This window comes from Nocardia sp. CA-151230 (assembly GCF_050942175.1).
Classification (GTDB): Bacteria; Actinomycetota; Actinomycetes; order Mycobacteriales; family Mycobacteriaceae; genus Nocardia.
Window position 1 is genome coordinate 6,585,788 of the sequence record NZ_CP192061.1, and the last position, 57,671, is coordinate 6,643,458.

General features: G+C 69.4%; 50 protein-coding genes (2 of these 50 running past the window's edge). 15 read left to right on the top strand and 35 right to left on the bottom strand.

What is annotated here, in order from left to right:
* The 5 genes from ACQP1O_RS31070 to ACQP1O_RS31090 form a co-directional block, all read right to left on the bottom strand.
* Window positions 1–2,212, bottom strand: partial view of an arabinosyltransferase domain-containing protein gene (locus ACQP1O_RS31070; RefSeq protein ID WP_433561955.1) — the 5' portion only. The gene continues 1,088 nt to the left of window position 1, outside the view; only the first 2,212 of its 3,300 coding nucleotides appear in the window; its start codon is at window positions 2,210–2,212; the stop codon falls past the left edge of the window.
* Window positions 2,213–2,569: 357 nt separating this feature from the next.
* Window positions 2,570–5,815, bottom strand: a complete 3,246-nt coding sequence (locus tag ACQP1O_RS31075) for a hypothetical protein (RefSeq protein ID WP_433561956.1) — start codon at window positions 5,813–5,815, stop codon at window positions 2,570–2,572.
* Window positions 5,816–5,826: 11 nt separating this feature from the next.
* The gene (locus ACQP1O_RS31080) at window positions 5,827–6,141 is read right to left on the bottom strand and encodes a WXG100 family type VII secretion target (RefSeq protein ID WP_433561957.1); all 315 of its coding nucleotides are present in this window, start codon (window positions 6,139–6,141) and stop codon (window positions 5,827–5,829) included.
* 184 nt (window positions 6,142–6,325) lie between these two features.
* Window positions 6,326–6,826 (bottom strand): hypothetical protein, encoded by a 501-nt coding sequence (locus ACQP1O_RS31085; protein WP_433561958.1) that lies wholly within the window; start codon window positions 6,824–6,826, stop codon window positions 6,326–6,328.
* Window positions 6,827–7,079: 253 nt separating this feature from the next.
* On the bottom strand, window positions 7,080–8,405 hold the full coding sequence (locus tag ACQP1O_RS31090) for a DNA polymerase IV (RefSeq protein WP_433561959.1): 1,326 nt from the start codon (window positions 8,403–8,405) through the stop codon (window positions 7,080–7,082).
* Window positions 8,406–8,635: 230 nt separating this feature from the next.
* On the opposite strand from ACQP1O_RS31090, the gene ACQP1O_RS31095 reads away from it, so the two are divergent.
* Both ACQP1O_RS31095 and ACQP1O_RS31100 read left to right on the top strand, forming a co-directional pair.
* Window positions 8,636–9,514: a UTP--glucose-1-phosphate uridylyltransferase gene (locus ACQP1O_RS31095; RefSeq protein ID WP_354842978.1), complete on the top strand. Its 879-nt coding sequence runs from the start codon at window positions 8,636–8,638 to the stop codon at window positions 9,512–9,514.
* 223 nt (window positions 9,515–9,737) lie between these two features.
* A complete protein-coding gene (locus ACQP1O_RS31100; protein WP_433561960.1) occupies window positions 9,738–10,745 on the top strand; it encodes an alpha/beta hydrolase in 1,008 nt (335 codons plus the stop codon).
* A 43-nt stretch (window positions 10,746–10,788) separates the two neighbouring features.
* On the opposite strand, the gene ACQP1O_RS31105 is transcribed toward ACQP1O_RS31100, so the two are convergent.
* Window positions 10,789–11,235, bottom strand: coding sequence for a MarR family winged helix-turn-helix transcriptional regulator (locus tag ACQP1O_RS31105; protein WP_433561961.1), 447 nt, complete (start codon window positions 11,233–11,235; stop codon window positions 10,789–10,791).
* A gap of 55 nt (window positions 11,236–11,290) precedes the next feature.
* Here ACQP1O_RS31105 and ACQP1O_RS31110 point away from each other — a divergent pair, with 55 nt between their 5' ends.
* Entirely contained in the window at window positions 11,291–12,358 is a 1,068-nt protein-coding gene (locus ACQP1O_RS31110) for a hypothetical protein (RefSeq protein WP_433561962.1), read from the top strand.
* 7 nt (window positions 12,359–12,365) lie between these two features.
* Here the strand turns inward: ACQP1O_RS31110 and ACQP1O_RS31115 are convergent, their stop codons facing one another.
* A complete protein-coding gene (locus ACQP1O_RS31115) occupies window positions 12,366–12,905 on the bottom strand; it encodes a TetR/AcrR family transcriptional regulator (protein WP_433561963.1) in 540 nt (179 codons plus the stop codon).
* Window positions 12,906–13,015: 110 nt separating this feature from the next.
* Between ACQP1O_RS31115 and ACQP1O_RS31120 the strand changes: the two genes are divergently transcribed.
* Window positions 13,016–13,429 carry an organic hydroperoxide resistance protein gene (locus tag ACQP1O_RS31120; RefSeq protein WP_354842991.1) on the top strand — a complete coding sequence of 138 codons (414 nt, stop codon included), beginning with the start codon at window positions 13,016–13,018 and terminating at the stop codon, window positions 13,427–13,429.
* 6 nt (window positions 13,430–13,435) lie between these two features.
* Here the strand turns inward: ACQP1O_RS31120 and ACQP1O_RS31125 are convergent, their stop codons facing one another.
* The 23 genes from ACQP1O_RS31125 to ACQP1O_RS31235 all read right to left on the bottom strand — a co-directional run bounded on the left by ACQP1O_RS31125 (window position 13,436) and on the right by ACQP1O_RS31235 (window position 39,673).
* Window positions 13,436–13,972 carry an NlpC/P60 family protein gene (locus tag ACQP1O_RS31125; RefSeq protein ID WP_433561964.1) on the bottom strand — a complete coding sequence of 179 codons (537 nt, stop codon included), beginning with the start codon at window positions 13,970–13,972 and terminating at the stop codon, window positions 13,436–13,438.
* A 240-nt stretch (window positions 13,973–14,212) separates the two neighbouring features.
* Window positions 14,213–14,386 carry a type II toxin-antitoxin system RelE family toxin gene (locus ACQP1O_RS31130; RefSeq protein ID WP_433561965.1) on the bottom strand — a complete coding sequence of 58 codons (174 nt, stop codon included), beginning with the start codon at window positions 14,384–14,386 and terminating at the stop codon, window positions 14,213–14,215.
* 193 nt (window positions 14,387–14,579) lie between these two features.
* Window positions 14,580–17,759: an isoleucine--tRNA ligase gene (ileS, locus tag ACQP1O_RS31135; RefSeq protein ID WP_433561966.1), complete on the bottom strand. Its 3,180-nt coding sequence runs from the start codon at window positions 17,757–17,759 to the stop codon at window positions 14,580–14,582.
* Window positions 17,760–18,069: 310 nt separating this feature from the next.
* A complete protein-coding gene (locus tag ACQP1O_RS31140; protein ID WP_354843223.1) occupies window positions 18,070–18,273 on the bottom strand; it encodes a hypothetical protein in 204 nt (67 codons plus the stop codon).
* 126 nt (window positions 18,274–18,399) lie between these two features.
* Complete coding sequence (gene wag31, locus ACQP1O_RS31145; protein ID WP_433561967.1) at window positions 18,400–19,230, bottom strand: DivIVA-like cell division protein Wag31; 831 nt, start codon at window positions 19,228–19,230, stop codon at window positions 18,400–18,402.
* Window positions 19,231–19,302: 72 nt separating this feature from the next.
* The gene (locus tag ACQP1O_RS31150) at window positions 19,303–19,605 is read right to left on the bottom strand and encodes a YggT family protein (protein ID WP_040856625.1); all 303 of its coding nucleotides are present in this window, start codon (window positions 19,603–19,605) and stop codon (window positions 19,303–19,305) included.
* A 357-nt stretch (window positions 19,606–19,962) separates the two neighbouring features.
* Window positions 19,963–20,760 (bottom strand): cell division protein SepF, encoded by a 798-nt coding sequence (locus ACQP1O_RS31155; RefSeq protein ID WP_433561968.1) that lies wholly within the window; start codon window positions 20,758–20,760, stop codon window positions 19,963–19,965.
* A 104-nt stretch (window positions 20,761–20,864) separates the two neighbouring features.
* Entirely contained in the window at window positions 20,865–21,638 is a 774-nt protein-coding gene (locus tag ACQP1O_RS31160) for a YggS family pyridoxal phosphate-dependent enzyme (protein ID WP_433561969.1), read from the bottom strand.
* Window positions 21,635–22,375, bottom strand: a complete 741-nt coding sequence (pgeF, locus tag ACQP1O_RS31165; protein ID WP_433561970.1) for a peptidoglycan editing factor PgeF — start codon at window positions 22,373–22,375, stop codon at window positions 21,635–21,637. The genes ACQP1O_RS31160 and pgeF overlap by 4 nt, the downstream gene beginning before the upstream one ends.
* A gap of 139 nt (window positions 22,376–22,514) precedes the next feature.
* On the bottom strand, window positions 22,515–23,768 hold the full coding sequence (gene ftsZ, locus ACQP1O_RS31170) for a cell division protein FtsZ (protein WP_433561971.1): 1,254 nt from the start codon (window positions 23,766–23,768) through the stop codon (window positions 22,515–22,517).
* 320 nt (window positions 23,769–24,088) lie between these two features.
* Window positions 24,089–24,949, bottom strand: coding sequence for a cell division protein FtsQ/DivIB (locus ACQP1O_RS31175; protein WP_433561972.1), 861 nt, complete (start codon window positions 24,947–24,949; stop codon window positions 24,089–24,091).
* Between the two features lie 6 nt (window positions 24,950–24,955).
* The gene (gene murC, locus ACQP1O_RS31180) at window positions 24,956–26,401 is read right to left on the bottom strand and encodes a UDP-N-acetylmuramate--L-alanine ligase (protein ID WP_433567855.1); all 1,446 of its coding nucleotides are present in this window, start codon (window positions 26,399–26,401) and stop codon (window positions 24,956–24,958) included.
* Window positions 26,402–26,478: 77 nt separating this feature from the next.
* Complete coding sequence (gene ftsW, locus ACQP1O_RS31185; RefSeq protein ID WP_433561973.1) at window positions 26,479–27,972, bottom strand: putative lipid II flippase FtsW; 1,494 nt, start codon at window positions 27,970–27,972, stop codon at window positions 26,479–26,481.
* Window positions 27,969–29,411, bottom strand: coding sequence for a UDP-N-acetylmuramoyl-L-alanine--D-glutamate ligase (murD, locus tag ACQP1O_RS31190; protein ID WP_433567856.1), 1,443 nt, complete (start codon window positions 29,409–29,411; stop codon window positions 27,969–27,971). Before murD ends, ftsW begins: the two co-directional genes overlap by 4 nt.
* Window positions 29,412–29,460: 49 nt before the next feature.
* A complete protein-coding gene (mraY, locus tag ACQP1O_RS31195; RefSeq protein ID WP_354843024.1) occupies window positions 29,461–30,537 on the bottom strand; it encodes a phospho-N-acetylmuramoyl-pentapeptide-transferase in 1,077 nt (358 codons plus the stop codon).
* The gene (locus ACQP1O_RS31200; RefSeq protein WP_433561974.1) at window positions 30,534–32,018 is read right to left on the bottom strand and encodes a UDP-N-acetylmuramoyl-tripeptide--D-alanyl-D-alanine ligase; all 1,485 of its coding nucleotides are present in this window, start codon (window positions 32,016–32,018) and stop codon (window positions 30,534–30,536) included. Before ACQP1O_RS31200 ends, mraY begins: the two co-directional genes overlap by 4 nt.
* Entirely contained in the window at window positions 32,015–33,649 is a 1,635-nt protein-coding gene (locus ACQP1O_RS31205) for a UDP-N-acetylmuramoyl-L-alanyl-D-glutamate--2,6-diaminopimelate ligase (RefSeq protein WP_433561975.1), read from the bottom strand. Before ACQP1O_RS31205 ends, ACQP1O_RS31200 begins: the two co-directional genes overlap by 4 nt.
* Before the next feature lie 259 nt (window positions 33,650–33,908).
* Window positions 33,909–35,867: a peptidoglycan D,D-transpeptidase FtsI family protein gene (locus tag ACQP1O_RS31210; protein ID WP_433561976.1), complete on the bottom strand. Its 1,959-nt coding sequence runs from the start codon at window positions 35,865–35,867 to the stop codon at window positions 33,909–33,911.
* 34 nt (window positions 35,868–35,901) lie between these two features.
* Entirely contained in the window at window positions 35,902–36,570 is a 669-nt protein-coding gene (locus ACQP1O_RS31215; protein WP_433561977.1) for a hypothetical protein, read from the bottom strand.
* Between the two features lie 55 nt (window positions 36,571–36,625).
* The gene (gene rsmH, locus ACQP1O_RS31220) at window positions 36,626–37,606 is read right to left on the bottom strand and encodes a 16S rRNA (cytosine(1402)-N(4))-methyltransferase RsmH (protein ID WP_433561978.1); all 981 of its coding nucleotides are present in this window, start codon (window positions 37,604–37,606) and stop codon (window positions 36,626–36,628) included.
* A gap of 184 nt (window positions 37,607–37,790) precedes the next feature.
* Window positions 37,791–38,222, bottom strand: coding sequence for a division/cell wall cluster transcriptional repressor MraZ (mraZ, locus tag ACQP1O_RS31225; RefSeq protein ID WP_213560465.1), 432 nt, complete (start codon window positions 38,220–38,222; stop codon window positions 37,791–37,793).
* A 459-nt stretch (window positions 38,223–38,681) separates the two neighbouring features.
* Complete coding sequence (locus tag ACQP1O_RS31230; RefSeq protein ID WP_379401646.1) at window positions 38,682–39,107, bottom strand: DUF3040 domain-containing protein; 426 nt, start codon at window positions 39,105–39,107, stop codon at window positions 38,682–38,684.
* Between the two features lie 125 nt (window positions 39,108–39,232).
* Window positions 39,233–39,673, bottom strand: coding sequence for an SAV_6107 family HEPN domain-containing protein (locus ACQP1O_RS31235; RefSeq protein WP_433561979.1), 441 nt, complete (start codon window positions 39,671–39,673; stop codon window positions 39,233–39,235).
* A gap of 209 nt (window positions 39,674–39,882) precedes the next feature.
* On the opposite strand from ACQP1O_RS31235, the gene ACQP1O_RS31240 reads away from it, so the two are divergent.
* From ACQP1O_RS31240 to ACQP1O_RS31260, 5 genes are all read left to right on the top strand, one after another.
* On the top strand, window positions 39,883–40,494 hold the full coding sequence (locus tag ACQP1O_RS31240; protein WP_433561980.1) for a GNAT family N-acetyltransferase: 612 nt from the start codon (window positions 39,883–39,885) through the stop codon (window positions 40,492–40,494).
* Window positions 40,491–42,107: a phytoene desaturase family protein gene (locus ACQP1O_RS31245; protein ID WP_433561981.1), complete on the top strand. Its 1,617-nt coding sequence runs from the start codon at window positions 40,491–40,493 to the stop codon at window positions 42,105–42,107. The genes ACQP1O_RS31240 and ACQP1O_RS31245 overlap by 4 nt, the downstream gene beginning before the upstream one ends.
* Window positions 42,104–43,048, top strand: coding sequence for a carotenoid biosynthesis protein (locus ACQP1O_RS31250; RefSeq protein ID WP_433561982.1), 945 nt, complete (start codon window positions 42,104–42,106; stop codon window positions 43,046–43,048). The genes ACQP1O_RS31245 and ACQP1O_RS31250 overlap by 4 nt, the downstream gene beginning before the upstream one ends.
* 108 nt (window positions 43,049–43,156) lie before the next feature.
* Window positions 43,157–43,840, top strand: coding sequence for an LppM family (lipo)protein (locus tag ACQP1O_RS31255; protein WP_433567857.1), 684 nt, complete (start codon window positions 43,157–43,159; stop codon window positions 43,838–43,840).
* Window positions 43,837–45,003, top strand: a complete 1,167-nt coding sequence (locus ACQP1O_RS31260) for a glycosyltransferase family 2 protein (protein ID WP_433561983.1) — start codon at window positions 43,837–43,839, stop codon at window positions 45,001–45,003. The genes ACQP1O_RS31255 and ACQP1O_RS31260 overlap by 4 nt, the downstream gene beginning before the upstream one ends.
* A gap of 9 nt (window positions 45,004–45,012) precedes the next feature.
* On the opposite strand, the gene ACQP1O_RS31265 is transcribed toward ACQP1O_RS31260, so the two are convergent.
* Window positions 45,013–45,798: a hypothetical protein gene (locus ACQP1O_RS31265; protein WP_433561984.1), complete on the bottom strand. Its 786-nt coding sequence runs from the start codon at window positions 45,796–45,798 to the stop codon at window positions 45,013–45,015.
* Between the two features lie 91 nt (window positions 45,799–45,889).
* A complete protein-coding gene (locus tag ACQP1O_RS31270; protein WP_433561985.1) occupies window positions 45,890–46,888 on the bottom strand; it encodes a methylenetetrahydrofolate reductase in 999 nt (332 codons plus the stop codon).
* Window positions 46,889–47,063: 175 nt separating this feature from the next.
* On the opposite strand from ACQP1O_RS31270, the gene ACQP1O_RS31275 reads away from it, so the two are divergent.
* The 4 genes from ACQP1O_RS31275 (at window position 47,064) to ACQP1O_RS31290 (ending at window position 52,529) form a co-directional block, all read left to right on the top strand.
* The gene (locus tag ACQP1O_RS31275) at window positions 47,064–48,173 is read left to right on the top strand and encodes a polyprenyl synthetase family protein (protein WP_433567858.1); all 1,110 of its coding nucleotides are present in this window, start codon (window positions 47,064–47,066) and stop codon (window positions 48,171–48,173) included.
* Between the two features lie 25 nt (window positions 48,174–48,198).
* On the top strand, window positions 48,199–49,812 hold the full coding sequence (gene crtI / locus ACQP1O_RS31280) for a phytoene desaturase family protein (RefSeq protein WP_433561986.1): 1,614 nt from the start codon (window positions 48,199–48,201) through the stop codon (window positions 49,810–49,812).
* A 63-nt stretch (window positions 49,813–49,875) separates the two neighbouring features.
* The gene (locus ACQP1O_RS31285; RefSeq protein ID WP_433561987.1) at window positions 49,876–51,540 is read left to right on the top strand and encodes an alpha-(1->6)-mannopyranosyltransferase A; all 1,665 of its coding nucleotides are present in this window, start codon (window positions 49,876–49,878) and stop codon (window positions 51,538–51,540) included.
* An 11-nt stretch (window positions 51,541–51,551) separates the two neighbouring features.
* Window positions 51,552–52,529 carry a phytoene/squalene synthase family protein gene (locus tag ACQP1O_RS31290; protein ID WP_433561988.1) on the top strand — a complete coding sequence of 326 codons (978 nt, stop codon included), beginning with the start codon at window positions 51,552–51,554 and terminating at the stop codon, window positions 52,527–52,529.
* Between the two features lie 136 nt (window positions 52,530–52,665).
* Here ACQP1O_RS31290 and ACQP1O_RS31295 read toward each other — a convergent pair whose 3' ends face one another.
* The gene (locus ACQP1O_RS31295) at window positions 52,666–53,034 is read right to left on the bottom strand and encodes an Rv2175c family DNA-binding protein (protein WP_357005419.1); all 369 of its coding nucleotides are present in this window, start codon (window positions 53,032–53,034) and stop codon (window positions 52,666–52,668) included.
* A 108-nt stretch (window positions 53,035–53,142) separates the two neighbouring features.
* Here ACQP1O_RS31295 and ACQP1O_RS31300 point away from each other — a divergent pair, with 108 nt between their 5' ends.
* Window positions 53,143–55,143: a PASTA domain-containing protein gene (locus tag ACQP1O_RS31300; RefSeq protein ID WP_433561989.1), complete on the top strand. Its 2,001-nt coding sequence runs from the start codon at window positions 53,143–53,145 to the stop codon at window positions 55,141–55,143.
* A gap of 207 nt (window positions 55,144–55,350) precedes the next feature.
* Here the strand turns inward: ACQP1O_RS31300 and ACQP1O_RS31305 are convergent, their stop codons facing one another.
* Window positions 55,351–56,739 (bottom strand): class II 3-deoxy-7-phosphoheptulonate synthase, encoded by a 1,389-nt coding sequence (locus tag ACQP1O_RS31305; RefSeq protein WP_354843080.1) that lies wholly within the window; start codon window positions 56,737–56,739, stop codon window positions 55,351–55,353.
* Window positions 56,740–56,877: 138 nt separating this feature from the next.
* Between ACQP1O_RS31305 and ACQP1O_RS31310 the strand changes: the two genes are divergently transcribed.
* Window positions 56,878–57,375, top strand: a complete 498-nt coding sequence (locus tag ACQP1O_RS31310; protein WP_433567859.1) for a polyadenylate-specific 3'-exoribonuclease AS — start codon at window positions 56,878–56,880, stop codon at window positions 57,373–57,375.
* A 63-nt stretch (window positions 57,376–57,438) separates the two neighbouring features.
* On the opposite strand, the gene ACQP1O_RS31315 is transcribed toward ACQP1O_RS31310, so the two are convergent.
* Window positions 57,439–57,671, bottom strand: the 3' end of a protein-coding gene (locus ACQP1O_RS31315) for a lysophospholipid acyltransferase family protein (RefSeq protein ID WP_433561990.1). It continues 493 nt past the right edge of the window; the window shows 233 of its 726 coding nt (coding positions 494–726); its start codon lies off the right edge, out of view — the gene reads right to left on this strand; the stop codon is at window positions 57,439–57,441.

Consider the following 57,671-nt stretch of genomic DNA (forward strand, 5'->3'; position numbering starts at 1 on the left):
CCGCGCCCTTGGCGAGCGAGCCCACCTCGAACAGCACCATGAACGCGGCCGCCACGGTCAGCGGCGGAATCGCCACGAAGCGCCAGCCCAGCTTCGAGATCCGGTGCGGGCCCGGCTGTTCCGGCGCGCGCACATGGAACCAACCGGCCAGGGCGAGCAGCGCCACCGTGAGCGCCAGGAAGATCTTGTCGACCTCGATCCCGGCCAGCACCACCGGCTTGTCGTGCCAGGGCACATTCCAGTTCGAGACGTACCACCAGCCGTTGATGCTGGAGAACGCGACCGCGAGCGCGAACGCGATCACCGCGGCGAACAACGCGCGGTTACGCGGGGAGCGCATCACCCGCGGGCCGACCGCGACCGCGGTCAAAACCGCGATGACTCCGGCCAATCCGGCGTAGATGCCGTTGTGGTGGGTCCACTTGGTGGGGGTGAACATCATCAGCGCGATGACGCCCACACCGGTGCCGAGCACCCGGCGCACCGGGCCCGGCGCGGTGAACGGGATCCGGCCGCCCTTGCGCAGCAACACGAACGCGCAAACCAGCAGGCCGATCCAGAACGCGAACATGCCGAAGCGCCGTGCCAGCGAACCATCGATGGTGGGCATGAAAAGGTATTGGTAGCGAATGTATTCGCCGTCCCAGTGCACATCCGGGCCGACCGCGGTGTGCACCCGGCTCATCTCGAACATCGACGACAGCGGCTGATCGCAGAACATGATCGCCAGCACCACCGCACCGGCCGCCGCCAGCGGAGCGGCCAGGGTCGGGTACGCGCCGGAGCGGACCTTCAGGATGGCGAAGGCGTTCGCGCCGGGGGCTGTCGGCTTGCCGAGCACGGTCGCGCGCTTGTCGAGGATCCGCCATACCGGCCGGATACCGGCCAGCAGCGGCGCGAAACAGATGATGCCGGACGGGCCGACGGTACAGGTGAACGCGCCGATCATGATGGCCACGCCGTAGGGCAGCAGCCGGCCCGTCGCGATGGCACGCTCCACCGAGACCCAGGTGAGCAGGACACCCAGCGCCACCAGCGGTTCCGGGCGCAGGCCGTTGTTGTACGGCAGCCAGACGGCGAGGAAACCCAGCGCGCCGGTCCACACCGCCACACGGTCGCGGCGGATCCGCGCGCCCAGGCGGGGAATCACCTCGCGGCTGAGCACCAGCCAGATCACGATGCCCGCCAGCAGGGCGGGCAGGCGCATCCACACGCTGGCCGGGCTGACCTGCGCCATGTGGCCGATGAGGTCGTAATACGGAGTACCGACCGGGGTTTCGGGGACACCGAAGTAGCCGAAGTAGTTGGCCATGTACCCGGCGTGGATCGAGGCCCGGCCCATGCCGTACTGGTAGCCGTCGTCGGAGGTGGTCGCGCCGATGAAATGCCAGAGGATCAGGGTGACCAGCACCACGGCGTCGACGGGCTTGAAGGTCCACCAATGCTGCGGCAGGAAGCGGCGCGCGCGACGGCCGTCGAGGCGGTCCAGGCGGAACAGCGCGAACAGGGCGACGAGGGTGCCGAGGATGGCGGTCCAGATGGCGATCCGCTTGATCGTGCTCGGCGTCGAGGTGAAGCGGCTGTCCACCTGCGCGCTGACCTTGGCGCCGTCGGAGACGGTCAGGTCGCTGAAGATGCCGACCAGCTGCGGCCGGTAGTCACCGTTCAGGGTGACCGGAGCGGTGGTGGATCCGCTCAGGGTCGCGGTGGTGGAGGCGAAATCCGAGTGGACGGTGAGCGCGCAACCCGCGCCGAGTTCGTCGACGGGCACGCTCACCAGCGTCTTGTGATGCAGGATCGCTTCCAGTTTGCCCGGCGCGGTCACACCATCGGTGGTGGACGCCGCCGTGACGCGGGCCACGAAGCCGTACTTCTCGAGGTCCGGCGCACCATTGGGTGCGGTGGCGGCGAGCGTGCCGCCCTTCGAACCCAGCTGCGTCACAGCCGAACAGGGAATGGTGGCGTCGAAGTTCAACGGCGCGTAGGTCACCAGCGGAGCCTCGATGCTCTGCGCTGAATTCCCCTGCGGCCAAGTCAAAGTCGTGTGGTCCACCCGGACCGGCAGGAACGGCACCGCCAGCGCCGCCAGCACCGCGATCACACCGGCGATCAGAGCGGTCGGCCGCGCCCAGCCCCCTCGAATCCTTCTCTCGGGTTCAGCACCAGCACTCCCGGCGGCATCCTGCCCCGCCTTCTCCAACACGTCGGTCACGACCGCCGATCCTAAGCGGAACTCATCTTCCCCCGCTCCCCCCTCTCCACGATCAACCCCCCAAACCCCCGGTACACCGCCCCACCCGGTCGAATATCCATGCTTCCGCACCATTTACTGTGTGCCACCTCACATTTCCTGGCCCGATCCAGACCGCGCGACCACCCCGTCGTCAGGCCCAGCACGGCCTCCTACCCGGCTACCCCCGGATCCTCGCCAAGCCCTGCCTGCCACCCGAGGAGAGCGGAAGCCTGTTCGAGGGCCGGAGCCCAGGACTGGTCCGCGCCCTAGGCACAGACCGCGCCCAGAGCCGAGGCACGGTCCGATACCCAGGGCCCAGGCCCACGGGCATGATCGTCATCTTGTCCTCGGCTCCCGGGCCTGTTGACCATGACCATGGCCCGACCCTTGACTCCCCTCCGGCCAACCCCCTGGCCCCGGCCCTCGCCGATGCCCGTGCCCTGGGCCACCATCACCAGGGCCATTGCCTTGGCCAGGATCGTCTCCGTGTCCTTGCCCATGCCCGGGGTGATGTCCATGACCGCTGTTTCCCGGCCTATTGCCATTTCCAGGTCCGTGGCCATGCCCTTGCCCCTCCCCGTGACTGTGCCCGTGTCCCGGCCTGTGTGGCGGGTGCGACGGGACCGGGTTCGGCGGGTGGGGATGCACGGGCCTCGGCTCGGGCACGGGGTGCGGCGGCGGGGCCGGCCTCGGCGGTTGCTCTGGTTCCCACACGCTCTCGGGCGGAGGCGCGGGCGCGGTGTACTCCGGAATCGGCGGGATCGAGAAGTACCGCGGCGTGTAAGGAATCATCGACGTCGTATCCGGCACATCGTCATCGTGAGGCGGCCGCCGCAGCTCAACCGTCGGATCCTCACGTCCTGGAGGCAGCCGCCACGCCAACCGCGGATCCTGCCCCGAGGCACGAGTGCCCGACTCCGGCGTCGAACCCTCACCTTCCACAGGTAAGCGCCAAGTCAACCTGGGGTCCTCAACCGTCCTCGGCCGCTGCGGCTCCGACGTCGAACCCTCACCCTCCTCGGGCAACCTCCATGTCAGTCTCGGATCTTGTCCCCGCGCAGGATTGCTCGGCGGTGGGGCTGAACCGTCGCCTTCAGCAGGCAGACGCCACGCCAAGCGCGGATCCTGACCCCTATCCAGCGCGGCGGCGGCCGCACTTGGGCCGTCGCCGACCTCACCTCCGAATTTCTCGGTGAACTGCCCGAAGTCGTCAATGAGCTGCCCGTAATCACCATCCAACTCCGACAGCCGACGCACAACGGCCTCCAGCCCGGCCCGCCGGAGCTGCTCCGGGCTCAACCCGTGGGGGTCTACGCCGAGCGAACGCACCTGCTCCCGAAGCGATTCCAGTGCCAACTCGGATGCGGGATTCTGTCCCGGCTCGGCTTCGGGCGCGGGCCTGGTCCCGGTCTCGGGCGTGGGCTTGGGCCAGGCTTCCGGCGCGGGGGTCTGCCGTGGCTCGGTGGCCGAGCGGGGATCCGGAGCGGGACGGGCTGGGGTGGCAGGGTTTTCGGCCTGGCCGGCTCGACGGTAGTCGTCGAGGTCGGCGCGTAGTTGCCTGCGGATGTCTCCCAGATCGCGCAGGCGCTGGTGGATGCCTTCGCGTTCCTCGAAGTACTTGTCCGGGCTCAGGTTCGCCTCGTCTAGGCGGGCCTGCGCATCCGACAGCTCTGCCGTGCGGCGCATGACCGCGTCCATACCGGCCCGGCCCATATGCTCCGGGCTCATTTCTTCCGGATCGATGCCCAGCGAACGCAGCAGTGCGCGAACCGAATCCAGTGCGGTCTCGGCCGGAGTCCGAGATCCCGACTCCGGATTCCCACTCGGCTCGTGAGGAGCCGCCGCCGGCCCACCCGTGCCGCCGGACTCGGGCCGTGTTTCCGTTGCGGACCCGGCCTTCGGCTCGGTCCCGGACTCGTGCACGGCCACCGGTTCGGACCGGGTCGGAACCGGTGCGGAGCCGTCGCCGCGGGCCGGCGCACCCGTACGCGACTCGGCGACAGGCCCGCCGGTTGCCGGGCGCGACGGGTTGGCGGGATCGGTGCCCGCCCGGGTTCCGGGCCCGGTCGTCGAGGGAGAACCCGCGCGCGAACCAGGTTCGCTGGTCGCGGGATTCGCGCCGCGCCCGGTCGTATCGCCGCCCGAGGGGTTTCCGGCACGCGAGTTGGGCTCGGGCGCAGTCGAACCGCCAGGACGCGAATTGGACTCGGCCGCAGGTGAAGAGCCGGTGCGCGGGCCTGGCTCGCTGCTGGGCGTTGTCCCGCGAGAGCCGGACTCCGAGGCGGGCGGGGTTCGGCCGCCCGAACCCGGCTCGGTGGCAGACGAGTTCGTTCCGCGCGTACCCGGGTCCGGAGCCGTGCGTGTGCCGGGATCGCCGAACAGATTGGTGAGGGGTCGGGGCGATTCCGTGGTGGAACTGGTTGAGGACGTGTGGGTTTGCGGGCCGGGGTCGCCGGTGGACAGGCCCGTGGCCGTGGATCGGGGGTGCGGGGTCCCCGCGCGCGCGGCCGACGGATCGGGCGTGGCCGTCGGGTGGGAGGTCGTCGCCGTTTCCGGATGGGGGGCCGGGGCGCTGCCGTCACCCCTGGTAGGCATGTTCATGCGCGCACCGGAGGGTGCCTCGAAGGAACCCGGGTGGACGCCGCCACAGGTGGGCAGGCGGAAGCCTTTGGTCCCGCCGGTCAGGACGCCGTAGGAGGTGGCGCTGGTGAGCAGCCGGGGGTCCCAGGTCCAGCCGTCCGTGGTGCCCTCGGTGATGAGGGTGGGGAGGCCGCCCACGCCCCACGAGGCGAAGGCTCCGGCGATGCCCGCGCCCGTGCCGACGAGAGCGCCGCGAACCGCATTGCCGAAGGGATTGCCCGCGAACGGAAGTCGAGTGGCGGCCCTGCCGAAGATCTCACCGGCGGGTCCGCCGACCGCGCCCGCGGCGGCCGCCGTGAAGGCGGTCATGCCGACCCGTTCCCAGTCCATGCCCCTACGGTGGCCCTCGGCGATCTGAAGGCCCTGGATGGCGACGTCCTGACCAGCGCCCAGAACGGTACTGACGACGACATGTTTCGCGAGGAAGCGGGCCAGCGCGGCGACGCCCAGTTTCGCCGCGTAGCTGGCGATGGCGGAAACCGCGCGTTCCCCCAGGATCCGCACGGCGACTCGCGTGACCAGCGTGGCCGCGGCCTCCTCCGCGGGCGCGGTGGGCGGGAAGCACCACGCCAGTGCGATCTCCACGGCGAGCATGCCGAGAGAGGTGAGGATCATGATCTTCGTGTACTCGATCTCGGTGCCGAGGCCGTCGGCCGCCTCGGAAACCTGATCGAGGATGTCGGCCAGCGCCTGGAAGGATTGCGGGCCCGAATCGAGGTTGTTCAGGGCCGTGACCATGGCCTCGAGACCGTCGCCCCACGGGTAGGCCGCGATGGTGGCCTTCTTGGCGGCCTCCAGTTCGGGCATCAGGTCACGCAATTGGCGCGCGGCGGCGCTCCAGTCGGAGGCGATGTCCCACATCGCGTCTTCGTCGCCCTGCGGCCAGGCCGAACCGGCGACCCAGCCCAGCCACTGCAGTTCGCCCGGAATATCGATGGACAATGGCGGCCGGTCTACCGGTAGTGGTTAGCGTTGCCGTGGTCCATCCGCTCGAGCGTGTCCGCGGCCTCGTTCTGCCCGGACGCGTACGACCCCAGGGTCGTCGCCATATTGCGGAGTCCGTCCCGCAGATTGGCGTGGGCCGCGGTGTACCCCTGTCCGCCGTCGGCGAAGGTGCTGCCATAGCTGTCGTCGCCCCAGACCGCGCCCTTGGCGGACAGCGCCTGTTCCAGGGTGGCGAGAATGCCGTTGACGCGGTTTTCGAGGTCCTGCATCTGCCCTGCGGCACCACGCAACTGACCAGGACTAACGCCGACTTTCGTTGCCACTGTTGCCCTTTCGCCGATGGACGGAAGATCAACGATGGCAACGGGTGCGGGCCGCGCAACAGGCAGGCGACCCCGAATTAACGCCGCCCTGACAGGTTTCGCGGTCTTCTTGACGAAACTCCGTGTGGGACAGGCAAAACCCGGTCCGGCATCCGCCGTTCGATGCCGGACCGGTCACGCGGGACTAGCTGCAGGCCGGGGAGGTCTGGTTGGCCAGGGAGAGCGCGTTGCAGATCCACTCCTTCTGGACCTTCCACTTGCCGTCCTCGGCCACGAAGGGCACCACGGCCTGCTGCGGCGCGCCGCCATTGATCGCGATCTGGGCGTCGGCGGTGATGGTGCCGTTGCCGAGATCGGTCACGTTGGTGACGGTGATGGTGGCGTTGTTCTGCTTGTAGGCCTCCGCCAGCCGGTTGGGCAGGCTCGGGTCGGCGGTGACGCCCTGCATCATGTCGAGCTTCTCCGAGTCGGGGATGCTCGGGTCCAGAGCCTTCTGCAGTGCGGTGTTCAGGTCCGCCGCGGTCGGGGCCGGCGGGTAGTTCGTCTGCGCCGCGGTGGTCTTGGAGGTGGTGACCTTGGCGGGCTTGCTCTCCTTCTTGTCACCGCTACCACACGCCGACAGCCCGAGTACGGTCACGACAGCCAGTGCGGCGACCGCGATGCGTCCAGTCTTCTGAAGCTTCAACTGCTCGTCCTTTGCGTTCGAGTAGGTCCGTTCGACAACGTGCCAGCTACACCCGACCGGCGGCGCTGCACGACACGCGACACTACCAACGCGGCGTCTCAGAAGCCGCCTTCGCGCCGGACGGCGCGGCATTTTCAGGCTGAATCCTCATAATTCACGCATTCGGGCCTTAACGGTCGGACAAGCCCCGATACCCCCGAAAAGTAAGGAAGACGGGCCGGCCCCCGTACCTCCGGAAGGCGCCGGAACCGGCTCAGCGCAGGCTGCCCAGTGGGTCGGCACGGGTGAGGTCGGGGTCCTCGGCGGGGAACGTGCGGGCAGGACCCGGCCCCGTGGAACGGGTTTCGAACCTGATGGTCACGACACCGTGGCCCGCGCCCTGCACCCAGCCGTGCCCGAATTCGGGGTGTTCGACATCGAGTCCCGGATACCAGGTTCCGACGGCGAAGGAGCGAGTCGCGGGCGGCACCACCGGATCCGGGCCCTCGGGCACCGCGAAGGCGGGTTCCTCGGAGACCGCGCCATCGGTGTCGACTGTCTGATCCAACTCCGGGAACAGCGATTCCTGCCGGATCTCCGAGAGTCCGGCGAAACCCACTCCCACCAGGCGAATCGGCCCGATCTCGGCCGGGTCCAGGGCGGACCGCTGCGCGGCGGCGGTGAGGGTGGCGAGATCCCCGGTGGCGTAGGGCAGCGTGGAGGAGCGGGTCACGATGCTCATGTCGGTCTTCTTGAGCTTGAGCACGACGGTGCGCGCCGCGCGGCCGTCCGTGGTGAGCCGCCGATGGGCGGAGGCGGCCATGGCGTCGATGGCCGGGCGCAGCTGGGGAAGGGTGAGAATGTCGGTCTCATAGGTGGTTTCGGCGCTGATCTGCTTGGCCTCCGCGCGCTCGGCCACCGGCCGGTCGTCGATGCCGCGGGCCAGCCGGTGCAGCGCCACCCCGATGCTGCCGCCGAGAATCGAGGACGCCTCCGACTCCGGCAGCGCCGCCAGCGCCCCCACGGTCTCGATTCCCAGTGAGCGCAACCGGCTTTCGGCCACCGGCCCGATCCCCCATAGTTTGCGCACCGGCAGCGCCGACAGGAAACCGTCCTGCTCGGCGGCCGGAATCACCCGCACCCCATCGGGTTTGGCCAGCCCGGAGGCGATCTTGGCGAGCTGCTTGCCGCTGCCCGCCCCGACCGAGGCCACCAGCCCGGTGCGCTCCCGCACCGCCGTCCGCAGCTCCTCGCAGAATTCGAGCACCCGCGCCGGGGTGGCCCCGGCCAGTTCCGCGGGTTCCCCGAACGCCTCGTCGAACGACAGCGTCTCCAGCACCGGGATCCGGGTCCGCAGGGTGTCGAAGACCTGCCCGCTGAGTTCGCCGTACACCGCCCCGCGCGGCGGGATCACCACCGCCGCCCCGCCGACCAGCCGCCGCGCCTGATGCATGGGCATGGCCGAGCGCGCCCCGAACACCCGCGCCTCGTAGCTGGCGCCCGCCACCACGCCGCGCCCACCCATGCCGCCCACGAGCACCGGCCGCCCGCGCAGGGTCGGGCGGGTCAGTTGCTCGACCGAGGCGAAGAACGCGTCCATATCTATATGCAGCACCCACCGCCGCTGTCCCGTACCTCGGGACCGACTGTCGATTTGCTGTGTGTCCGCCCCCGCCCCGGCCGGCCCGCCGCCCCTGCCCTCCGGCCCTGCACAACCGACTCCACCAGGCATGATGTCCCGGTTCGCGGGGTCGGCAGACGTATTCACACCGGGAAATCTACAAGCGACTACCGACAGGCACGACCCGCCGGATGTGTGATGATTCGTCCATGACGATTCGCAAGGCCGTGATTCCCGCAGCGGGTATCGGCTCGCGCCTGCTGCCGCTGACCAAGGCGATCCCGAAGGAGATGCTCGCGGTGGGCGACAAGCCCGTCATCGAACACACCGTCCGCGAGCTCGTGGCCTCCGGCATCACCGACATCACCATCGTGGTGAGCGGCGGAAAGTCGTTGATCCAGGATCACTTCCGCCCCAACCCCGCCCTGGTCGCCCAGCTGCGCGCCGACGGCAAGACCGCCTTCGCCGACGCGGTCGAGGAGGTCGGTGAGCTGAGCCGGCAGGGCCACATCACCTACCTGGACCAGCACGGCCCCTACGGCAACGGCACCCCGGTGCTGAACGCGGCCCGCCACCTGGGCAACGAGCCCATGCTGGTGCTGTGGCCCGACGACGTCTTCGTCGCCGAGGTGCCGCGCGCGCAGCAGCTCATCGACGCCTACGAGAAGACCAACGCGCCGGTGCTGGCGCTCATGCCGATGGATCCGTCCGAGTCGCAGCGCTACGGCGTCCCGGTGGTCGAGGAGACGGTCGGTGAGGGTCTGATGCGGATCAGCGGCCTGAAGGAGAAGCCCAAGCCGGAAGACGCCCCGTCCTCCTTCGCCGCCATCGGCGGCTACGTGGTGACCCCGGGCATCATCGCCGAGCTCCGCAAGCAGGTCGACAACTGGTACACCCACCGCACCGGCGAGGTGTATCTGACCGATGCCATCAATGTCTTCGCCGCCGAGAATCCGGTGTACGGCCAGGTGATCCGCGGGCGCTGGTACGACACCGGCAACCCGGCCGACTATCTGACCGCGCAATTCGCCTCGGCGCTGGCACATCCGGAGTACGGTCCGCTGTTGCGTCAGCTCGTCGCCGAGTAGGCCGCCGCCGCACCACGGGCCGCCAGGTTCGGCGCACAGGTGCCGTTCACCCAACCACGCCAGACCGAATTTGTCGAAACCCGAAACATGGGGGCATGTTTCGGCGATCATGCCGATGGGTCGGGATACCCCTCTGGATCGAAGGTCGGTTTTGCTAGGCGGATTGGGCACCCGGGCGGCACTGCTCGCGGCGGCAAGTTGTTCTCTTGTCACTACGTTCACCATGGTCGTACCCGCTGGTCCGGCCGTCGGCGCCCCACCCGACCCGATAACCAGCGTGGCGAGCCTCGCGGGCACCGCGGTGTCCGACGACGGCTCCGCCATCACCTCCTACGAGGTGCACGACTCCCGCAACTTGACGCTGCACGTGCATTCGGCGGCCATGGACTCCGATATCACGGTGGAGGTGCAGCGTCCCGCCGACACCTCCGAGCCGCGCCCGGTGCTGTATCTGCTCAATGGCGCGGGCGGCGGACAGGACACGGCGACCTGGAAGCGCAATACCGATTCCACCCAGTTCTTCATGGACAAGAACGTGAACGTGGTGATGCCGATCGGCGGCGCGTTCACCTACTACACCGATTGGCGCAGCCCCGATCCCCGGCTGGGCCAGCCCATGTGGAAGACCTTCCTCACCGAGGAGCTACCCCCGCTGGTCGACGCGGCCCTGGCCACCAATGGGATTCACGCCATCGCGGGCATGTCCATGTCGGGCACCTCGGTGCTGCAGCTTCCTATCGCCGCGCCCGGCCTGTACCGGGCCGTCGCCGCCTACAGCGGGTGCGCCCAGATCAGTGATCCGGTCGGCCAGAAGTTCACCGACCTGGTGGTCTCCATCGGCGGCGGCAATCCGGTGAACATGTACGGGCCGATGGACGATCCGGAGTGGGCCGCCAACGACCCCTACGTGCACGCCGAGGCGCTGCGCGGCCTGGGGATCTATGTCTCCAACGGCTCCGGCCTGCCCGGCCGCCACGACAATGTGGCCGATGTGCGCAGCCTCGGTCCGGCGGACGGCGGTCTGCCGCAACAGATCCTGGTCGGCGGCATTCTGGAGGCGGCCAGCGACTGGTGCGCCCGCAATCTCAAGACCCGCCTGCACCAGTTGGACATTCCGGCGACCTTCGATATCGCCAAGCCGGGTACGCACTCGTGGGGCTACTGGCAGGACGCGCTGCGCGCCTCGTGGCCGGTGCTGGCCAAGGGCCTGGAGCTGCCCGAAACGGATTGAGCCACGGCGGGTTCCGGCCCTCGGTGTCTGTCCGACGAAGCCGCTAGCCCTCGTCGGCGGCGTTGTAGCGCACGAGATAGGCCGCGAGCCGCTCGACATCCGCGTCGTCCCAGTCGGCGAACCGTTCGGTGAACGCGGCGCTGCGGTTGCGCGCGGCGGCGCGGGCCACCCGCTTGCCTTCGGCGGTGGCGTGCAGCACCAGGTTGCGGCGGTTGGCCGGGTCGACCTCGCGGGCCAGGTAGCCGTCGCGTTCCAGCGTGGCCACCTGACGGCTGACCGTGGACTTGTCGAGGTGGAAGTGCCCGGCCAGATCCGCGGCCAGGCATCCGTTCCGCTCGATCACCAGGTCGAGAATGCTGGACGCCACCAGCGACAGCTCCGGATGCAGTTCGGCGGCGCGCCCGCGGGCGCGCCGGGCGAAGGCGGTGAGCTCACGCTGTATGACCTCGATCGCGTCGGATCGGCCGGGGAATGCGTCAGCGCTGTTCATAGTTGTAGACTACAACCTCGATTGGTTGTATTTACCAACTATTGGAGAAGAACCCATGGCTTCGCATCAGATCCGGCATGTCGCCGTGCACCTGCTCACCCCGCTGCTCATGTGCCTCGGCATGGGACTGGCGTACCTGGGCGCATTCCACCAGCCCGAGCCCAACCACCTGGCGGTGGCCATCGTCGGCGACAGCCCGCAGGTCAAGGTGCTCGCACAGACCCTGAAGGACAAGGGCGGCAATGCCCTCGACGTGATCACCGTCCCCACCCGCGACGATGCGGTGAGCGAGCTGCGCCACCGCGACCTGGCAGGGGCGTACGTCCCCGACGCCGCGCAGCCCGAACTGCTGGTCGCCAAGGCTGGATCCGACACCACCGCCATGGCCGCCGAGGCCGTCTTCGGCCAGGTCGCCGGGCTGCAGAACGCGCCGCTGACCGTCACCGACGTCACCACCCCCAGCTCCGGCGACCCCACCGCACAGGGCATCTTCTTCCTGCTGGTCGCCCTGAGCATCGGCTCCTACGGCAGCGTCGCCGCCATCGGCGCGGCGGGCGTGGGCCTGCCCATGTGGCTGCGCGGCGCGATCGGCCTGGTCACCTCGCTGCTGGTGAGCCTGATCGGCCTGGCCCTCGCGGGTCCCGTCTTCCACGTGGTCGACCACGACCTGGGCGCGATCTGGGGCATGTCGTGGCTGTACTCCGCGGGCATCCTGACCATCGGCATCGGCCTGCACACCTTCCTGAAGCGCTGGACCACCCTGGCCCTGATGGTGTTGTTCGTCATGCTGAACTTCACCAGCTCCGGCGGCGTCTACAGCCCGTGGCTGCAGAACGACTTCTTCGGCACCCTGCACCACTTCTGGAACGGCGCGGGCTTCGTCGAGGGCGCACGCAGCCTGCTCTACTTCGACAGCACCGGACTGGGTGGCCGGATGGCGAGCCTGGCGCTCTGGTTCGCGGCGGGCGTGCTGCTCATGATCGTGGCGGGCCTGACCGAAAAGCGGCAGGCCGCAGCACAATCGGCGCCGCGCCACGCCGCCCCCGAACCCGTCGAGCAGGCCCCGTCCACCGAGACCGCGGTGGCGGCCGAGGAGGAGATGGAGGAGGCGGTCGGCGTCTGAGGCCGGTCTACCGAATACCCAACTGCGACAAGGCGGTCCGGATGCCCACCCGGACCGTCTCGTTGTCTCCCATGCCCCCGCTGACGGCCACGCCGTCGCGGGTCAACAGCAGCGCCCGGGCGGCATCGTCGATGTCGGCGTGCCCCGCGGCGCGCAGCCGGTCGGCCATCAGATCCCGGAACCAGCCGCGATAGTCGTCGACGACCTTGCGGACGGCGTGCTCCGGATTCGGGAACTCCACGGCCGCATTGAGAAACGGGCAGCCCCGGAAGCCCGGCCCGCAGCTGAGCTCGCCCAGCCGCTCGAAGATGCCGACGATGGAGTCGGTGCCGGCGCCGGGAATGGCCTCCAATACCTCGCGCTGGCGATCGTATTCGCGCACCAGGTAGGCGACGACCAGGTCTTCCTTGGTCTTGAAGTGCCGGTAGAAGGTGGCCTTCGCGATTCCCGCCTCGGCGATGATGCGGTCGATGCCGACGGTGTGAATGCCCTCGGCGTAGAACAGCCTGGTCGCGGTGTCCAGCAGGCGATCACGGGCTTCGCTCATGGCTGACCTGCACTCCTTCCCCTCATCGGGCTTCGGTATTGACGATAGCAGACAGATCTGTCTACTCTGAGTCGCGTCTGAACAGACAAGTCTGTCTAGGGAGATTCGAAATGGCTAAGCTCTTCACCTCGTCCGCCACCTCCGTCGGCCGCGAGGGCCGTTCGGTCAGCTCCGACGGTTACCTCGACCTGAAGCTGGCCCAGCCCAAGGAGGCCGGCGGCAGCGGTGACGGCACCAACCCGGAGCAGCTGTTCGCGGTGGGTTACTCGGCCTGCTTCGCCGGCGCGCTGCAGGTGGTCGCCCGCAACCAGGGCATCGAGCTGGGCGACACCTCGGTGACCGCCGATGTCAGCCTGAACAAGGACGAGGAGACCGGTTTCGGCATCTCGGTCGTGCTGCGCGTCGAGCTGCCGGAGGAGCTGCAGAACGACAAGGGCCGCGAGCTGGTCGAGGCCGCCCACCAGGTGTGCCCCTACTCCAAGGCCACCCGCGGCAACATCCCCGTGGAACTGGTTGTCGAGTAGGACGATTCAGTAGAAGCGGCGAATGGTGTAGATGTCGAACTGGCTCAGCGGAGTCAGACCGACGGGCACACCCCAGTCGTACGCGTTCAGCACATTGCCGCCTCCCGCGTAGATGCCTACGTGGGAGGCGTCGTTGTTGAGGACGACGACGTCCCCGACCTCCATGGAGCCGACGGGCACCTCGAGTCCGGCGTCGGCCTGCTGCCAGGTGGTGCGCGGCATATCGATGCCGACGCTGCGAAAAGCCCACTGCACCAGGCCCGAGCAGTCCCAGGCGTCCGGGCCGGTGCCGCCCCAGCGGTAGGGCTTGCCGGTCTGTGTGGTCGCCAGCGCGAGCGCGACCATGGCCCGCGGACTGGCCAGCGGCAGCTGCGCGGAACCGCTCGCGCTGCCCGAGGCCGACCCGCTGGCGCTGCCGGAGGCGGACCCCGACGCCGAGCCGGTATCCGCGTGCGCCAGACCCGCCCAGAGCGCGGCGCTCAGCACCAGTGCCGAGGCCGTCGTGACGAATGATGCGAAACGGTGAACCTGCCTTCGAGCCATATGCGTGCCCCTTCATCGGCGATACCGCAGCAACATCTCGAGCAAGAAAATTAGCTAACAGATAGCTGTTGTATCGCACGCGCAACATACGTCACAAGGGAACTTGGGTCGCGTGTCTCGATCCCCCGACACAAACCCCGAAAACAAGCTGTTCAGGCGAAGGAATCCAGCAAAAAGTCGAGAGCGCCCGCCCAGATCCCGGGAAGGCGCTCCACATTTGCCAATGGCAGCCCAGGCGATCTACCGATGTGCATCCGATCGCTCGGCCACTGTGAAGATGGTGACCACATTGGCGTCGTCGTCGATGCTGTAGACGATTCGATGCTGCCCGAACCGGATCCGCCAGTCACAGTCGCTGCCTGCGAGCTTCTTCACGCCATCAGGACGCGGCTCCTCGCCCAGAGCAATGATCATGCGCAGCGCGGTACCGAAGGCATTGCGGGGTAACTTCTACAGCTGCTTCAGGACGTCGGGATGGAATTCGCATGACGACCTCCCACGGCGGACCTCGTCCTCGACCGGACTGCGTCCCCGCTCCTGACGGAACAGGGAAGGGGCGGAACCGGTTCGGTTCCGCCCCTCGCCTCGTCGGCACGCTGAAACGTGGCTACGCCTTGACGATCGAGACCTTCACGCCGCCGACGATCTCGGGGGCGTCGGCACCCACCTCACCGAGAGACAGTGTGGTGGCGAGGATTTCGCCCGCGATCAGCTCGCGGTGGGTCTCCGCCCAGCCCAGGCGCTCGGCCGGGACGTCGAGCACGACCGTGATGCGGTCGGAGACGTCCAGGCCCAGGGACTTGCGGGTCTCCTGCAGGTCGCGGATGAGGTCGCGGGCCCAGCCCTCGGCCTCCAGCTCCTCGGTGACCGCCGAATTCAGCACCACCAGACCGATATTGCCGGGCAGGGCGGCGGTGGATTCGGGTTCGGCGGCGACCAGTCGCTGGGTGTACTCCTCCGGCAGCAGGGCGATGCCGGCGGCGGAGACGGTGCCGTCGGCGGCCTCGCTCCACTCCCCCGCCTTGACCGCCTTGATGACCGTCTGGACCTCCTTGCCCAGGCGCGGTCCGGCGGCGCGGGCGTTCACCACGAGCTCGAAGCGGCCGTGCGCGGCCACATCGGTGGTGAGGTCGACCTTCTTGACGTTCACCTCGTCGGCGATCAGATCCACGAAGGGCCGCAGGCGTTCCGCGTCGGCGGCGGCCACGGTGACCTCCGAGAGCGGCAGGCGCACGCGCAGGTTCTGGGCCTTGCGCAGGCTCAGCACCGTGGAGCAGACCGTGCGGACCTCGTCCATGGCCGACACCAGTTCGGCATCGTGCGGCAGGTCGGTGTCGCTCGGCCAGTCGGCCAGGTGCACCGAGCGCTCGCCGGTGAGGCCGCGCCAGATCACCTCGGTCAGCAGCGGCAGCAGCGGGGCGGCCAGCCGGGTGGTCACCTCGAGCACCGTGTGCAGGGTGTCGATGGCGTCGCGGTCCTCTTCCCAGAATCGCGAACGCGACCGGCGCACATACCAATTGGTGAGCGCGTCGGCGAAGGTGCGCAGCTCGTCGCAGGCCGTCGCGATGTCGTAGATCTCGAGGGCATCGGTCATGACGTCGCGGGTCTGCGCCAGCTTGGCCAGGATGTAGCGGTCCAGCACATTCGACGAGTCCGTGCGCCAGGTACCCGGCTTGGAGGCATAGAGCTGCAGGAAGGTCCACGCGTTCCAGAGCGGGCGCAGGGCCTGGCCGACACCCTCGCGGATGCCGCGCTCGGTGACGATGAGGTTGCCGCCGCGCAGCACCGGGGACGCCATGAGGAACCAGCGCATGGCGTCGGACCCGTCGCGGTCGAAGACCTCGTTGACGTCCGGGTAGTTGCCCTTGGACTTGGACATCTTGAGGCCGTCGTCGCCGAGCACGATGCCGTGCGCCACCACCGATTTGAAGGCCGGGCGATCGAACAGCGCGGTCGAGAGGATGTGCAGGTTGTAGAACCAGCCGCGGGTCTGGCCGTTGTACTCGACGATGAAGTCGCCCGGGCTGTGCGCGGTAGCGACGGCCGAGCCGTCCATGGACTCCGTGGCGGTGCCCTCGAACCACTCTTTGTTCTCGAACGGGTAGTGCACCTGCGCGTACGGCATGGAGCCGGACTCGAACCAGCAGTCCAGCACCTCGGGCGTGCGCCGCATCATCGACTTCCCGGTCGGGTCATCGGGATTGGGGCGCACCAGCTCGTCGATGCCGGGCCGGTGCAGATCGCTCGGCCGCACGCCGAAGTCCTGCTCCAGCTGATCCAGCGAGCCGTACACGTCCACACGCGGGTAGGCCGGGTCGTCGGAGATCCACACCGGGATGGGCGCACCCCAGTAACGGTTGCGGCTGATGTTCCAGTCGTGCGCGTTCTGCAGCCACTTGCCGAACTGGCCGTCGCGGATGTGCTCGGGAACCCAGGTGATCTCCTTGTTGAGCTCCACCATGCGGTCGCGGAAGGTGGTGACCGCCACGAACCACGACGGCACCGCCATGTAGATCAGCGGCTGGCCCGAGCGCCAGCTGTGCGGGTAGGAGTGCTCGATGGTCTCGTGCCGCAACAGCTTTCCGGCGGCCTTGAGGTCCTTGATGATGACCGGGTTGGCGTCGAAGACCATCAGGCCCTCGTAGGGCGGCACCATGGAGGTGAACTTGCCGCCCGGGTCGAGGGGCTGCACGACCTCGATTCCATTGGCGGAGGCCACATCCATGTCCTCCTCACCGAACGCGGGCGCCAGATGCACCACGCCGGTACCGGAGTCGGTGGTCACGTAGTCGGCGTTGAGCACCCGGTGCGCGTTGGGATGGCCGAGGAAGAAGTCGAAGGGCGGCAGGTAGTCCAGGCCCTCCAGCGCCGCGCCCGAATACTCGGACAGCACAGTCGGTTCCTCGCCCAGCTCGCGCGCGTAGTGCGAGACCCGCTCGGCGGCAAGCACGTACCGCTTGCCGTCCTTGCCCTGGACGTGGGCGTAGGTGATGTCGGGGTGCACCGCGATCGCCAGGTTGGACGGCAGCGTCCACGGCGTAGTGGTCCAGATGAGGGCGTTGGCGCCGTCCAGGGCGTGCAGCGGGTGCTCGGCGGGGACCCGCAGCACCATGTCCACGGTGACCGCCGGATCCTGGCGCATCCGGTAGGAGTCGTCGAGGCGCGCCTCCTGATTGGACAGCGGGGTCTGCTCGTACCAGCTGTAGGGCAGCACCCGGAAGCCCTGATAGATCAGGCCCTTGTCGTACAGCGACTTGAACGCCCACATGACCGATTCCATGAAGTCGAGGTCGAGGGTTTTGTAGTCGTTGTCGAAGTCGACCCACCGGGCCTGGCGTGTCACATAGTTACGCCACTCGTTCGTGTAGCGCAGTACCGAGGATTTGCACGCGGCATTGAATTCCGCGAGACCCATGGCATCGATCTGTGATTTGTCCGTGATACCGAGCTGCTTCTCCGCTTCGATTTCCGCGGGCAGGCCGTGAGTATCCCAACCGAATCGTCGTTCCACCTTCTTGCCGCGCATGGTTTGGAAACGCGGGATCAAATCCTTCACGTATCCGGTCAGCAGATGACCGTAGTGCGGCAACCCATTGGCGAAGGGCGGGCCGTCGTAGAAGACGAATTCCTCTGCATCGGAACGGTTCTCGATGCTGGCACGGAAGGTGTCGTCGGCGGCCCAGTAGTCCAGGACCCGCTGCTCCAGCTCGGGGAACGATACCTGACCGGAGGTCCGGCTCAGGTCAACGCGCGGATATGCGCTTCGGGTGGTGGTCTCGTCCGCCATCGCGGCCTCTCAGCTCCTCGTGCCAGCACTGTGGGCACGGGGACGATGCCGGCGCTCGGTGCGCCGTAACCGCGGTACCACCCCGCTTGCCCGGTCCAGGATCACGAAAACCCTTACAGGACCGAGCCTCTCGTTGTGAGCTGTGACGGGCTCACCCGTTCGGTTCTAGTGAGCGGACCCTGTCGTTCACTGCTGAACGCAGACGCCCGCCGTTCTTCCGAAAGCTCCCCGGTGATGGCCGGATCAACGCCGTATAGCTCTCTACAGTCTAGCGGGGCCGGTCCAGCGGATATTCCACGGACCCGCCCCACTAATGCTTCGCATGTCGTCCGCCCGGCCGTGACGAGGTGTCCTCGTCATCGGTCCGCAGCGACAACGCACTGACGAGCAGCAGCACCGCGCCTATCACGCACACGATGATGCAGCCCCATGCCCAGATCACCGAACCGGTGGTCAGTGCGGTCACCAGCAGGCCGAAACCCACGGCTGCGAGCGCGAGCGTCACCACGAGCAAGTGCACCACCCCCTCGTTGGGCTTCGATAGCGGTGGCTATCGGAGGACTCGAAAGGTTGGCGGCGATACCGCGCCACCCGGGAGTTCCTCCCGCGCGACCTGGCATCGCTGGCCGTATCTACGACTTTACTTGCTGCCCTTGAGAAGTGCGCCGTTGCCGGATGCATCCTGGCCGAACTCGCCGCCGTCGACCGGGACCGCCGAACCACGGTTCTCCAGCTCCTCCAGCTGCGATTCCAGGTAGGACTTCAGGCGCACACGGTATTCGCGCTCGAAGGTCTTGAGCTGCTCGATCCGGCTCTCCAGCACGCTGCGCTGCTGGGTGATGGTGGCCATGATCTCGGTGTGCTTGCGCTCGGCGTCGGCCTGCAGGGCGTCGGCCTTCTCCTTCGCCTGGCGCAGCTGGGAATCCGAGCGGGTCTGCGCGTCGGACAGCATGGCCTCGGCCTTCTGGCGGGCATCGGCGATCATCGCCTCGGAACGCGTACGCGCGTCGCTGACCAGGCGCTCGGAGTTGGCCCGGGCGTTCGCCAGCAGCTGCTCGGCCTCGGTCTTGGCATCGGAGGTGAGGCGGTCGGCCATCTCCTGGGCCAGCGAAAGCACCTTGGCGGCCTGCAGATTCGCGTCCGCGGAGGGAGCGTCCTGCTTGATGGCGGCCACCGGGACCGGAGCCGGCATGGGGGCCGGGGGCGGCGGCGGAGCGGCCTTGATGGGCTCCGGCGCGACGGGCGCCTTCACCGGCTGAACCGCGGGACCGCGATTCTTCTTGGCGTCAGCCAGTTCCGCGTCCAACTCGGCAACTCGCTGGCGAAGATCAGCGTTCTCCTCGATGAGGCGTGAGAGCTCCTGCTCGACCAGGTCGAGGAAGGCATCGACTTCATCCTCGTTGTAGCCGCGCTTCCCGATCGGCGGTTTGCTGAACGCGACGTTATGAACATCGGCGGGGGTCAGCGGCATGGAACGATCCCTTCACGCTTCGTATGGAGATCTAGCGGTAGATCTGGGCAAGCTTTCTTTCGGGCCATTCTGTCACACCTGAGCTATCGACTGCCCTGCCTGGCCCGTGATCGTCATCAAGATGAACACGATGAAAAGCAGGACCATAATGGACAGATCGAGCCGAATTCCCCCAAGATTCACTGGGGGTATCAAACGCCTCAGAAGTTTCACCGGAGGGTCGGTGACCGTGAAGATCACCTCCAGGATGATCACCACGAAGCCCGTCGGCCGCCAGTCTCGCGCGAAGCTGCGGATGAACTCGACGATGACTCGGCTGATCAGCAGCAGCCAGAAGAGGAACAGTAGTAGGTTCAACACCTGGAACAGGGCCACCGCACCACTGTGCCCTAGATTCGATGATCGGCAAAATAGAAACACGGATCGTCCCGGTCACAGCCGAACCCCTGCTGTATGACCGCTTCCGGACCCCGCCCGGACAGCACCGCCACACATCGTGGCACTCGGATACCCGACAACTCGGGCGCAAGACTCCCCCGCCATTCCCCCGCGACTATTTCGCAACCCCCGTTGACGCGACGCAATTCCTTGCCGCGGTTTACTTTTGAGCTCCATGCCGGCGATCAGCACCTCGACCGCTACCCCTGGCGGCCGGCCCTTCCCTCGGGGCCCGGGAGGCACGGCCTCCGAACGGGTTTCAGGGCGTGGCCCTGAGGTCCCCGAGAGTCGGGGTCACTTCTGGTTGTAGAAGCCGTTTTCCGCGATCCGGCGGCGCTCCTCGGCGGAGACGTCCACGTCGGCCGGTGAGAGCAGGAACACCTTGGTGGCGACCTTGTCGAACGAACCACGCAGGGCGAAGGCCAGACCCGCGGCGAAGTCCACCAGGCGGCGGGCGTCGGAGTTGCTCATCTCGACCAGGTCCATGATCACCGGGGTGCCGTCGCGGAAGCGCTCACCGATGATGGCGGCCTCCGCGTAGGTGCGCGGGCGCAGCGTGGTGATCTTGGACAAGGTGCCTCCGTCCTCGAAGATCTGGGGACGGCGGGCCGCCTCGATCCGGCGCTCCTGCTCCCGCAGCTCCTCGATGCGCCGCTCCGCATCGGTATCCATCGCGAGCGCGCCGCGGGTGCTGCCGCGCACCGTGGGCGCGCTGCCGCCCATGGCACGGGTGCGGCTGGACGGGGCGGTGTCGATGCGGGTGGGACGACGGGGGGCGTCGTAACGGTCGTCGGCGTCGTAGCGGTCACGGTGGTCGCGCTCGCGGTGGTCGTCGGCATAGTCGTCCCGGCGGGACACGCTGTACCCAGGCTTGTAGGGCGCCTTGTAGGACGGCTCGTAGGCGGGCTCGTCGTCGTAGCGGTCCTCGCCGTATCGGTCGTAATCACGCTCGCGGTCGGCGTAGGGCCGGGGACGACGCTGGCCACGCTCATCGGCGCTCCGGGAGGCTCCGCGGTCGTCGACGTAATCGTCTTCGTAATCCTCGAGCGGAACCATCCCGAAGTACGCCTTGAACTTGTGCAGCGTGCTCATCTGGTCGACCTTCCTTCGGCCCCGGTTGGCCTGGGGTGTTGTCCTGCTCAGTCCTCGTCTGCCACCAAGCATATGTTTCGAATGTGACTGGTGAGGTTTCTTTGCTACGCCGAGGTTATCGGTCGCGCGCCCATCAGGGCTGTACCGACACGCACGCAGGTGGATCCGTGGCGGATGGCCGACTCCAAGTCGCCGGACATGCCCGCCGACAGTTCTTTCGCATCGGGGTGGACGGTCGTTAATGCGGCGTGGATGCGGGCCAGTTGCTCGAAGGCGGCATCGGGTTCCACGTCCAGCGGCGGGATGGCCATCAGGCCCGCGAGCTGCAGGGATCGCGAGGCAGCGACCTGATCGGCGAGCGCCTGCAGGGCCGCGTCACGGGCGCCGCCACGGGACGGGTCCGCGTCCAGGGACACCTGGAGCAGCACGCGCAAGGGGGTGGTGCGGGATCCGTCGTCCAGCGCGGCCTCCGCGGCGGCGTCGAGGGCGCTCGCGAGCCGATCGCTGTCCACCGAGTAGACGGTGTCGGCCCAGCGTGCAATGGATTTCGCCTTGTTCCGCTGCAGCCTTCCGATGAAGTCCCAGCGTATCTGGGACAGGTGTCGCAGCTGCGCCACCTTGCCCGCCGCCTCCTGCTCACGGGACTCGCCGAACTCGCGGCAGCCCAATCCATAGAGGATCTCGATATCCGAGGCGGGGAAGAACTTGGTGACCGGCAGCAGGCGCACCGACCCCGGCGCCCGGCCCGCGGCCGCGCACGCTGCGTCGATTCGCTCGACGAGTGCCGACAGGGCGGTGGCGAGCTCGCCGGCGCGACCACCGCCGGACGTGACCTGCGCCGCATCGGATCCCTGTGCGGCGGTGAAGCTTTCGGTCATTCTGAAACTCCCTCGGATGACATCCAAATCACACCGGCGAGTCGGCCGGTCGGCGCGTCGCGGCGGTGCGAGAACAGTGTCCGGTCTTCTATGGTGCACCGCGGATCCACCGCGACCGCGCCCACGCCGGCCGCCTCCAGTTGCCGGCGGATGCCCGCGCGCAGATCCAGGCCGGGCGTGCCCTTGGCCGTGGTGGTCGCGCTGCCGGGCAGATGCGCCTCGACATCGGCGCGCATGGCGGCGGGCACCTCGTACTGGCGACCGCTGGCCGCCGGGCCGAGGAACGCGCCGATGCGCTCGGGCTTCGCGCCCACCGACACCATGGCCTCCAGCACCCGCGGCACGATCCCGATCCGGGCCCCGATCCGCCCCGCGTGCACGGCGGCGATGACGCCGGCCTCGTCGTCGGACAGCAGGATCGGCACGCAGTCGGCGGTCAGCACCACCAGCGCCAGATCGCGCCGGGTGGTCACCAGCGCATCGGTGGCGGGCACCGGCTCGGTCCGCGGCCCGTCCACGATCTCCACGTTCCGCCCGTGGATCTGCTCCATCCACACCAGGCGGTCCGGCGCGAGCCCGATGTTCTCCGCGAGCCGAACCCGATTGCGCCGCACCGCCTCCGGATCATCACCCACGTGATCCCCCAGGTTGAACGAGTCGTACGGCGCGGCCGAAAACCCGCCCGCCCGCGTCGTCACGACCCGTCTGGTCCGAAATACCGGTGCCGCTGCTGTCATGCCTTCGAGGGTAGTAGTCACCGGCGGGCAACCCCGAACTCACCACCGCCCCCGGAACGACACCACCGCCCGGGAACGACATCGCGCCCGCTCCGGAGCCGGAGCGGGCGCGATGGATGAATCCGTCAGGGGCGCAACGTCAGCGACGCATGAAGGAGGGGACGTCGACGTCGTCGTCATCGGCGTCCGGGGGCTGGATGTGGCCACGAGTGTTGCTCGCGACCGTCGGGTCGACGGCCGGCCGGGGCGCGCTGTAGGACGGGGCCGGGCCGCGCTCGGCGACCGGCTGCGGCGGCGGGGTCGGCTCGGGGCGCGGCGCGGGAGCGGGTTCGGAGGTGCGGGCCGAGGTGTATTCGTGTGAGCGGCCGACGTTTCCGGCGCTGGCGCTCGCGGTACCGCTGGTATTGGTGAACCGGCCGACCGCGGGTTCGATGCGCCGGGAGGGACCGCTGCCGTCGAAGCCGGCCGCGATCACGGTGACGCGGACCTCATCGCCGAGGGAGTCGTCGATGACCGTACCGAAGATGATGTTGGCCTCGATGTGCGCGGCCTCCTGCACCAACGAGGCGGCCTCGTTGATCTCGAACAGGCCGAGGTCGGAGCCGCCCGCGATGGACAGCAGCACGCCGTGCGCGCCGTCCATGGAAGCCTCCAGCAGCGGCGAATTGATCGCTGCCTCAGCGGCCTTCACCGACCGGCCCTCGCCGCGGGCCGAGCCGATGCCCATGAGGGCCGAGCCCGCACCCGACATGACCGACTTGACGTCGGCGAAGTCGACATTGATCAGACCCGGGGTGGTGATCAGATCGGTGATGCCCTGAACACCGTTGAGCAGCACCTCGTCCGCGGAGCGGAAGGCGTCCATCAGGCTCACGGCCGCGTCGCCGAGCTGTAGCAGCCGGTCGTTCGGAATGACGATGAGGGTGTCGCAGGACTCGCGCAGCGCCTGGATGCCGGCCTCGGCCTGGTTGCTGCGGCGCTTGCCCTCGAACGAGAACGGCCGCGTCACAACACCAATGGTGAGCGCGCCGAGCTTGCGCGCGATGGAGGCCACGACGGGCGCGCCGCCGGTGCCGGTGCCGCCGCCCTCGCCGGCGGTCACGAAGACCATGTCGGCGCCCTTGAGGACTTCCTCGATCTCGTCCTTGTGATCCTCGGCGGCCTTGCGGCCCACCTCCGGATCGGCGCCGGCGCCCAGACCGCGGGTGAGTTCCCGGCCGACATCGAGCTTCACGTCCGCATCCGACATCAACAACGCCTGCGCGTCGGTGTTGACGGCGATGAACTCGACTCCCTTGAGTCCCTGTTCGATCATCCGGTTGACGGCGTTCACGCCGCCGCCGCCGATACCGACGACCTTGATCACAGCAAGGTAGTTGTGCGGGGGCGTCATGGGCTCTCGCCTTCCTTCGATCTGAAACAGCTTGTCGTCTTCGGCTACCCGCAAAATACCGCCACTATGGTCTCGGTCCGGTAAACCCTCAACCATAGGTTCAGCGTTATGTCAAGTATCCGACTGGTGCCGAACGGTATTCGCAGCCACCGCGTTACGGGCGCAGGCGCGCCGAACCGAGCATCAGAATCTTGTGTGATTCGACTCGTCCGACCCACCCGAGCATCGTATCGTGGACGGTTGCCCTCCGGTCCTGGATCGGAACCGACGGTGCCCTTCCGGCAAACCACCGAAAATTTCGGCAGCCCAATGGGTATCGCTCACTTTACCGTGACCAGATTCGGACTCGAAACATCGAATACCTTGCCCGGCTGGGAAAGCAGGGGTCCGACCACCGCGGCCTTGCGCGCGGAGTCCATGGTTCCGCCCCAGAGCACGGTACGGCCGTCACGCAACTCCAGGGCAATATCCGAAACCGAGCGGGCCACAACCGCTCCCACGCCGACCTCGTCGCGCAGCGGAACAGGAATCGCGGCCATGACGGCCACCGCGGCCCTGGTCACCGGGTCCGATCCGCCCGGATGATCGGTCACCAGTTTGGGTATCCCCGGTCCCGGCGGCTCGATCGCGAATTCCACGCTGTCGCAATCGAGCAGATGGGCGCCGTCGGGACTGTCGAAGTACAGGACGGGGGTGCGCTCCACCACCGTCACCCGGACGGTGGACGGGAACACCCGCTGCACGCGCACGGAACGGACCTTGGGCAGCTGCGACACCCGTTCGGCCATGGCATTGGTGTCCAGCCGCATCATGGACAGACCGTCCGGTACCTGTAGCGCGTCCTGAACCTGTTGTTCCGGAACGGCACTCAGCCCGTCCACCTGCACCGTGCGCACCGACAGCAGCGGCGTGAACCAGGCGACCAGTCCGAACGCGATCAGCACCACGACCCCGGCCAGAGCGCCCCAACGCACCCGGCGCGACTGCCACGCCGTCACGATCCGCGATTCACGGCGAACCCGACCACGGCGCAGCCGGGCCCGCCGGGCCGCCGCGCTCTCGCCCGCGGATTCGGCGCTGTTGTCCGCTGCCGCAGCGGATTCGGTGTCGTAATCGTCCGCGTCGTAGCTATCGCCGGCGGCCGGATCCGGCCGATCCGCCGCTCCCCCACCCGAGCCCACGGTGGCTCACCGTCCGTGTGAGGGTCGTGCGCGCAGCCCGTCCAGAATCTGGCTGCCCAGCATGGTCACATCGCCCGCGCCCATGGTGATCACCACGTCGCCGGGCCGCGCCAGCGCGCCCACCTGCTTGCCGACCCGGGACATATCCGGCTGGTAGTGCACGGGTTTGGTGACCGCGTTGGCGACCAGCGCGCCGTTCACACCCGGCAGCGGTTCTTCACGCGCGCCGTACACATCGAGCACCACCACCTCGTCGGCCAGCGACAGCGCCGCGCCGAACTCGGTCGCGAAAGTGGCGGTGCGGCTGTACAAGTGGGGCTGGAACACCACGATGACCCGGCCCGGCCGCGAGCGCGCGCCGTCGCGCGCCTCCTGCGCGACCAGTTCGGCGGCGGCGGAGAGCACCGCGCGCACCTCGGTCGGGTGGTGGGCGTAGTCGTCGAAAACCCGCACGCCGTTCTCGCGTCCGGTGAGCTGGAAGCGGCGGTGCACGCCGCCGAAACCCTCCAGGCCCTGGATGATCTCGCCCATATCGGCGCCGGTCGCGCGGGCGGCCAGCAGCGCGCCCAGCGCGTTGAGGGCCATGTGCCGGCCGGGCACCGACAGGCGCAGGGTGCGCGGGGCAGGCTCGTCGGCGAGCTGGAAGACGACCACGCCGCCGACATCGCGCGGCTCCCAGGACAGCAGCTGCGCGCCGACCGGGACACCGGATGCGGCGAAATCGCCGGAGCCGTAACCGATCACCTGGATGCCGCGCGGATCCTCGGCCAGCCGGGCCACCGACCGCTGCGCCAGGCCCAGCGAGCCCGGATCGTCCACGCACACCACCAGGCGGCCGCCCGGTTGGAGCCGGTCCACGAAGTCGTCGAAGACCTGGACGTAGGCCTCGTCCGTCCCGAAGTAGTCCAGGTGGTCGGACTCGATATTGGTGACCACCGCGACGTCGGGCGCGTACTGCAGCAGCGACCCGTCGCTCTCGTCGGCCTCGGCCACGAAGATGCCGCCGGTGCCGTGGTGGGCGTTGGTGCCGGCCTCGTTGAGTTCGCCGCCGACGGCGAAGGACGGGTCGAACCCACAGTGCTGCAGGGCCACCACCAGCATGGAGGTGGTCGAGGTCTTGCCGTGCGTGCCCGACACCAGCAGCGTCTTGTGGCCCTGCATGAGCGAGGCCAGCACCGCCGGGCGCAGCAGCACCGGCACGCCGCGCCGATGCGCCTCCACCAGCTCGGGATTGGTCTTGGGAATGGCGGCGTAGGTGGTCACCACCGCGGTGGGCCCGCCGGGCAGCAGGTCCAGGGCGCCGGCGTCGTGGCCGATGCGCACCTGCGCGCCGCGCGCCCGCAGGGCCAGCACGCCGCGGCTCTCCTTGGCGTCGGAGCCGGAGACCATGCCGCCACGCGACAGGAGAATTCGGGCGATCCCGGACATACCGGCACCACCGATGCCGATCATGTGCACGCGTTGCAGATGGTCGGGTAGGTCGGTGTGAGCCTCGGCGGTTCCCACATCGCTGTCCGGCCGCTCCACTGTCACCTCGAATTACCCCGTTCCCTGGCGTGTTTCATCGGATAGTTGGGCTCCCAGGCCCGGGTGCTGCGCCACGACTCCGTGGAGCGGCTGGTGCGCCGGGCCGAGTCCGAATCTATCGACCGCCGCGACGACGACTCCGAGCCGCCCCGGCCCCGACCCGAGGGTAGCGCGCGCCGCTGCGGGGCCGGTTTCACCTTGGCCTTCGCCTTGGCCTTGGTGCGGGCCCGGGAGGCCTGCGCCCGCGCGGGCGAGTACAGCTCGGGTTTCGGCAGGCGCAGCAGCCGGCTGAAGCGGCCGTCCTGGCCCGCGTGCAGGGCCGCCACCGCCTCGGGCTCGTGGCGGGCGGCATTGGCGATGATGCCGAACATGAGCAGCGTGATGGCCAGCGAGGAACCACCCGCCGACACCAGCGGCAGCTGCAGGCCGGTCACCGGCAGCAAACCGACGACATAGCCGACATTGATCAGCGCCTGACCGGTGATCCAGGTGGTGGCCGAGACGGTGAGCAGCCGGATGAACGGATCCACCGAGCGGGTCGCGATGCGCAACCCGGCGTAGACGAACAGTGCGAAAAGCCCCAGCACCAGCGCACATCCGAGGAATCCGAGCTCCTCGCCGATGATGGCGAAGATGAAGTCGTTGTGCGCGTTGGGCAGATAGCTCCACTTGGCCCGGGACTGCCCCAGGCCGCGACCCCAGATGCCGCCGTCGGCCAGCGAGTACAGGGCCTGCCGGGCCTGGTAGCCGATGCCCTGCGGGTCGTCGCCCGGGCTGAAGAAGGCGCGCATGCGGTCGGACCGGTAGCCGGCCGAGAGCGCCAGGATCGCCGCCGCCACACCGCCCGAGACCGCGATGGTCACGAACATGCGCAGCGGCAGCCCGCCGAACCACAGCAGCGAGGTCAGCACGATGCCGAGCGCGATGGTGGTGGACAGGTTGGGTTCCAGCACGACCAGGAAGCACACCAGCAGGCCCGCGGGCACCAGCGGCATGAGAATGTCCTTGTACCCGGCCTTTTCGGTCTGCCGGGAGGCCAGCAGGTGCGAACCCCACACCACCAGTGTGACTTTCACGATCTCCGAGGGCTGCACCGACACCACGCCGAGGTCGAACCAGCGCCGCGAACCCTGCACCTCGCTGCCGATGCCGGGGATGAGCACCAGCACCAGCAGCACCACCGACAGCGCGAAGACCGGGAACGACAGCCGGCGCATCACCCGCATCGGAATCCGCAGCGCGATATAGAACAGCACCGCGCCGAAGGCGGCCATCACCGTCTGCGCGATGAACAGCTTGTAGGCCGAACCGCCGTCGGCGTAGGACTCCACGCTGGACGCCGAGAGCACCATGACCAGGCCGAGCACGGTGAGCAGCACCGCGATCGCCACGACGAGATGGAACGACGCCAGCGGGCGGGCCAGCCAGGCCCCGAACCATCCGATTCTCGGTCGCTGGGTCTGGTTCCCGGCCCGCCGCGGCGTCGCCGTCGTCATTCGGTTCTCCCGATGTCCTTCTCGTCCAGGGCCTGCACGGCGGCGGCGAAGCTGCGGCCGCGATGCGTGTAGTCGGCGAACATGTCCAGGGACGCCGCGGCCGGGGCCAGCAGCACGGTATCGCCGCGATGGGCGAAGCCGGCCGCCACGCGCACCGCGCGCGCCATCACCGCTTCGGGCTCGATCTCGGTGAAGGGGTCACCCATCCGAGCATCGTCCCCCGAATTCAGCTCCACGACCGGCACATCGGGCGCGTGTCGCGCGAGTGCGGCCGCGATCGCCGCCGCATCCTGGCCGAACAGCACGGCCGCGACGAGATGCTCGCGGCACTCCTCGATGAGGTCCTCGACGCCGGCACCCTTGAGCTGACCGCCGGCCACCCAGATCACGCTGGGGTGGGCCAGGATCGAGGAGCGCGCGGCATGCGGGTTGGTGGCCTTGGAGTCGTCGACGAATTCCACGCCGGACAGCTCCCGCACGAAGGCCGCCCGGTGCGGACCGACCTTGTGCTCCTGCAGGCCCTCCTTCACGAACTGCGGTGCCACGTCGATGGATCGGGTCAGGGCGGCGGCGGCCAGGGCGTCGGCCACACCGGCCGGGCCCTGCGGGCTGATGTCGCCGACCTCGGCGAGGATGGCGGCCTTGGTGAAGGCGCGGTCGAGCAGCTTGCCGTCCACCACGCCCAGCTCGCCGTCGGCGGGGACGCCGATGCGGAAGCCGACGGTGCGGCGCGCCTTGGACTTTCGCGCCAGCGCCGCGGCGACGGCGTCGTCCAGGCCGACCACGCCGACCCGTCCGGTCAGCGCGCGTGCCTTGGCGGCGGCGTAGGCGTCCAGGCCGCCGTGCCAATCCAGGTGATCCTCGGCCACGTTCAGCACCACCCCGGCCTCCGGGCGCACCGACGGTGCCCAGTGCAGCTGGAACGAGGACAGTTCCACCGCCAGGATCTGCGGGCCCGGGGTGCGGCGCAGCGCGTCCAGGATGGGCAGGCCGATATTGCCGCAGGCCACCGAGGGAATCCCGGCGGCGCGCAGGATGGAGTGCGTCATCTGGGTGGTGGTGGTCTTGCCGTTGGTGCCGGTCACCACCAGCCACTTGCGGACCGGACCGTAGATCCGGGCCTGATCGACCCACCAGGCGAACTCGACATCGCCCCACACCGGAATGCCCTCGGTGACGGCCGAGACCAGCACCGGGGAGTCCGGCCGCCAGCCCGGGCTGGTGATCACCAGCGCGAAGCGTTGCAGCGCATCGGGTTTGAGCAGGTCGGCACTGGTGGCGGTGCCCAGGCCCAGTTCGGCGGCCTCGGTGAGTGCCTTCTCGCCGTTGTCGGTGACCACCGGGCGCGCGCCGATGTCCTGCAGCGGCTCGATCAGCGAGCGTCCGGAGACGCCCCAACCGGCCACCAGCACATCACGGCCACGCAGGAATTCGAGCATGGGCCCCGGCGACCGCAGGACCCTCGGAGAATGTTCGGACATTGCTCACTCACCCTGCCGCAGAGAGGTATTCGCTGTAGAACAGGCCCAGTCCGATCGCCGAGGCCATACCGGCCAGCAACCAGAACCGGATGATGACCGAGGTCTCGGCCCACCCGCTCAGCTCGAAGTGGTGATGGAACGGTGCCATCTTGAACAGGCGATTGCGCGTGGCGCGGAAGACCGCCACCTGCAGCACCACCGACGCGGCCTCGGCCACGAACAGCGCGCCGATGACCACCATCAGCAGCTCGGTGCGGGTGGTGATGGACAGGCCCGCGAGCAGACCGCCCAGCATCAGCGAGCCGGTGTCGCCCATGAAGATCTTGGCGGGCGCGGCATTCCACCACAGGAAGCCGATACATGCCGCACCGCCCGCGGCACAGACCAGGGCCAGATCGAGCGGATCTCGAACCTGGTAGCAGCCCGCGACCGCGTGCGCGGAGCAGGAGTTACGCCACTGCCAGAAGGTGATGATCATGTACGCGCCCAGCACCAGGCTCATCGAGCCGGCGGCCAGGCCGTCCAGGCCGTCGGTCAGGTTCACCGCGTTGGACCAGGCCACCACCAGCAGGCAGACGAACGCCAGGAAGACCACCACGCTCATCGACAGTGTGTTGATGTCGCGCGTGTAGGACAGGCGCTTGTCGCCGGGGGTCAGGCCGTGAATGTTCTTGAACTGCAGGGCCAGGACGCCGAAAACGACAGCCGCGGTGAGCTGGCCGATGTACTTGCCGGCCGCGGTCAGGCCCAGGTTGCGCTGCTTGCGCAGCTTGATCAGGTCATCGGTGAAGCCGACGAAGCCCAGCGCGGTGGCCAGGCCCATGACCAGCAGGCCCGAGGCCGAGGGACCCGGCTCGCCGTAGGTCATGGAGATCAGGTGCGAACCGAGGTAGCCGGCCCACATGCCGATCATGATGGCGACGCCGCCCATGGTGGGGGTGCCGCGCTTGGCCTTGTGGCTCTCCGGGCCATCGACCCGGATCTCCTGTCCGAAGCCCTGTTTGGCGAAGTAACGGATCACCACGGGGGTCAGCAGGATCGAGACGGTCAGCGCGATGGCCGCCGACAGCAGAATCTGGGTCATCGAGCGGCCTCCTGCTCCGCACCGATCAGGTGGTCGGCGACCGTCCACAGGCCCGCTGAGTTCGAACCCTTCACCAGCACCACCGCACCCGGCTCCAATTCCTCGTCGAGCAGGGCGATGGCCGCGTCGATGTCCGGCACGTGGATGGCCTCCTCACCCCAGGAGCCCTCCTGCACCGCGCCCTGGAACAGGGCACGCACGGGACGGCCCTGGCCGACCACGACCAGACGATCCACATCCAGGCGCACCACCAGGCGGCCGATCTTGTCGTGCTCGAGGACGGATTCCTCGCCCAGTTCCGCCATTTCACCGAGTATCGCCCAGCTGGGGCGCGGCTCGGTGCCGGCCTTGGACATGGTGACCAGCGCCTTGAGCGCGGCACGCACCGAATCCGGGTTGGCGTTGTAGGAGTCGTTGACGACGGTGACGCCGTCGGCGCGAGTCCGCACATCCATGCGGTGCGCGGAGACGGCGGTCGCGCCGGAGAGCGCCCGCGCGACGGTCGCGAGGTCCGCGCCCTGGGACAGTGCGACGGCGGCCGCGGACAGCGCATTGCCGACCTGGTGCTCACCGTGCACGGCCAGCTGAACCTCGATCGATTCACCGTTGGCGTGCAAGGTGAATCGGGCGCGGGCCTGCTCGTCGAGGACCACGTCGGAGGCGCGGACATCGGCGGTGGCGGCCTGGCCAACGGTCACCACGCGCGCGGCGGTCCGGTCGGCCATCGTCGCGACCAGGCGGTCGTCGGCGTTCAGCACCGCCAGCCCGGAGGCCGGCAGGGCCTCGACGAGCTCGCCCTTGGTCTGCGCGATCACCTCGCGGCTGCCGAACTCGCCCAGATGCGCGGTGCCTACATTGAGCACGACACCCACGCCCGGCGGGGCGATCTCGGTGAGCGCCTTGATGTGCCCGGGTCCGCGGGCGGACAGCTCGAGCACCAGGAAGCGGGTCCCGGCGTCGGCGCGCAGCGCGGTCCACGGGTGGCCCAGCTCGTTGTTGAACGAACCGGGCGGGGCCACAACGGGTCCCAGCGGCGCGAGCACCGCCGCCAGCAGATCCTTGGTGGAGGTCTTGCCCGCGGAACCGGTCACCCCGACCACCGTCAGGTTCCCGGCCTCGACCAGGCGGTCCACGCTGGCGCGGGCCAGCGCGCCCAGCGCGTCCAGCACCGCCGCACCGGAGCCGTCGGTGTCGTGGGCCAGCGCGATGGCGCGCGTGTTCCCGGGACGGGGCGTCACCACGATGGCGGGCACCCCGACGGGCCGGGCGGCCAGCACCGCGACCGCGCCCTGCGCGACGGCCTGCGCCGCGAAGTCGTGGCCGTCGGCGCGCTCACCGGGCAGCGCCAGGAACAGGTCACCGGAACCGATACGGCGCGAATCGAATTCGGCCGAGCCGGTGACCTTCGCCTCGGGATCGGGGGCGTCGTGCAGCGTGCCGCCGACAACCTCCGCGATCTCCCGCAAAGTCATCTCGATCATGAAAGCGTCAGGTCCCTCGTCTTTTCCGACAGGGCGGCCGCGAGTACCTCGCGGTCGTCGAACGGATGCTTCACGCCTGAAATCTCCTGCCCTGTCTCATGTCCCTTGCCCGCGACCAGCACCACGTCGCCGGGCTGCGCCCAGTCGACGGCGGTCTTGATCGCGGCCGCCCGGTCCCCGACCTCCCGGACCTCACCGCGTTCCGCGACCGGTACCTGTTCGGCACCGGCGAGCACCGCGGCGCGGATGGCGGCCGGGTCCTCGCTGCGCGGATTGTCGTCGGTAATGATGGCCAGGTCGCTGCCGCGCGCCGCCGCCGCACCCATCAGGGGCCGCTTGCCGGCATCGCGATCACCGCCCGCGCCCACCACTACGGCCAGCCGGCCCTCCCCGAGCCCGGGGAGGCGGTGGCGGTCGGCCAACCACGTGCGCAGGGTCGCCACGACCGATTCGATCGCGGCGGGCTTGTGCGCGTAATCGACCACGGCCAGAAACTCCTGACCCTTATCCACCCGCTGCATGCGGCCCGGCACATCGACCGTGCCGAGCGCCGCAGCGGCAGTCTCCGCCTCGACCCCGGCTGCCACGCACACCGCGACGGCCAGGATTCCATTGGCGATGTTGTACGCACCCGGAAGCCGCAGCCGCACATCCACATTGACACCCGGCCCCGAAGCGGTGAACTCCTGGGTGCCGCCGAGCCCGGCGGTGGCCGCGCCGGCGGTCCAGTCCGCGGGCACGCCCGGCCGGATCGCCACGGTGCGCAGGCGGCCGGTGGTATCACCGGATCCGGCTGCGAGACAGTCGGATACGTCGTCTGCCAGGCGGCGGCCCCACTTGTCGTCGACGCAGATCACGGCCGTGCGCGCCGCCACCGACGGGCGCGCCGCGGCAGCCGAGTCCGGCCCGTCCGGAATGAACAGGCGGCGCTTGGCGGCGAAATAGTCCTCGAAATCGGCGTGGAAGTCGAGGTGGTCCTGGGACAGGTTGGTGAACGCGCCGACCGCGAAGCTCACCCCGTCCACCCGGCCCAGCGCCAGGGCATGGCTGGAGACCTCCATGACCACCGCCTCCACACCCCGCTCGACCATGAGCGCGAACATGGCGTGCAGCTGCGGAGCCTCGGGCGTGGTGAGCGCCGAGGGCACCCGGACGCCGCCGATGCGGGTCTCGATGGTGCCGATGAGGGCGGTGCGCAGCCCGGCCGCGGCGAGCCCGGCCTCCACCAGATACGACGTGGTCGTCTTGCCGGACGTACCGGTGATACCGACGATGCGAAGTTTGCGAGACGGATCACCGTAAAGGGCCGAGGACAACTCGCCGAGCACCGCGCGCGGCGCGTCGTGCACGAGCACCGGGACGGCGATCTCACCGATCAGTTCCGCGCCCGCCGGATCGGTGAACACCGCGACCGCGCCACGGTCGACCGCATCGTGGGCGAAGCGCGCGCCGTGCGCGTGGGCCCCGGCCAGACCGGCGAACAGATCACCCGGCAGCACCGCGTTCGAGCGCTGCTCGATGCCGGTGACCTGGATGTCCTCCAGAGCTGCTGCGAATTCCGCGGGCCGCGCGCCCGTCAGCTCCGCCACCGTGCGCAGGGTGGTCGTCAGCGGCGCAGCGGGCCGAAGCACCTGCGGTGCCCGATCTCCGCTCGGCGGCTCTGCTCGATCTCCGCTGTGCGGCTCTGCTCGATCTCCGCTGTGCGGAACCGACTGCGCGGGCACGAAGCTCCTCTCCAGGGGCGGTCATATGCATGAATCGGTCCGGATGACCGGATCGACGTGTCAGGTTACCTGTGTTCGATCGCCGCGCGATCGGCACGGCGGGGTTCGGTCACCCGCCGATGCACGCACCGGCGGCGGTGGGCGTCACAACCATCCGCTCCCTGCTCTAACTCGCCTGCAGAATCAGCTGTTTGGCAGGCGGCGACGGCGGAATGCGGTCGCGCTGCAACAGCCACGAGGCGATGCTGTGGAACAGGGGCGCGGCCGAACCGCCGCCACTGCCGTCGGAGCTGCGCACCGGCGCATCCAGCATCATGCCGATCACATAGCGGGGATTGTCGGCGGGGGCCATGCCCGCGAAAGTGATCCAGTAGCGGTCGCTGGAATAGCAGCGGCACTTCGGGTCGATCTGCTGGGCAGTGCCGGTCTTCCCCGCGATCTGATAGCCCTCCACGGCGGCCGGACCACCGGTGCCGCTCTGGATGCCGCGCGGATCCTTCTGCACGATGGCCTCGAACATCTGGCGCAGCGTCTGCGCGGTCTGCGGGGTGACCACCTTGACGCCCTCCGGCGGCTCCTCCTCGGTGCGGGTGCCGTCCGGGGCGATCTTGGCCTTCACGATGCGCGGCGGCATCCGCACGCCGTCATTGGCGATGGCCTGGTACATGGCGGTCATCTGCAGGGTCGTCATCGAAAGGCCCTGGCCGATGGGCAGGTTGGCGAAGGTGGAGCCGGACCACTGGTCCCGGGCGGGCACCACGCCCGCACTCTCACCCGGCAGTCCGACACCGGTGCGCTGGCCCAGGCCGAACTTCTTGAGCATGTCGAAATAGCGGTCCTCGCCGACGCGCTGCGCCAGCATGAGGGTGCCCACGTTCGAGGACTTACCGAAGATGCCGGTGGTCGTGTAGGGGGCGACACCGTGCTCCCAGGCGTCGTGCACGGTGACACCGCCCATGGAGATGCTGCCCGGAACCTGGTGCACCTCATCGGGAGTGGTGAGCCCGTACTCGATGGCCGCGGCCGCGGTGATGATCTTGTTCACCGAGCCCGGCTCGAACACCTCCTGCACCGACGGATTGCCCAGATCGGTGGTGGACCAATACTGCGGTCCCATGGCGGGATTGAAGGTGTTGTCATTGGCCATCGCCAGCACCTGGCCGGTGTGCACATCCAGCACCACCGCCGAGGCCGCGCTCGCGCCCGAGAGGTCCTTGGCCTGCTGCACCTGCTGCTGCACGTAGTACTGCAGATCCGAATCCAGGGTGAGCTCGAGGCCGTAGCCGTTCACCGCGGGCTGACGATCACGCCACGAACCCGGGATCACCGCGCCGTCGGAGCCGCGGTCGTAGGTCTCCGAGCCATCGGAGCCGGCCAGCAGCGCGTCCATCGAGGACTCCAGGCCGATCTGGCCGTGCCCGTCCCAGCCGGTCGCGCCGATCACATTGGCGGCCAAGGATCCACCGGGGTACTCGCGCATATCCTGCCGATCCATCCCGACCTCGGGGAACTGCAGAGTGATGTCGGAGGCGATCCGGGGGTCCACATTCCGCGCGAGGTACACGAACGGCTCGTCGCTCTTCAGCTTGGCCAGGATGTCCTTCTCGGGCGCGTCCTTGCCCAGCTTCTCGTGAATGTATTTGGCGATGGCCGCCAGCCGATCATCCGGATCCGGCGCGGTCTTGGGCGTCTTCTCGTGCGCATCCGCCAGATCCTTGCGCACCCGCACCGGCTGAAAGCTCAGCTCCTTCGCCGCGATCGTGAATGCCAGCGACTTCCCGTACCGATCCGTGATCGGCCCCCGGTTGGCCGGATCGGCAACCTTCACGGTGCGCTGGCTGGCCGCCTCCGCCGACAGCTTCGGTGCGGAAATACTCTGCACCCACAGCAATTGGATGGCCGCCACCGCGAGCGCCACCAGCATGACCAGCCGGCCCACCCCGAATCGGATCCGCGCGCTCGAGTCCAGTCCCGGAGCGGGCCGTGGTCTGGACTGCCGGCCCGGCCCCGAACCGGCACGGCCGGAACCCGACCGGCTCCGGCCGGCGGCGGCGACCCGCCCCCGACCGGAATCGGACCGGCCCCGGCCGGAATCGCGCCCGCGCCCCGCGCGGGTAGGGCTCATCGACCAGCCCCGTTCGCCGGCGCCGCGGTGCGGCTCATCGAGGCGCTCCGTTCGCCTGCACCTGCGGGTTCTGGGGAGTCGTGACCGGTGCCGCCGGAACGGGATTCGCGGCGGTGGTGGTCGGCGGGGCGGGCGTCGTGGTCACCGGGACCACCCGCTCACCCTGAGCCTGCTGCAGCTTCGACGGCTGCGGGGCGGCCGACGGCGTCGTGTTGAGCGGCGGCGCGGGCGCGCCCTGAGCGGGCTGCGGATTGCCGACCACGGTGACCTGACCGTCCGGGCCGATCACCAGCCGGGCCGGATCCTTGGCCGGGATCATGCCCAGTTCGGCTGCGCGCTTGGCCAATTCGGGAGCCGAATCGGCGGAGGCCACCTCGCGCTGCAGCGCGTCCCGTTCGTCGGACAGCTTCTGGTTGGCGCGGCGCTGATCGCCGAGCTGATAGCTGTCCTCGGTGGCGCGGGTGGTGAGCAGCAGCGTCAGCGCCAGGCCGCAGCCCAGCAGCGCGATGATGGTGGCCACGAAGGACATGCGGCCGCGCGGCATGGGATCGCTGCGCCGACCGCGGCGCATGCCCGGCAGGTCGGCCCCGCCCTCCCGATTGCGCCGGCGCGCGTAGGCCCGTTGCGCCGCACCCGATTTCACCCGTTCGGCGGCCTGCACCCGGCGGGCCCCCCGGCCCGTCGCCTGCGTCCTGATCGTCATAGTGCGGCTCCGATCCAGCGGATGCCCGCCCGGTGGGCCGTACTACCCCGGAACCTCACGATTGCTCCTCCCCTACGATCCGCTCGGCCGCCCGCATACGCACCGGAGCGGCCCGCGGGTTGTCCTCGATCTCCTGCTCGGTGGCCTTCTCCGCGCCGCGGGTCAGAATCCTGAATTCCGGTCCCATACCCGGCAATTCGACCGGCAGGTCCAGGGGCGTGCGCGAGACCGACCGCTTGGCCAGCGCCGCCTTCACCACCCGGTCCTCCAGGGACTGGTAGCTCATGACCACGATGCGGCCGCCCGGGGCCAGGGCGTCCAACGCGGCGGGCAGCGCGGCCTCCAGGGACTCCAGTTCGCGGTTGACCTCCACCCGCAGTGCCTGGAAGGTGCGCTTGGCCGGATGCCCGCCCGTGCGCCGGGCCGCGGCCGGGATGGCGTCGTAGAGCAGCTCCACCAGCTGCGCGCTGGTGGTGAACGGGGTGCGCTGGCGACGCCGCACGATCTCGGCGGCGATCTTGCCCGCGAACCGTTCCTCGCCATAGGTTTTCAGCACCCGGGCCAGCTCGCCGTGGCTGTAGGTATTGAGCACGTCGGCGGCCGTGGGACCGGTGGTGGAGTCCATCCGCATGTCCAGCGGTGCGTCGATGGAGTAGGCGAAGCCACGATCGGCCTCGTCCAGCTGCATGGAGGACACACCCAGGTCCATCAGAATCGCGCTGACCGAACCCTTCTCGGGTAACCCGGCCTGCTCGAGCGCGGGCGCGATGCCGTCATACCTGGTGTGCACCAGGGTGATCCGGTCCCGGAACGGGGCTAGTCGCTCGCCCGCCAGCTTCAGCGCGGCGGTGTCGCGATCCAGCCCGACCAGGCGGATGTTCGGATACGTCCGCAGGAAGTACTCGGCATGACCGCCGAGCCCCAGCGTGCAGTCCAGGTAGACCGCGCCCTCGGAATGCAGTGCGGGACCGAGGATTTCGTCGGCGCGATGGAGGAGAACCGGAACATGGCGGGGGCCGTCACTGTCTCGGTGCACCTCGACCTCCCGGAATTCCTGCCTCACGTTTCATTCGCACGGCCACCTGGGGTCGCTAGCGAAAAGGACCTTCGAATTGGGCGAATGCCCCGTGGTCTCTGACCGAAGCACCGCACCTGGCGTTGGGGAAGTACGTCAGGGTCGGTGTCGGGCAGAGGCCGCAGGGCACTCGCCTCGCTGCGGGCTAGAAGATCTCGCCCAGCGACTCGTCTCTGGCCTGCGAGTAATCCTCCTCGTGCTCGGCGAGGTAGGAATCCCACGCCGTCTTGTCCCATATTTCGAGGAAGTCGACCGAACCGATCACTACGCAATCCTTGGACAGATTGGCGTAGCGGCGGTGCTCGGCCGACAGCATGATCCGGCCCTGTGCGTCCGGACGCTGCTCATCACTGGAAGCCGCCAGGGCCCGGACGAATGCGCGGGCCTGCGGATTGGACCGGGATGCCGCCGCGGCTCTCCGCGCCAGCGCGGTGAACTCGTCCTTGGGATACACGGCAAGGCTGTGGTCCTGTCCCTTCGTGACCATCAACCCTCCCGCCAGCTCGTCCCGGAACTTCGCAGGCAACGTCAGTCGCCCTTTGTCGTCCAACCGAGGGGTATAGGTCCCGAGAAACAAGCCTCGACACCTCCTGCCGGATCACCCTCTCGACTGTTCGGCCTCCTGTAGTGCGGGCTCCACATTACCCCACTTTCCCCCACTTTCAATCGAAAGCGTCGGTGATCTCGGTCCCCGCTTGGCGAACTTCGCAGGTCACACCAGCTATCACCGAGGTGGGGAAGATTTCGTGCAGTTCCCCCGACACGCGCGACGCGCGCCGGCGAGCATCCGACAACCGCCAGCAAACCCGCAGATAGCGTGCATTTCCGGCACTCGTGGGACGAAGTGGGGAGCCTCCGTGGGGAGGTGTGGGGAATCCTGGACCGCTCCCGACACGCCGAATCAGCACCAACGAGAAACGCCGTGACGCCACACCCAAATCGGTGTGGCGTCACGGCGTGTCGCTGGATCTTCAGTTAGCCGATCATGGTCCGCTGCCGCGCGGCGCCGAAAGCCTTCGGCGGCACGGCAGCCCGGTCAACTGTCCTGTTCGAACCTCTTGCGGAACCGGTCCTCCATCCGCGCGGAGAACCCGCCCTGCTTACGGGGCTTTCCGCGGCCGGCGCCGGGAGCGCCACCCGCGCTGGGATGCGCATCGGCGCCGCGACTGCTCGGCGCGCCCATCCGAGGGCCACCGATCAGCAACAGCACACCCGCGCTGAACATGACGATGAATCCGACCAGACTGATGATCGGGAAGCCGCCCGGCTTGAAGGGTGCGGCAATACCGGCCACCAGTAGAAACAGACCGAGGACGAACAGGGCGGCCGCCTGAAGTCTGCGTCGACCGGTGGCAGAACGTAACCGTCCACCCCGAACAGTCGAGGCGAACTTCGGATCCTCAGCATAGAGCGCGCTCTCGATCTGTTCGAGCATGCGCTGCTCGTGCTCGGAGAGTGGCACGGTACCTCCCCCGGCACTAGGTGGTGGCTGTCGCCTCCGGGTAGACGACGGATAGCCGACCTTGGCGGCTGTCTGTCACCAATAATACGAGTTCGATCAGACCGCGACCACCTACTCGCCGATACTCACGCCAGCATTCCGGTTACCCACCCTGAACTGGGCCGCAGCCGGGCCGCGGCGGCCAGCAGGTCCGCCACGTCGTGTAGGAATGCGTTTACCCGCGAAGCGAACTCGTCCGCCCGGCGATCATCGATGGGCCGCGGCAACCCGGCCTCCAGGGCCGCCCGGGTCTCGGATTGACCGGTGAAATAGTCGGCCCACATCACGAATTCCGGTGCCGCGCGCTGCATCAGAACCCAGGCGTTGCGAGAACGCGCGCGGGGCGCGCGGTCTGCCCCCGTGAGGGCCAGCACGGCGCCCGCGCCGCGGAGGGCGGCGAGGTAGGCCGTGCGGAAGCGCTCCGCCGGATCGGTTTCCCCCTGGGCTTCCAGCAATAGACCGTCCGCCTTGCGCAGTAGATCGCCGGCGCGGCCGGGATGGCCCGGTCGTTCAGTTTTCCCGCTCATTTCGGGTACCTCCCCACTCGCACACCTGATTCCCTTCCAGGAGGACATCCGGTCCCGATCAGGCATTTCGCCCGCTGGAAAGATCGAACAGATATTCGAAGGTTTCTCGTGGGTTTGAATATAGAGAGACCCACCGACAAGTTGACGCCCTCACAGTGGCGCTACTGTCGAGCCCATCCGTCCGCGCCAACGAGAGTTGCGTCCAGCCGATGACCGCAGTCACTCCCAAACCGACGCCCGCGCCCGTGGTGGTCGATCTGTCGGCCGCTGCCCTGCGGCACCGGCTGCACGACGCCCTCTCGGTCTATGTGGCGGCGATGGACTACCCGCGCGGCACCGAACACCAGCGCGCGCCCATGTGGACCGAGCACACCACCCGGCCCGGCTGGCAGGCGGTGGCGGCGGTGCTGCCCGACGACGACGGACGGCTCGACCTGCGCACCGCGCCCATCGTGGCCATCGCCTACGGGTATCACGGCGCGCCGCACCAGTGGTGGCATCAGCAGGTGTACAGCGGCATGCGCCGCACCGGATGGCCCGAACACGCCGCGCGAGAACTGCTTTCGGACTACTTCGAACTCACCGAACTGCATGTGCACCCGGCCGCGCAGGGCCGCGGGCTCGGCGAGATCCTGCTCACCCGGCTGCTGCAGAACCGGCCCGAGCCGACCGTGCTGCTGTCCACGCCCGAGGTGGATCGGGAATCCAACCGGGCCTGGCGGTTGTATCGGCGGCAGGGGTTCGGAGATGTGGTGCGGCACTTCATCTTCTCCGGCGACACCCGGCGGTTCGCGGTGCTCGGCCGGCGGCTCCCCCTGTGAGCCGCGGCGACCTCGGTGCCCGCCGGGTCGTCATCGTCGGTTCCGGGCACAATGCCCTGGTCGCAGCCTGCTATCTGGCGCGGGCCGGGCATCGGGTCGAGGTGCTCGAGCGCGACACCGTGCTGGGCGGGGCGGTGTCCACGGTGGAGCGGTTCCCGGGTCACCTGGTCGATCGGGGCTCGTCGGCGCACATCATGATCCGGCACACCGGGATCATCGAGGAGCTGGAGCTGGCCCGGTTCGGGCTGCGATACATCGACTGCGACCCATGGGCTTTCGCGCCCGCACCGCCCGGGAGCGGGCTGCCGCCGATCGTGTTCCATCGCGATGTGGACCGGACCTGCGCGTCCATCGCGGCAGCGTGCGGGGAACGGGATGCCGAGGCGTATCGGCGGTTCGTGACGGTATGGGGGCCGCGCAGCGCCCGGGTGATGCGGGCGTTCTCGGCGACGCCGACGGGCGGGAACCTGCTGAAGGCGTTCTGGGGCATGGACCCTCGCGAGGCCGCAGGGGCGACCGGGCGCAGCAGTGCCGGCGCCCTGTCGCGGGAGATGATGCAGACCGGAGACGCCCTGCTGGACAGCCTCTTCGACAGTGAACGACTCAAGGCCGCGCTGGCCTGGTTCGGCGCACAGTCCGGGCCACCCATGTCCGAACCCGGGTCCGCCCCGATGGTGGGATTCGCGGCGCTCATGCACACGCTGCCGCCGGGCCGCGCGGTCGGCGGCAGCGGGGCGCTGACGACGGCGCTGGTGGCGCGGCTGGAATCCGACGGTGGCATCGTGAGCGCCGGGGACGCGGTCACCGCCATCACCCGGGCCGGGGACGGCTGGGAGGTGCGCACCGCGGACGGACGAAACGTACAGGCGGACACCCTGATCGCGGGCACCCACATCCTCACCACGCTGAACCTGTTGGAGCAGGGCGGATTCGACGCCGGGGTGCTCGCCGGCTGGCGGCGGCGCATTCGCGTGGGACCGGGCATCGGCATGGTGGTGCGGGCCGCGCTCAGCGACCTGCCCCGCTATCCGGGCGCGGAGACCGCCGAATCCGCCCACGGCCTGCAGCTTCTCGTCACCGATCGCCGCGATCTGCGCCGCGCGCACGGCGCCGCGCTGGCCGGGGATCTGCCGCCGCGACCGGTCGTGCTGGCCATGAGTTTCAGTGCCCTGGATCCGAGCATCGCGCCCGCGGGCGAGCATCAGGTCACGCTGTGGTCGCAGTGGCATCCCTATGACCTGGCCGACGGCACCGCCTGGTCCACACACGCCGACCGCGAGGCCGACCGCATCATCGCCGAAGTCGACTCGCACGCACCGGGATTCGCCGGGACGGTGACGCAGCGCTTCGTCCAGACGCCCGCCGATCTGGAACGCGAGATGGGCCTGCTGGGCGGCAATGTCATGCACGTCGAGATGTCCATCGACCAGATGTTCATGTGGCGGCCGCTCCCCGAACTCTCGGGGCAGCGGGTTCCGGGCGCGCCGGGGCTGTACCTCACCGGCGCGTCCACGCATCCCGGCGGCGGCGTCTCCGGTGCGAGCGGACGCAGCGCGGCCCGCCTGGTCGAACACGACCTGCGACCGCGCCGCCTGTTTCCGCTGCGCCGATGACCGCCCCGGGCCTACCCGAGCGCACCACGAATCCCGCTGCGGCCGCGCCGAAGCCGGCGTGGTGGCCGCGGTGGCCCGCGCAGGAGCCATCGCCTCGGCGCCCCGGACGTCCGACGCCGATCGGCGCGGAGCGAGCGGAGACCGGATTCCCCGGCCGGGCCGTGGCGATCTCGGCGACGCCGGCGGTGTTGCTGGTGCTGGTGCAGATCACGTATCCGCTGGCGCACGGGGTGGGGCGGGATCGGGTGACCGTGGTGGTCGTGGCTCTCTCGGCGGCGACGGCGCTGGCGCATGCCGGGGTGACGCGCGGGGCGCGGTGGGCTGTGGGTTTGCTGGCAATCGTGTCCGGGATCGGATTCGGTGCGGAGGTGCTGGGGATCGCGACCGGGTTCCCGTTCGGTAGCTATGACTACGCGAGCGGGCGGCTGGGGCCCGAGCTGATCGGGGTGCCGCTGATCGTGCCGCTGGCCTGGACCGGTGGGCTGTATCCGGTGTGGGTGGTGGCCGGGATGCTGCGCCATGGTGCGGCCCGACGGATTTCGCTGACGGCGCTCGGGGCCGTCGGGTGGGATCTGTTCCTGGATCCACAGATGGTCGCGGATGGGCAGTGGACGTGGCGCTCGACCGTTGCGGGATTGCCGGGGCTGGGCCAGATTCCGGTGACCAACTATGCCGGCTGGTTCACGGTCGCGGTGGTGATGGCGGGATTGCTGCAGTGGTGGGATCGGACCGCTCCGGATACCGGCGCGGCGCGGATGGCTCCGGTGGCGGTGTTCCTGTGGACCTGGCTGGGGTCGACGCTGGCGCACGCGGTGTTCCTGGGGCTGCCGGTGTCGGCCGGTTACGGGTTCTGCGGGCTCGGTCTGCTGGGGATTCCGCTGGTTCGGACGCTGAGCGCCCGTCGAATCACCCTGTGGCCCGGGGCGCATGGCACGATGTGACCCGTGCAGCCGAGTCCCAACATGTCGACAGCAGAGGAAACGCCCGAATCCATGACACCGTCGGATCCCAGCGCATCGGGAGCGCGGCGACCGCGCCGGTGGGTGCGGATGCTGGCCGTGGTCCTGTTCGCGGGGCTCGCCGTCATGCTGACCGGATGCCTGCGGGTGCAGGTGTCGATGGGTGTGTCCTCCAATGACCGGGTGTCGGGCCGCATCGTCGCGGCGGCCGTGCCCCAGAACAACCAGGACAAGGGGCCGCAGCTGAAGGCGCCCGACGGGTTGCAGGGCAAGGTGCGGGTGGATTCCTACGCGCAGGACGGATACGTCGGCAGCCAGGTGTATTTCGACGACCTCACCTTCGGTGAGGTGCAGCAGCTGGGCGGCATGTCCGACCAGACCTCCGGCATGTTCAACCTGGTCTTCAGCCGCACCGGCGACCTGGTCACCCTGACCGGCCGGGTGGACCTGAAGAGCCTGCCGCCCCAGGGTTCCGACGTGCAGCTGACCGTGGCCTTCCCGGCCCGCGTCGCCACCACCAACGGCACCCGCGAGGGCGACTCCGTGGTGTCCTGGAAGCTCCCCGCCGGCGATGTCAGCACGCTGCGAGCGGAAGTCGGCTACGCGGACCCGAATACGCGCTCCTTCGCCGGCTGGGCGGGCATCGTCGGCGGCATCACCCTGGCGGTGGCGGCCGTGGTCGCGGTCCTCGCCTACATGACCCGCAACCCCGACCCGCCGGCCTACGTCCGCGCGGCCCGCTGGCTGCGCCCCGATCGCACCAAGACTCGATGACCCTGGCCGCCAGGGCGGTGACGGCCGGTAGCGCCGTCGCCGCCCTCGGCGCCGCCACCGCCCTGGCGAACCGCCTCGGCACCCGCCGCCTCCGGCCCGCCGGCCGACCCGTCACCGAAGCGGTCACCGTCTGCGTCCCCGCCCGCAACGAGGCCGCCCGCCTCCCGGCCCTCATCGCCGATCTACGCGCCCAGCAGGGCATTCCGCGGCTCCGGATCCTCATCCTCGACGACGGCTCCACCGACGGCACCACTGCCGCCGCCCGCACGGCCATCGGCGACGACAACCGATTCCTGCTCTCCCGCAACGACATCGACCCCGCCCCCGGCTGGACCGGCAAGACCGCCGCCTGCGCCCGCCTGGCCGACCTCGCCCTCGAGTCGCCCGCACCCGGATCCCCCACCGGCGCGCTGATCTTCCTCGACGCCGATACCCGGCTCGCGCCCGCCGCGCTGGCGGCAGCCGTGCGCGAATTGCGTTCGGCCCGGGCCGACCTGGTGTGCCCGTGGCCCCGGCAGCGCGCCGAATCGCCCATGGAACGCCTGGTCCAGCCGCTCCTGTGCTGGTCCTGGGCCTCGACCTTGCCCATCGCCCTGGCCAACCGCACCCTGCGCCCCTCGATGGCCGTGGCCTGCGGCCAGTTCCTGGTCTTCGACGCCGCGGCCTACGCCGCCCTCGGCGGTCATGCGGCCGTGGCCGACAGCGTGACCGAAGACCTGGCGATCGCCCGCCGCGTCCGCCGCAGCGGACGCCGCACCACCCTGGTGACGGCGGGTCCCCTCGCCGAAACCCGGATGTACCGCAACACCACCGAACTCATCGAGGGATACACCCGCTGGCTGTGGTCCGCCTACGGCGGCCCGGCCGGCAGCCTCGCGGTCGGTTCGGTTGCGGCCCTGGCGTTCTGGGCCCCGCCACTGGCGGCGGTGTGCGGGCGGGGACGGCTGCGCCTGATGGGACTGCTGGGTTACGGCGCAGCGGTCACCGCCCGGCTGCTGGCCCGTTCGACCGAGAGCGGGGGCACCCCGAGTGGCGCGGATGTCGTTGCCGCGCTGGCACACCCGCTGTCGGTCGCGGTCTACCTGACCCTGTCGGCTCGCTCCCATCGCGTGTACCGGGCGGGCGGGCTGCGCTGGAAGGACCGCCCACTCGGCACCCGCTGACCGCGCCGGTCAGGGGACGGGGGTCATGCCGACGGTGGGGATGAAGAAGCAGGTGGAGGCGCCGTTGCGGACGGTGCCGAAGACGGCGGCGAGGACGGTGCCGGAGCCGGTGGTGACGGGGACCGCACGGACGCCGCCGACCGGGAGGGCGGCGGTGAAGTAGTCGCGGACGGCCTGTTCGACCATGGGGCGGAGTTCGGCGGGGACCTGGGACGGGATCATGGCGTTGAGGACCTGGCTCAGGGGGCCCATGGTGACGAGGCCGCCGCGACCGGTGGACAGGTTGAACCAGGCGACCTGCATGCCGGAGGTGTCGGCGCCGTCGGGGCTGATGCCGTAGGGGACGAAGGCGAACATGGTCTGGCCCGCCTTGACGGCCGAAAGGTCAAGGCCGGGAATGGAAACCGCGTACTTGGGCCACGGACCGGGGATGGCGCCCGCCACGCCGGGGGCGATGCCGAGGGTGGTGCCGCCGAGGCAGAAGGGAGCGGCGGTCGGGTAGAGGAAGGGCTGGATGCCCAGGGCCTTCAGGCCCTCGACGGCTTGATCGTAGGCGGAAAGCCAGTCGGATGGGCCGGCGGTATCGGACCTGGCCGATGGATCGGACCCGGCGGTCTTGCCCGCGGCGGTGATGGCTGCCAGGGCGGCGGCCGCCTCCTGGGTCACGGCCGCCGCGGGCGAATCGGCGGGGGCCGCGCCGGCCGGGCCGGCCAGGGTTGCCGGACCGGCGGCAGTCAGGACGGCGCAGGCACCGACAGCGCCTGCGACACGGATGAGGCTGTGGAACACGGACATGGGTAGCTCCCCTCGAGGTCACGAGTCGAGGCGACGCTACTCCGCTGACCAGCGCATACCAGGGATTTGATCCGGCATGCCGGGTGGTGGATCAGGCGTTCGCCGGAGTCGCCGACATGGTGTAGCCCAGGTTCGCCAGAACTTCGCTAGTCGCCTTGGCGAAATTCAGGGTGATGAAATGCAGGCAGGGCGCGCCCTCGGCGATGAGGCGCTGGGCCATCTCCGTGGCGATCTCGATGCCGACCTCACGGACCGCGGCGCGATTCTCCTCCGGCCCGTCGCCCGCAGCCTTCCGCAGCCGCTCCATCACCGCGGCCGGCAGCGGACGGCCCGACAGCTCCTCCGCGCGCTGCACGGTGCGCAGCGAGGTGACCGGCATGAGCTCGGGAATGATCGGCTTGGCGCCCTCGACCGGATCGCAGGCGATGGCCCGATCCCGCAGGCGCAGATAGTGCTCCACGTCGAAGAACATCTGGGTGATCGAATACTCCGCGCCCGCACGGAGTTTCGACACCAGGAAGTGGGTGTCCTGGTCGAGGTCGGTGGAGCGCGGGTGGCCCTGCGGGAACGAGGCCACACCGACGTGGAAGTCGCCCAGGTCGCGGACGATGCGCACGAGTTCGTCGGCGTACTCGACGCCCTCGGGGTGCTTGATCCACTCCCCCAGCACGTCGCCGGGCGGATCGCCGCGCAGCACCAGCAGATTCCGGATGCCGGCGTCGGCGTACGCGCCGACGATCGACCGCAGCTCGGCGACCGAGTGATCCACCGCGGTGAGGTGCGCGACGGTCAGCAGCGTGGTCTCGCGCGCCAGCTGGCCGGTGACCCGGATGGTGCGGTCGCGGGTCGAGCCGCCCGCTCCGTAGGTCATCGACACGAAGGCCGGATGCAGCCGCTCGAACTCGCGCGCGGCCCGCCACAGGCGCGCCTCACCGGCGGCGTCGCGCGGCGGATTGAACTCGACCGAGAACGGGATCGACCCGTCCGGGCGCGGGCCCAGCTGTTGAACTATGGAGCGAGTTCCGGACACTCGAGGCGTGCGGGAAACTCGGCCTGGGGTCGAATATCCCCGTACATTGTCGAAACTCACGCGGACATTTTACGGGCCCGTACCGGGTGCCGGACCCCGACCTGCGCTTATCCCAGCAGGTGAGACCGATTCGGACCCGACCGATTCCCGTCGGCGACCCGGTGGTCGGTAGAGTCGGACACAACCCCGCTGGCTGCGCACGCGCCGCGCCGCGGCTCTCACCAAGGAGGCCCCCCTGTCCGCCGGACCCGGTACCCCGACCCGCCACCCGGTCGGCGCGGGATCTCTCGTCGCCGCCGTGGAGGACCGTCTCGCCGCCTTCTTCCGCACCCGGGAACCGATCGTCGCGCCGCTGGGACCGGTGTTCGTGGACGCGGCGGCGGCCCTGGAGGACTTCGTCATTCGCGGGGGCAAGCGGACCCGGCCCTCCTTCGCGTGGACCGGCTGGCTGGGCGCGGGCCGCAGCGCCGACGATCCGGACGCCGACGCCGTGCTCACCGCGTGCTCCGCGCTGGAGCTGGTGCAGGCGTGTGCGCTCATCCACGACGACATCATCGATTCCTCCCGCACCCGGCGTGGCTTCCCGACCGTGCACGTGGATTACGAACAGCGGCACCGGGATCAGCGCTGGGCGGGTGACAGCGACCACTACGGCGTGAGCGTCGCCATCCTCATCGGCGATCTGGCTCTGGCCTGGGCCGACGATATGACCCGCGACGCCGGTCTGCCCGCCGACGCCGCCGCGCGTTTCGCCCCGGTGTGGGCGGCCATGCGCACCGAGGTGCTGGGCGGGCAGCTGCTCGACATCCACGGTGAGTCCGCCGGCGACGAGACCGTCGAGGCCGCGCTGCGGATCAACCGGTACAAGACCGCCGCATACACCATCGAGCGCCCGCTGCACATGGGCGCGGCGCTGGCCGGGGCCTCCCCCGAACTGATCGCCGCCTACCGCGAATTCGGCACCGATATCGGCATCGCCTTCCAGCTGCGCGACGACCTGCTCGGCGTCTTCGGCGATCCGGTCGTCACCGGCAAGCCCTCCGGCGACGACCTGCGCGAGGGCAAGCGCACCGTCCTCATCGCCGAGGCCCTGCAGCGCGCCGACGCCGTCGCCCCGGCCGCCGCGGACCTCATCCGCTCCAGCCTCGGCACCGACGTCACCCCCGAGCGGGTCGCCGAATTGCGTACGGTCCTCACCGAACTCGGCGCGGTCGACGCCGTGGAGCAGCGGATCGGCTCGCTCACCGACCAGGCGCTCACCGCCCTGGACGCCAGCACCGCCACCCCGGACGCCAAACGGCAGCTGCGCGCCATGGCCCTGGCCGCCACCGCGCGCGCCTACTGACCGGCCGGGCGCGAGGGTGCGGGGCATGAGAACTGTTGCGGGACCGGCCGATCGGGTCGTGGTGATCGGTGCGGGACTGTCCGGGCTGGCCGCCGCGCTGTACCTGGCGGCGGCCGGACGGCAGGTGACCATCCTGGAACGCGACGATCGCCCGGGCGGGCGGGTCGGCGCGTATCGCGGACCGGACTACGAGATCGACTCCGGGGCAACGATTCTCACCCTGCCCGAGCTCATCGACGAGACGCTGGCCGTGGTCGGGCACACCCGCGAGTCGGTCGGCCTGCGGATTCTCGATCTGGCCCCGGCGTATCGGGCGCGGTTCGCGGACGGCTCCGAGATCGGCGTCTACTCCGACGAGGAGCAGATGGCGGCCGAGGTCGCGCAGGTGCGCGGGCCGGGCACGGCGCGCCGCTACCGGCGGCTGCGCGGCTGGCTGAAAGACGTGTACGAGGCCGAGTTCCGGCAGTTCATGGACACAAACTTCGATTCCCCGCTGGACATGGTGCGGATTCCGGAGAAGCGGGTGGCGCTGTCGAAACTGGTGCGGCTCGGCGCGTTCGGGCGGCTCGGGCCCAAGGTCCGGCGACTCGTGCGGGACCCGGAGGTGGCGCGGCTGTTCAGCTTCCAGGCCCTGTTCGCGGGGATGGCGCCGAACCGGGCGCTGGGTGTGTACGGCGCGATCCCCTACATGGACACCTGCCTGGGCGTCACCTACCCCGAGGGCGGGATGCGGGCCATCGCCGACGCGCTCGGCCGCGCGTTCACCGCGGCGGGCGGGACGCTCGAACTGAACGCCGAGGTGATCGGGATCGACTACACGGGCAGGCGGGCCACCGCCGTGCGCACCGCCGACGGACGCGTCTTCGACTGTGACGCCGTCGTGGTGACCGCCGACCTCGGGTCGCTGCCGCGCTTCGGGCTGCGGCGCCGGATCGGGCTGCGGGCCTCGCCGTCGGCGGTGGTGGCGCACGGCACGATTCCCGCCGCCGTCGCCCAGAGTTGGCCCGTGCAGGCACATCACACCATCGACTTCGGTCGGGAGTGGGACCGGACCTTCCACGAGATCGCCGCCCGGCGCGGCCGCGGGCGGCTGATGAGCGATCCGTCGCTGCTGCTCACCAGGCCCGCGCTCACCGATCCGACCCTCTACATCGAGCGCGCCGAACAGCACATCGACCGGGACGGGCACCTGCGCGACACCGTCCGCTACGAGCCGCTCTCGCTGCTGGCCCCGTGCCCGAATCTCGAGGCCGCGCCACTGGCCTGGGAGCAACTCGGCCCCCACTACCTGCGCGAACTACTCGCCATCCTGGAAGAGCGCGGCTATCAAGGCATTTCGCGATACTTCCGGGTCGACCACCTCGATACCCCGCGCACCTGGCGGGACAAGGGCATGATCGCGGGCACCCCGTTCTCGGCCGCGCACCTGTTCCGGCAGACCGGACCCTTCCGCACCCGGAACCTGGTGCGGGGCCGCGCGAATGTGGTTCTCGCAGGCTCGGGCACCGTGCCTGGTGTCGGCGTGCCGACCGTGCTGTTGTCCGGGAAACTGGCAGCGGCGCGCCTGACGGGTGATCCACGACATGCCGGTACCGGATCCGCCGACTCCGGGGCTGTGGCCCCCGCGCCCACACACTAGACTGACCGCGTCCTGAATCAACGCGGCCGCCGCCGCCTACCTTTCCGGGGGGAACGACCGCCTATGCCGACCCCCCCTATGGACGCCGCCACCCCGGACGCCGCGAGCATCACGCGCCTGGCACCGGCCGAACCGGCCGTTCCGAGCGCCCCCGCCATCGACGGCACCGCCACGCAGCGCTGGCTGCGCCACGCCTCCGACTTCACCCGCAGCCCCGAGGGACACGCGGCCACGCTCGGATTCTTCGGCGCCCTGCTGATCACCTTCGGCGGGTTCGGCGCGGGCAGTGTGCGGCGCAGCGACCCCCTGCTGGAGGTCATGCACCTGTCGTGGCTGCGGTTCGGGCACGGGCTGGTGCTGTCGTCGGTGTTCGTATGGCTCGGCGTCGTCGCCATGATCACCGCGTGGGTCCGGCTGGGGCGCATCGTGATCGGCAAGCAGCCGGGCGCCACCGTGTCGCTCAACGAGCTGCGCGCGATCGTCGGCATCTGGATCTTCCCGCTGCTGTTCTCGGTCCCCCTGTTCAGCCGCGACGCCTACTCGTATCTGGCCCAGGGCGCGATGCTCCGCGACCACATCAACCCGTACGTGTTCGGTCCGTCGGAGTTGAAGGCGAATGCCGCTGCGGTACTGGACAATGTGAGCCCCGTCTGGCTCAACACGACCGCGCCGTACGGTCCGGTCTTCCTGCTGATCGGGCGGGCCATCACCACCATCACCGGTGACAACGTGGTGGCGGGCACCATCGCGCTGCGGCTGGTGATGCTGCCGGGCCTGGTGCTGATGGTGTGGGCGATCCCGCATCTGACCAAGCACCTGGGCGGCAAGCCGACCATCGCGCTGTGGCTGGCGGTGCTGAACCCGCTGGTGCTGATCCACCTGATCGGCGGCGTGCACAACGAGATGCTGATGGTGGGCCTGATGGCCGCGGGCATCGCGCTGGTGCTCGAGCATCATCACGTGGCGGGCATCGTGGTGGTCGCGATCGGCGTGGCGGTGAAGGCGACCGCCGGTGTGGCACTGCCGTTCCTGGTGTGGATCTGGATGATTCACGAACGCGAGCGACGCGCGGCGCAGGACGAGGGCGATCTACCGCATCCGATCCGGACCTTCGCCAAGATCACCGCGCTCGGGGTGGCCATCTTCGCGGCCGTGTTCGCGCTGGCCACCTGGGCCACCGGACTGCGGGACCACCAGATCGGCTGGCTCACCGCGCTGTCCGGGTCCAAGAAGATCATCAACTGGCTGTCGCTGCCGACCATCATGGCGCACGTGGTCACCTGGGTGACCCCGCTGCCGTTGGAGTCGGTGCTGCCGTGGACTCGCACCCTGTGCGCGGTCGCGATGGTGGCCGGCCTGGTGTGGGCCTGGTGGCGGTTCAAGAACAGTGAGCGGGAGGCCGTGCTCGGCATTCTCGTCGCGTTCGTGGCCATCGTGATCCTCTCGCCCGCAGCACTGCCCTGGTACTACTCGTGGCCGCTGGCGCTGGCCGCCGGATTCGCGCTGTCCACCCGGACCCTGCAGGTGCTGGTGGGGTTGTGCGCCTGGCTCATGCTGGTTTTCCAGCCGGACGGTTCGCCCGTGACCAATTCCGTGCACGGCACGCTGGCCATCCTCGCGGCTGTGGTGGCGGCGCTCTCGCTGCGCACGGTGGATCCGCTGAAGCTGCGGGCGGCACGCCCGCAGACCGATCAGCTCGGCGTCACGCCCGCGCCCGGCCCGGCGTGAACCAGCCCGCCGTGCCCGACCAGACCGTGCTGCCGGATCAGTCCGGGCGACTCGACCGCGCCTACCGCGACTGCCGCCGGATCGCGGCCGCCCACGGGCGCACCTACTTCCTGGCCACCCGGCTGCTGGAACCGGAGCGAAGACCGGCCGTGCACGCGCTGTACGCCTTCGCCCGGATGGTCGACGACATCGTCGACGCGAGCGACGCGCCCAGTCGCGCAGCGGAATCCGCGGCGCGGCTGGATCGGATCGAACACGAGCTGCGGGCCCGACTGGTGGACGCGCCCATCGACGCGGGCGACGGGCCCGAGGACCCGGCACTGCTCGCGGTGCCCGACACCATCCGCCGGTATTCGATTGCCGCCGAACACTTCTGGGTGTTCCTGGACTCCATGCGCATGGACATCCCGGGCGGGCCGCAGTATCGCGACCGCTACCCCACCATGGCCGACCTGCGCGACTACATGCGCGGCTCGGCGGCCGCCATCGGACTGCAACTGCTGCCGGTGCTGGGGACGGTCGTCCCGGTGGCCGATGCCGAACCCGCGGCGGCGGCGCTGGGAGAAGCCTTCCAGCTCACCAACTTCCTGCGCGACATCGGCGAGGACCTCGATCGCGGACGGGTGTATCTGCCCGCCGACGAACTGGCGGCCTTCGGCGTGGACGCCGAACTGCTGCACCACTGCCGGGAATCCGGCCACACGGACCCGCGGGTGCGCCGCGCGCTCGCCCACCTGATCGCCATCAACCGCGGCGTCTACCGCCGCGCCACCCCCGGCATCGAACTGCTCAGCCCCCGCGTACGCCCGGCCATCCGCACCGCGGCCACGCTCTACGGCAGCATCCTCGACGAGATCGAACGCGCCGACTACGCCGTCTTCACCCGCCGCGCGGTGGTTCCCCAGCACCGCCGCCTACGCGTCGCGGCACGGGAACACATATCCGCCTCTCCGCGCCTGCTTCCGGTCTTCGGGGAGTCCCTCCGATAAGCGACCGGGCGGTCGTGCAACGGGTCGACTCTCTCGGATGTCCCCGACGAGTTACTCGTACGGCACCGAATCAGTTGGCGCCTCGGGCATCAGGCCGCGCGCGGTGCCCCAGCACCGCGCGCGGGGTGGCGTGCTGTCAGAAGGGATCCGCTGCGGCGCGCCGGATCACTTCACGGGCCAACGGGCCGTGGATGGCGTCGATGGGACGGCCGGGGAGGCTGTCGTCCTCGGTGTAGATCCACTCGAGGATTTCCTCGTCGGTGTACTTGCCGTCGCGCATCACCGTGATCAGACCGGTCAGATGCTTGGCGACGGCGCCCGTGGAGTCGAAGAACTCCTTCGGGATGCCGGCCACGCCGTCCCGGCGGACGGCGAGGATCTGGTGGTCGCGCAGCATCTGGTGAACCCGCGTGACCACCATGCCCAACTGGTCGGCCACGTCGGGCAGCGGGATCAGGGTCACCGAATCCGGCAGGACGTCTTCGCTGCATGGAAAGGCACTCACGCCGACCACGGTAGTCTCTCGCGTCGCGACCGTCGCATCACACCCCGACGCGACTACCATCGGGTGAGCCGCACCGGGCGGACTCGGGAATATCGGAAGGGTTGCAGTTTGATCGGCCAGATGCTGGAAGGGCGCTACCGCATCGACGCGCCGATCGCGCGTGGCGGCATGTCCATGGTGTTCCGGGGAGTGGACACCAGATTGGATCGACCGGTCGCCATCAAGGTGATGGACCCGAAGTTCGCCGCCGACCCACAATTCCTCACCCGCTTCGAGCTCGAGGCGCGGGCCGTGGCCAAACTCAAGCACCCGTCGCTGGTCGCGGTCTACGACCAGGGCGTGGACGGCGACCATCCGTTCCTCATCATGGAACTGGTCGAGGGCGGCACGCTGCGCGAACTGCTCCGCGAACGCGGGCCCATGCCCCCGCACGCGGTGCGCGCCGTCGCCGAGCCCGTGCTCTACGCCATCGGCGTGGCCCACGCGGCCGGGCTGGTGCACCGCGACATCAAGCCGGAGAACGTGCTCATCTCCGACTCCGGCGAGGTGAAGATCGCCGACTTCGGACTGGTGCGCGCCGTCGCCGAGGCCAAGATCACCTCCGACAGCGTGATCCTGGGCACCGCCGCCTACCTCTCGCCCGAGCAGGTCACCAGCGGCACCGCCGACGCCCGCAGCGACGTCTACTCCGCCGGCGTCCTGATCTTCGAAATGCTCACCGGCCGAACACCGTTCACCGGCGACAATTCGCTGTCCATCGCGCTGCAGCGGGTCGAGAAGGACGTGCCCAGCCCGGGCCGCCTGATCAGCGGCGTCCCGCCGGAAATCGACGAGCTGGTCGCGCACGCCACCGCGCGCGAACCCATGCACCGCTACACCGACGCCACCGAGATGGCGAACGACCTGCGCCGCATCGCCCGCGAACTGCAGCTGCCCGAATACCGGGTGCCCGCACCCACCGAATCGGCCGAGCATCTCAGCGCCAAGTACCGGATCGGGCCCACCCCCGCGCCGCGCGGACCGGTCTCACCGCCGTCCCGGCCCCTTCCGGGCGCGGCCGATCTCACCACCCGGCTACCCGCGGACCCGCCGACCGTCCACATGCAACCGCAGGCGCAGCAGACCCGGGTGATGACCGCCGCGCGCGAAATCCCGCCGGACTACCAGCAGCAGCCCGAGTACGGGTCGCCGGGCAGCCGTGGCTACGGCTCGGACCTGATCGAGGATCGCGACAAGTCGCGGCGCAAGGTCGTCATCTGGTTGAGCATCGTGCTCGCGCTGGCGGTGCTGCTGGGCCTCGGTGGCTGGTGGCTCGGCGTCGGCAGATATTCGTCGGTGCCGTCGATCGCCGGCATGGACACCCAGAAGGCCGTCACCACACTGCAGGACGCGGGCTTCAAGACCGAGACCCGGCAGAAGGCCTCGGACATGATTCCGGTGGGCAATGTGGTCGGCACCGATCCGCCCGCCGGAACCCGGGTCACCAAGGGAGCATTGGTCGCGGTGCTCGTCTCCAGCGGCAAGCCGAAGGTCCCCGACATCCAGCCCGGACAGGACGTCACCTCGGTCGACAAGGCCATCAGAGACGCCGGACTGACGCCGGTGGATGCCGGTGAGATGGGCAGTACCGCGCCGAAGGGCACGGTCGCCAAGGTGGATCCGGCACCCGGCACCGTACTCCCGGCCAATGCCCAGGTGAAGGTCTACCGCAGCAAGGGTTCACAGCCGGTCAAGGTCCCGGATGTGCGCGGCAAGACCGAGGACGAGGCCCGGACGGCCCTGCAGAAGGCCGGGCTCACCGTCAGCTCCACCCGCGACCAGTACGACAACAAGATCAAGTCCGGGCAGGTGATCGGCACCGATCCCGCCGTGGGCACCAGCACCGAATCCGGCAGTGGCGTGGTCCTCATCGTCAACAGCGCGATCGACATGCCGAACCTGCTGGGCGCCAATGTCTCCACCGCCCGCAGCAAGCTGCAGGCCCTCGGCCTCTCGGTCACCGTCCGGCAGCTGGCCAACAACGACAGCTCGATCGTCATCTCGCAGAGCACCGCCCCCGGCGACACCGTCCAGCCCGGCTCCACAATCACCCTGGTCGCGATTCCGTAGCCGCCTCCCCGGGACTTCAGCGGGCGGCCGATAGCCGTTGACCGTCGCGCACCCGTGCCGGCGGTCGCGTTCCGAACCGATTCTGGGCGTACCCGACGAGTTACCCCCGCCGACACGAAATCAGTTGTCGCCTTGGGCGACGAGACACGAACAGCTGAGAGCCCGGGCCGCGCGGGCGGTCCGGGCTCTCAGCGCTCTATGAGCCTATTAGCGCAGCATCTCCGCGACCAGGAAGGCCAGCTCCAGCGACTGCTGGGTGTTCAGGCGCGGGTCGCAGGCGGTCTCGTAGCGCTCCTCGAGGTTGAGGTCCGAGATGTCCTGCGCACCACCGAGGCACTCGGTGACGTTTTCGCCGGTGAGTTCGATGTGCAGGCCGCCCGGGTGGGTGCCCAGCGCGTGGTGCACCTCGAAGAAGCCCTGGACCTCGTCGACGATGCGGTCGAAGTGCCGGGTCTTGTAGCCGGTCGAGGACTCGTGGGTGTTGCCGTGCATGGGGTCGCACTGCCAGATCACCTGGTGGCCGGTGGCCTGCACCTTCTCGATGATCGGGGGCAGCACGTCGCGGACCTTCTGATTGCCCATCCGCGCGACCAGGGTCAGGCGACCGGGCTCGTTGTTGGGGTCCAGGCGTTCGACGTACTCCACGGCCTGATCGGGCGTGGTGGTCGGGCCGATCTTGAGGCCGATCGGGTTGGCCACCAGTTCCGCGAAGGCGACATGCGCGCCGTCGAGCTGACGGGTGCGCTCACCGATCCACAGGAAGTGCGCCGACAGGTCGTAGAGCACCGGCTCACCCGAGACCGGGTGCTCGCTCAGGCGCAGCATGGCCCGCTCGTAGTCGAGCACCAGCGCCTCGTGGCTGGCGTACAGCCGGGCGCTGGACAGGTTGGGATCGTTGACGCGGCACGCCTTCATGAAGGCCAGCGCGCGATCGATCTCGGTGGCCATCTGCTCGTAGCGGGCGCCGGCCGGGGACTGGCTCACGAACTCGCGGTTCCAGTCGTGCACCTTGTGCAGGTCGGCCATGCCGGCGGAGGTGAGCGCCCGCACCAGGTTCATGGCCGCCGAGGCGTTGGCGTAGGCGCGGACCAGTCGCGACGGATCGTGCTCGCGCAGCGCCGCATCCGCGACCAGCGAGTTCACCATGTCGCCGCGGTAGGACCGCAGGCCCAGCGAATCGATGTCGGCCGAGCGGGGTTTGGCGTACTGACCCGCGATGCGGGCCACCTTCACCACCGGCAGGCTGGCGCCGTAGGTGAGCACCACGGCCATCTGCAGCAGGGTGCGGATATTGCCGCGGATGTGCGGCTCGGTGTTGTCGGCGAAGGTCTCCGCGCAATCCCCGCCCTGCATGAGGAACGCCTCGCCGCGGGCCACCTCGGCCAGGCGCAGGCGTAGCTCCTCGACCTCGGCGGGCACGCAGATGGGCGGCACGCTCTCCAGCACGGTGCGCATCTTGGCGGCCTGCTCGGGATCCCAGGACGGCTGCTGTAGAGCCGGGCGGGCCAGCGCGTCGTCGAGACGCCGACGGAGCTCGGCGGGCAGCGGAGGAAGTTCCGGCAAGCGATCGATCGGTACGTCGACGGTCCAGTTCACCAGTTCAGAATACGGATTGCTCTCGATGAACCGGACCACCCCCAGGGCTCGAGTTCCTCACACCGGGTCGCCGCCTACGCTGGGACCGGATGATCTGCCCATCCGACCCGGACCTGAGCTGAGGAGAGACCCATCTCACTGCGGTACTTTTACGATTCGGAATTCATCGAGGACGGGACCGTCATCGACCTCGTCTCCATCGCGGTGGTATGCGAGGACGGACGCGAGTTCTACGCGGTCTCCACCGAATTCGATCCCGAGAAGGCCGGGCCGTTCGTCCGCCGCAATGTCCTGCCCAAGCTACCGCCGCCGTCCTCGCCGCTGTGGCGTTCGCGCGAGCGCATCCGCGACGACCTCTACAAGTTCCTGGTCCCCCGCCCCGGCGTGGAACCCGAACTGTGGGCCTGGGTCGGCGCTTACGACCACGTGGCGCTGTGCCAGCTGTGGGGCTCCATGGTCGACCTCCCCAACGCGCTGCCCCGCTATACCAATGAGCTGCGCCAGCATTGGGAGCAGCACGGGCGGCCGCCACTGCCGCCGGTCCCGAAGGACGCGCACGACGCGCTCGCCGACGCCCGCCACAACCTCGCCAAATTCGAGGCCATCGAAACGGCCCGGCGCCTGCGCGCGGTCTGAGGCCGGCATGCGAAAGGCCCCGGGAGACTTGGTCTCCCGGGGCCTTCTCGGTGGTCCGGCAGGCTAGCCCGCCATGGTCTCCGGAATGCGGTCGGCGTCCGGGCGGCTGCCCGACGGCGCGCCCTTCTTCAGGCTCGCGGCGTACACGTCGACGTACTCCTGATCGCCCATCCGCATGAGCTCGTACATGATCTCGTCGGTGACGGCGCGCTCGACGAAGCGGTTGCCGCCCATGCCCTCGTAGCGCGAGAAGTCGATCGGCTCACCGAATTTCACGGTGACCTTGCGCGGTCGCC

What these genes read in the sequence shown, in the direction of transcription:
- ACQP1O_RS31090 (WP_433561959.1), bottom strand. Translation starts at nt 8,405, where the DNA reads ATGGACGCGTTCTTCGCCTCGGTCGAGCAACTGACCCGCCCGACCCTG.
- ACQP1O_RS31095 (WP_354842978.1), top strand. Translation starts at nt 8,636, where the DNA reads ATGACGATTCGCAAGGCCGTGATTCCCGCAGCGGGTATCGGCTCGCGC.
- ACQP1O_RS31100 (WP_433561960.1), top strand. Translation starts at nt 9,738, where the DNA reads ATGGTCGTACCCGCTGGTCCGGCCGTCGGCGCCCCACCCGACCCGATA.
- ACQP1O_RS31105 (WP_433561961.1), bottom strand. Translation starts at nt 11,235, where the DNA reads ATGAACAGCGCTGACGCATTCCCCGGCCGATCCGACGCGATCGAGGTC.
- ACQP1O_RS31110 (WP_433561962.1), top strand. Translation starts at nt 11,291, where the DNA reads ATGGCTTCGCATCAGATCCGGCATGTCGCCGTGCACCTGCTCACCCCG.
- ACQP1O_RS31115 (WP_433561963.1), bottom strand. Translation starts at nt 12,905, where the DNA reads ATGAGCGAAGCCCGTGATCGCCTGCTGGACACCGCGACCAGGCTGTTC.
- ACQP1O_RS31120 (WP_354842991.1), top strand. Translation starts at nt 13,016, where the DNA reads ATGGCTAAGCTCTTCACCTCGTCCGCCACCTCCGTCGGCCGCGAGGGC.
- ACQP1O_RS31125 (WP_433561964.1), bottom strand. Translation starts at nt 13,972, where the DNA reads ATGGCTCGAAGGCAGGTTCACCGTTTCGCATCATTCGTCACGACGGCC.
- ACQP1O_RS31130 (WP_433561965.1), bottom strand. Translation starts at nt 14,386, where the DNA reads ATGATCATTGCTCTGGGCGAGGAGCCGCGTCCTGATGGCGTGAAGAAG.
- ileS (WP_433561966.1), bottom strand. Translation starts at nt 17,759, where the DNA reads ATGGCGGACGAGACCACCACCCGAAGCGCATATCCGCGCGTTGACCTG.
- wag31 (WP_433561967.1), bottom strand. Translation starts at nt 19,230, where the DNA reads ATGCCGCTGACCCCCGCCGATGTTCATAACGTCGCGTTCAGCAAACCG.
- ACQP1O_RS31155 (WP_433561968.1), bottom strand. Translation starts at nt 20,760, where the DNA reads ATGAGCACGCTGCACAAGTTCAAGGCGTACTTCGGGATGGTTCCGCTC.
- ACQP1O_RS31160 (WP_433561969.1), bottom strand. Translation starts at nt 21,638, where the DNA reads ATGACCGAAAGCTTCACCGCCGCACAGGGATCCGATGCGGCGCAGGTC.
- pgeF (WP_433561970.1), bottom strand. Translation starts at nt 22,375, where the DNA reads ATGACAGCAGCGGCACCGGTATTTCGGACCAGACGGGTCGTGACGACG.
- ftsZ (WP_433561971.1), bottom strand. Translation starts at nt 23,768, where the DNA reads ATGACGCCCCCGCACAACTACCTTGCTGTGATCAAGGTCGTCGGTATC.
- murC (WP_433567855.1), bottom strand. Translation starts at nt 26,401, where the DNA reads ATGATCGGCATCGGTGGTGCCGGTATGTCCGGGATCGCCCGAATTCTC.
- ftsW (WP_433561973.1), bottom strand. Translation starts at nt 27,972, where the DNA reads ATGACGACGGCGACGCCGCGGCGGGCCGGGAACCAGACCCAGCGACCG.
- murD (WP_433567856.1), bottom strand. Translation starts at nt 29,411, where the DNA reads ATGCTCGAATTCCTGCGTGGCCGTGATGTGCTGGTGGCCGGTTGGGGC.
- mraY (WP_354843024.1), bottom strand. Translation starts at nt 30,537, where the DNA reads ATGACCCAGATTCTGCTGTCGGCGGCCATCGCGCTGACCGTCTCGATC.
- ACQP1O_RS31200 (WP_433561974.1), bottom strand. Translation starts at nt 32,018, where the DNA reads ATGATCGAGATGACTTTGCGGGAGATCGCGGAGGTTGTCGGCGGCACG.
- ACQP1O_RS31210 (WP_433561976.1), bottom strand. Translation starts at nt 35,867, where the DNA reads ATGAGCCCTACCCGCGCGGGGCGCGGGCGCGATTCCGGCCGGGGCCGG.
- ACQP1O_RS31215 (WP_433561977.1), bottom strand. Translation starts at nt 36,570, where the DNA reads ATGACGATCAGGACGCAGGCGACGGGCCGGGGGGCCCGCCGGGTGCAG.
- ACQP1O_RS31235 (WP_433561979.1), bottom strand. Translation starts at nt 39,673, where the DNA reads ATGAGCGGGAAAACTGAACGACCGGGCCATCCCGGCCGCGCCGGCGAT.
- ACQP1O_RS31240 (WP_433561980.1), top strand. Translation starts at nt 39,883, where the DNA reads ATGACCGCAGTCACTCCCAAACCGACGCCCGCGCCCGTGGTGGTCGAT.
- ACQP1O_RS31250 (WP_433561982.1), top strand. Translation starts at nt 42,104, where the DNA reads ATGACCGCCCCGGGCCTACCCGAGCGCACCACGAATCCCGCTGCGGCC.
- ACQP1O_RS31255 (WP_433567857.1), top strand. Translation starts at nt 43,157, where the DNA reads ATGCTGGCCGTGGTCCTGTTCGCGGGGCTCGCCGTCATGCTGACCGGA.
- ACQP1O_RS31260 (WP_433561983.1), top strand. Translation starts at nt 43,837, where the DNA reads ATGACCCTGGCCGCCAGGGCGGTGACGGCCGGTAGCGCCGTCGCCGCC.
- ACQP1O_RS31265 (WP_433561984.1), bottom strand. Translation starts at nt 45,798, where the DNA reads ATGTCCGTGTTCCACAGCCTCATCCGTGTCGCAGGCGCTGTCGGTGCC.
- crtI (WP_433561986.1), top strand. Translation starts at nt 48,199, where the DNA reads ATGAGAACTGTTGCGGGACCGGCCGATCGGGTCGTGGTGATCGGTGCG.
- ACQP1O_RS31285 (WP_433561987.1), top strand. Translation starts at nt 49,876, where the DNA reads ATGCCGACCCCCCCTATGGACGCCGCCACCCCGGACGCCGCGAGCATC.